The organism is Rhizobium sp. P38BS-XIX (genome assembly GCF_012641435.1).
Taxonomy (GTDB): Bacteria; Pseudomonadota; Alphaproteobacteria; order Rhizobiales; family Rhizobiaceae; genus Rhizobium.
Window position 1 is genome coordinate 1 of the sequence record NZ_JABAIJ010000011.1, and the last position, 57291, is coordinate 57291.

The window sequence follows — 57291 nt, forward strand, 5'->3', positions numbered from 1 at the left end:
CCGAGGATGCGCCGTGGAAGTACACGCTGCGCGAGGGCGCCAAGGGTGTCCAGCTTGCCGAGCTTGCCCAGCAAAGCTGGGCCGAGCGCCGGTGGGTCGATGTCCCGAAAATCGCTCGGTGAATAGGGGATAGGATCATGACAAGAAGCCTTCGTCTACCAACTGTCGGCGGCGCGCTTGCCGACTTCACGATCAGCAATGCGCCGCTGAGCGCGCCGGAAAAGCCGGCAGGCGGCCATCGTTTCAATCGCGTGGCCTATGCCGCCGCCCATATCGTCGTCGATCCCCTGGCGGACAATGATCCCTGGCTCGACCGTAACATCGACTGGGAGCGCACCATTGCGTTTCGCGAATATCTCTGGGATCTCGGCCTCGGTGTCGCGGAAGCCATGGATACCGCGCAGCGTGGCATGGGCCTCGATTGGACCGGGGCAAAGGAGCTGATCGCCCATGCGCAATCGGCGGCCCGCAATCGTTCGGATTCGCTGATTGCCTATGGCGCCGGTACCGACCACCTGCCGCCGGGGCCGGATGTGACGATCGACGATGTCATCCGCGCTTACGAGGAGCAGATCGCCTATGTCGAGGGGCAGGGCGGACGGATCATTCTGATGGCGAGCCGCGCGCTCGCCGCCGCCGCAAAGAGCCCGGACGACTATATTCGCGTCTATGACCGCATCCTCGGACAGGTGAAGGAGCCTGTCATGATCCATTGGCTCGGCTCGATGTTCGATCCGGCGCTCGCGGGTTACTGGGGGTCGAGCGACGACATGAAGGCGATGGATACGGCTGTCGCCATCATCAATCAGAATGCTGCCAAGGTCGATGGCGTGAAGATTTCACTGCTGTCGGCTGAAAAGGAAATCGTCATGCGTCGCCGGCTCGATCCGGCCGTGAAGATGTATACGGGCGACGATTTCAATTATGCAGAGCTGATCGCCGGCGACGAGCAGGGTTATTCGCACGCGCTTCTTGGCATCTTCGATGCTATCGCGCCGGCCGCGAGCGCTGGCCTGGCAAAGCTTGCCGAAAACGATCTCGACGCGTTCCACGAGATATTGGCACCGACCGTTCCGCTGTCGCGCCATATCTTCAAGGCGCCGACCCGTTTTTACAAGACTGGCGTCGTTTTCCTCGCCTATCTCAATGGCTTCCAGAACCATTTCCAGATGCTCGGCGGTCAGCAGAGCACCCGCTCGATCCAGCATCTTTCGGAGCTGTTCAGGCTCGCGGATGCTGCCCGCGTTCTACGCGATCCGGATATGGCCGCGCATCGCATGAAGACGATTCTTGCCACTGTCGGCATCGAATAGCGACCAAGAGGACCGGGGAGAAACATCGGAATGGCCGTAGAAGGACTGTCCATCAACCTGGCGACGGTGCGTCAGCAATATGACATGCGGCAGGCGGTGGACGCCTGCTTGAAGCAGGATATCGTCGCGATCGCACCTTGGCGCGATCAGGTGCATAAGATCGGGCTTTCAGAAGCCGCACGCATCGTCGCCGACAATAAGCTGCAGGTAACCGGCCTTTGCCGCGGCGGCATGTTTCCTGCCGCAAATGCCGAGGGCAGGGCGGCTGCAATCGAAGACAACAAGCGGGCAATCGATGAAGCAGCGGCGCTAAATGCCGATTGTCTCGTCCTCGTCGTTGGCGGTTTGCCTGAGGGATCGAAGGATATCGTTCACGCTCGGGAAATGGTCGCGGACGGTATTGCTGCGATCCTTCCGCACGCGCGCAACGCCGGAATTCCACTCGCGATCGAGCCGCTTCATCCCATGTATGCTGCCGACCGCGCCTGCGTGAACACGCTGGAGCAAGCGCTTGATATCTGCGATCTTCTTGGCGACGGCATCGGCGTTGCCATCGATGTCTACCACGTCTGGTGGGATCCGAAGCTTCACGAGCAGATTGCGCGTGCCGGCGCCGGAGGCCGTATTCTGGCGCATCATATTTGCGACTGGCTTGTGCCGACGACGGACCTGCTGCTGGATCGCGGCATGATGGGTGACGGCGTCATCGATCTCAAGCGCATCCGCGCCGAGATAGAGAAGGCAGGCTTTTCCGGCCTGCAGGAAGTGGAGATTTTCTCCCAGAATAATTGGTGGAAACGACCGGGTGAGGACGTTTTGTCCACCTGCATCGAGCGCTTCCGCAAGGTTTGCTGAGCCGCGCCCGGTTTGATCAATACGCGCAACAAAAAGCCGGGCCAACAAGTGGCCCGGCTCTATCGTTAAGTGATGATGCGACGGCTTATTCGGCCGAAACGATCTTGCCGCCTTCCCACTTGTAGAGCGAGAAGCTCTGCGAGGTGAGGTCGCCGGTTTCGCCGTAGGTAACCTTGCCGATCGCGGTGTCGATCGGTTCGCCCTTCTTGAGAGCCGTGCCGACGGCTTCTGCGTTATCAGCCTTGCCGGCCTTCTCGATGCCAGCCTTCAGCACTTCCACGGCAGCGTAAGCGTTGAGCGTGAAAGCTTCAGCCGGGATATTCTTTGCCTTGAGAGCGGCAACCGCGCTCTGCGAAGCAGGGTTCTTCAGGGCATCGGAAGCATTCGTGAAAAGAGTGCCGGCCGCAGAGTCGTTGGCGATCGCCCAGTATTCCGTGTTGGAAAGGCCGTCGCCGCCGATGATCTGTGCCTTGACCGAGATGTCATGCAGCTGGCGGGCAAGCAGACCTGCTTCCGGATGATAGCCGCCGAAATAGATGACTTCGACACCAGCCTGCTTCAGCTTCGATGTCAGCGCGCTGTAGTCCTTTTCGCCTGCCGTCAGCGAGTCGTTGACGACTTCCGTAACACCACCCTTGTTCAGGGTTGCCTTGAAGGCGTCGGCGAGACCTTTGCCGTAGGCGCCCTTGTCGTTGATGATTGCGATCTTCTTGTCCTTGAAGTTCTTCAGGACATATTCGGCGGCAACCGTCGCCTGCTGGTCGTCACGACCGCAGGTGCGCAGAATGTTGGTGAGGCCGCGATTGGTCAGGTCCGGAGCGGTTGCCGTCGGCGTAACCATCAGAATGCCGTTTTCGGACAGCGCGTCGGAAACCGGAATGGCAACGCCTGACGTAACCGGGCCGACGACGAAATGGATGCTTTCGCCGACAAAACCGTTGGCGACCGATACGCCCTGCTTCGGGTCGCCGGCATCATCGCCAAGCTTCAGAACGAGCTTCTGGCCGAGAACGCCGCCGCTCTTGTTGATTTCGTCCACGGCTGTCTGCGCGCCGTTCTTGACCTGTTCGCCGTAGGCCGCGACCGGGCCGGTCAGCGGTGCGATGAGGCCGATTGTGATGTCTGCATGCGCGAGCGGTGCGAAGGCCAGCGAAGCGACGAAGGTGGCGGCCGTCAATGTTTTCAGACTCATTTTCTCTCTCCTTGGATGAGCGCGGCAGCGCCCTTTGAACCCGCCCGCAATCGCCTGTCTCGACGCGCAAACTGCCGTAAGGCGTTCTTTTCAAGAAGACAGAGCTGATATTTAAGCCGATGTTTGCCTTCGGTCATTTTTTTATCTCGAAAGCCCCCATGAGGGTATTTTCTGTAGGAAAAATGTGACGATTCCGCAAGAAAATAACCTTCGTCGCGACAATTTTAGCGATTTTCCAAAAAATCTCATCGAGGGATGGTTGTTGCGCCTCGGCCGCGGCGGCTTAAGTAAAGATGACTGCTGAATCCAGCAGCAGCTGAAGCTGAAAACGCCAACCTCATTCTGCCATGAAAATATCGAGCAATACGCAACGTAACAGACTGAGGAGCCGTTGGGCAGGTGACAGACTTTGACGTTTCCAAACCCTATTTTGATCTCTGGCAGCTGATCGCGGATGGCGATCCGATCGTGACGCATTCGAGCCAGCTTTTTCCGGTGCGGCGGAACGGCGAGGCTGCCATGCTCAAGGTGGCGCTTGCTGCGGAGGAAAGATCGGGTGCCCAGCTGATGATATGGTGGAATGGCGTCGGTGCCGCCCGTGCCCTTGCGTATGAAGGCGATGCCATCTTGCTGGAGCGAGCGACGGGGGGACAATCTCTGGTCGAAATGGTGAGACACGGTGAAGACGACGAGGCAAGCCGCATCATTTGCAAGGCGGTCGCAGCGCTGCATGCTCGACGCGAGCCGTTTCTGCCGTCGTTGATCCCTCTCGTGCGTCGATTTCGTTCGCTGGAGCAGGCAGGCAGCCGTGAAGGTGGCGCCTTTGCGCGGTCTGCGGCGACTGCCCACGCGCTATTGTCTGAGCCTCGGCAGATTGTTGCGCTGCATGGCGATGTGCATCACGGTAACTTCCTGGACTTCGGCGAGCGCGGCTGGCTTGCGATCGACCCGAAAGGTCTGGTGGGGGAACGCGGTTTTGATTACGCCAACCTCTTTTGCAATCCTGACAACGCGGTTGCAACCAGCCCGGGCCGTCTCGCACGACAAGTTGGTGTTGTTGCCGAGGCTGCGGGTTTGGAGCGCCGGCGCCTGCTGCAATGGATCGTCGCCTGGGCCGGCCTTTCGGCGTCCTGGATGATCGAGGATGACATGGATGAGCTTGCTCGTTCCACACTTCGCGTAGCAGACATTGCTGCGGCAGAACTCGGTACAATCGCCCTTTAACCAACCAAGGCATCGTGCCAGGCTTGCCGATAGCGGCTCATGCCGCGCAGTTCGGCGCGGATCGGCCTGATATTCACGGCCTCAGGCGGGTGAATGCCTGTCAAGAGGGCCGCGCCCTGGCTGGTTCCCGTCGAGCCCGGCAAGGCGATAACCTCCCGCGCCGTCACCGCGGCAAGCCCGGTGATGTAGGCGCGATTGAGTGCGAATGGGCCTTCAAGGAATATCGGTCCTTTAGCGCCTGTCAACGTCAGGCAGGCCTCTGTCATCAGCGCAAGGTAAAGGCTGACTGCAGCAAGTCTCTCGGCAGGATTTTGAGCTTCACCAATCCAGCGCATGGCTTTGCCGGGAAACGGGCCGGATCCTTCGACCACGTTGGGGAGAAGCATGAGACCTTTTTCCATCACCGTTTCAAGAGCGTCATCGATGGCCGTGGCGGATGCGGTTCCGATCTCGGCCATGAGGATCTCGAATTCGCGCCCACCCATGAAACGAGCTGATGGCACGGCGCGACCATAGGCGTCGACATTGGCCAATGCGTCGCGTTCGGGATCGAGATGGTCGAGATCCCCCCCGACACCGAAAGTGATCACCCACGTTCCAGTCGAAACAACGGCAAATGGTGCCTCGTTTTGTACCAGATGCGGTAGAAGCGAAGCGTTGGAATCATGAATGCCGCAGTAAACCGGCAACTCCTTGTCCAATTCCATATCGACAGCGAGCGGTGGTATGACTGGACCGAGCACATCGAAAGCCGAACGCACCGGTGCCATGAGATCGTGAATTCCAAGCGTATCGACGAGAGAGGAATAGCTTCGCGTGGTCGGATTCCATAGATCGGTGTGGCAGCCCAGCGATGTCACCTCATTGGCGACGATGCCGGTCAACCGGAATGCCCAATATTGCGGGTAGCTAAGGATCGCCGCGACGCGTGTGAAATCCTTGGGAAAGGCGTTTTTCAGATAATGGATCTGTGCCCCGACATTAAGCCCGACCGACAAGCTCGGCGAAAACGTCTCGGCAAAATCCGGCCGCAACTGCCTATAGGCATCTTGAACCGCCTGGGGATAGCCGTGCTCATAGTCGAGAACCGGCATGGCAAGTCTGCCGTCAGCGCAAAGCATTGCCGCGCAGGCGCCGTGTGTGGTGATCGATATGGCATCGATTCCCGGCTTGCCGACAAAGTTCTTGAGCGCTGAAACGATGAAATCCCAAAGCGCTTCTATATCGTAATGCGGATAAGGCCCGGATTTGACGACGGTGTTTGCCATCCTGGCGGCGGCGATCTCTGCGCCCGTCGCGGCATCAAGCACGACCACCTTGGCGTTGGTTTTACCGATGTCGATCACAGCGATATGACGATAATCTGTCTCGATGCTCATGGCAGATGAAAGACCGTGACGAGATCACTCTGAACGGGCGAATTATCGGCATTGGTCGCCATGATATCGGCCATGTGCGCCCACCATTTCTTCATGACGGGATGCTCGGGCAGGCTTGCCATGGCGTGATCCTTTGGTCGCGTCAGTACGCCGAAGAGCGTGTTCGTCTCGCGATCGAGATGAATGGAATAGTCGCTCGCTCCCGCATGATGCAGCAGGTCCACCAGCTCCGGCCAGATTTCGTCGTGGCGCTTCCGGTATTCCGCTTCCATCCCGGGGTTGAGCTTCATCTTGAAGGCATGCCGTTCCAGCGCAGCGGTCATTTGGAGCTCATGGTCTTCAGGCGCCGCGCGACGATCGGCAACGCAATGGTGATGATAAGGAGGAGGCCAATGAAGATCGACATGACAATACCAGGCACGTTGAGGAGACCGAGACCGAAAGTGACGAGCCCCATGACGAAGGCGGCGATGACGACACCGCCGATCGTGCCTGAGCCGCCAAGGATCGACACGCCGCCGAGTACGACCATGGTCACGACTTCCAGCTCCCAGCCGAGCGCGATCGAGGGGCGCGTGGAGCCAAGGCGCGAGGTGAGGCAGACGGCGGCGATGCCGCTCATGATGCCGGTCAGGAGAAACAGGATGAATTTCACCCGCTCGACCGGAATGCCCGAGAAGCGCGCGGCAAAATCATTGTTGCCGATCGTATAGACCTGCCTGCCGAAATTCGTTGCATGCAGCAGGATCGCAAAGGCAATCGCGAGCACGATGAACAGCACGAATTCGAACGAGAAGACCCAGACGACATAACCTTGGCCGAAATAGGCAAAACTATCCGGATAGTTGCCATAGGCTTGGTCGCCGAGCACGATGTAGGAAATGCCGCGAAACAGGCTCATCGTGCCGATGGTAACGACGATCGACGGCAGCTTCATCACGGAGACGAGGAAGCCATTGAAGATGCCGCAGACCAGACCGACGCCGATGCCGATCGCGACGAGGCCGGGCGTGTCGACGCCGACTTGCGCGGCGGCGCCCATGGCTGTCGAGGCGAGCGCAATGATGGCTGCGACCGATAGGTCGATTTCACCTGATATGACAAGCAGCGCCATGGCAAAGGCGATCATCGCCTTTTCGGTAAAGTTGAAGGTGGCGTCCGAAAGATTGAAGGGATCCAGAAAATAAGGCGAGGCCAGCGAATTGAAGATGAAGATCACGACCGCGACGCCAAAGAGCAGCGTTTCCCAGCTCGACAAAATACGTTTGAAAGGAGTGCCGAGGCGATCCGGAATGGCGCGCTTTTCCGCCGTTGTCGCTTGCGAAGCGTTGGTCATGCGATTGCTCCCTCGCTGGCGGTGTCTTTTGCTGCCTGATCCCTGAGGATGATGCGACCACGATTGCGCTCGCGCCGGGCGTTGAAGACGACCGCAAGGATGATGACGGTGCCGGAGATTGCCATCTGCGTGAACGGAGAGATACCGATCACCGGGAGCGCATTTTTAATGACGCCGAGGAAAAGGGCGCCCAACACGGCGCCAGCAACCGAACCGACACCGCCTGCGATCGAAATGCCGCCGATGACGCAGGCCGCCACGCTGTCGAGCTCGAAGCCGTTTGCGATGTCGACATAAGCCACCGCATAGCGCGAGACCCAGAGATAGCCGCTGAGGCCTGCAAGTGCGCCAGACAGAACGAAGGCGAGGAACCGCGTCCAGCCGACATCGATGCCGGCATAGACGGCGGCTACCGGATTGCCGCCGCTCGCATAGGCCGAGCGGCCGAACTGCGTATAGCGCAGCACCAGAAACATCATCAGCACGATCGCGATGCCGATCCACGCAAGCACCGGCAGGCCGAGAAGCTGTGTGCGCGGTACGTTCAGGAATATCGGCGTGAACTGATGCGCATTGACCCAGGCACCCCCCGACAAGACAAACGCCATGCCGCGATAGATTGTCAGGGTTCCGAGCGTGACGACAATTGGCGGGATTTCCAAGGCCCAGACGAGATAGCCGTTGATGGCGCCGAGAACCGCACCCATCAGGATTGCCGTGACGACGAGCGCGACCAGCGGAATATCGGGATAGGCCGCGTTCAGCATCGCGACCGCCATGCCCGTCAGCGCCAGGTTGGCTGCGACGGACAGATCGATCGATTTCGTCAAGATGACCGTCATCTGGGCAAGGGCCAGGATGATGAGGATTGAGGTGTCGTTGAAGATGTTGGCGAGGTTGGCGGGCTCGGCAAAACCGGCTGCTCGCATTGCGAACCCGGCTATCATCACGACGATAATAATGAAGAGCAGGGTCTCTCGTCTTTTGAGGATACGTGGCATCCGGCTCTCCCTATGCATTTCCCGTGGCGGCACGGACGAGTGTTTCCGGTGTCAGCTCCCCGCGGTCAAAAAGACCGGCCGACAGGCCCTCTTTCATAACGAGCACCCGATCCGCCATGCCGATAATCTCGGGCAGTTCGGAAGAGATCATGATGATGCTGAGGCCTTCAGCCGCCAGCTCGCTGATGAAGCCATGAACGGCTGCCTTCGAGCCGATGTCGATCCCCTTGGTGGGTTCGTCGAGGATGATGATCTTCGGCTGTGTCGCCAGCCATTTGCCGATGACCACCTTCTGCTGATTGCCGCCTGACAGCGTGCCGACTGGCACGGATAGGGCGGCGGCGCGCAGATCGAGCCGTTCGGCATATTTGCGGGCAAGAGCGAATTCGTTGGCCGCCTTCAGGAAGCCCTTCCGCGATGTCCGCCCGAGAGAGGGTAGCGACATATTCTGATAGATCGGCATCGGCAGCGCCAAGCCGTGACGGCCACGCTCTTCCGGCACGTAGACGATGCCGGCGCCGATAGCATCCTGAGGCGATCGGATCTGGATTTCCCGACCGTCCAGCGTCAGGCGGCCCGAGAGCGGTCTGGTGATGCCGAAGAGCGATTGACAAAGCTCCGAGCGCCCGGCGCCGATCAGGCCGTAGACGCCGAGAATTTCGCCGCGTCGCAGCTTGAAGGAAATGTCGCGGAACTCCGTGCGGTGACAGTATTTCTCGACTTCGAGAACGGTATCGCCGAGCGATACCTCAACCTTGGGAAATGCGTTGCCGACATCGCGTCCGACCATCATACGGACGATCTCGTCCTGCGGCGTCGCTTTCAGCTCGCCATGACCAACGGCACGGCCGTCGCGAAAGACGACGAAATTGTCTGCGATCTCATAGAGTTCATCAAATTTGTGGCTGATGAACAGGATCGCCTTGCCCCTTGCCTTCAAACCTTCGACGATGCGAAAGAGATCATCGATCTCCTTGCGCGAAAGGGCGGCGGTGGGCTCGTCCATGATGACGATACGAGCCTCGATCGACAAAGCGCGTGCAATTGCGACAAGGTGGCGCTGCGCGATGGAGAGGTCTTTCAGACGTGTAGAGGGATCGATCGCGCTTTCGAGCGATAGCAGGAGCTCCTTCGACCGATTGTTCATCGTCTTCCAGTCGATGGTGCGCCAGGATGTGCGTGGCGCATGTCCGAGGAATATGTTTTCGGCAACGGTCAACTCGTCGAATAGCACCGTTTCCTGATGGATCGCCGTGACGCCGGCATCGATGGCCGCCTGCGCATGGGCAAAAGCTGTCGATTTGCCATCGACAAGGATCTCGCCTTCGTTCGGGCGGTATATGCCGGTCAGGATTTTGACGAGGGTGGATTTGCCGGCGCCGTTTTCGCCGATGAGCGCGGTGACCTTGCCTGGATAGAGCGAAATGCTGACGCCATCCAACGCCTTGACGCCGGGGAAGATCTGCGAAATGCCGCGCATTTCCAGAATGGCCTGATTGTTCGCGGCAGGTGCGTCCGCCGAGGGTCGTTGAAGAACTGTGGTCATCAGCAATGTACCGGATCAATGAAACCAGGTCCGGCGGCTGATGCCGCCGGAGAGCTGCGAGTTCGATTTTCGATCAGAAAACCTTGGAGAACTGATCGATGTTCGAAGCGTTGTAGACGAACGGATCGGCCATGGCGGCTTCGCCGTTTTCGCCAACCTTGATCTTGCCCATGCGGCCGGCATTGATCTCGCTGCCCGGCTTGCCGTCGGTCTCGCCCTTGACGAGGCGATAGGCAATCTGGGTTGCGGAATAGCCGAGATCGATCGGGTTCCAGATCGCGAATTCCTTGGTCGCGCCGGACTTGATCGCGCCGGCCATTTCAGACGGCAGGCCGAGACCGGTCACGTAGACCTTGCCGATTTTGCCGGCATCCTTGACGGCCTGCGATGCGGCGAGCACGCCAACGGTTGTCGGAGCGACGATGACCTTGACTTCCGGGTGCGAGGTCAGGAGGCCCTGGGCTTCACGATAGCTCTTGTCCGAGAGATCGTCACCATAAACGGTCGTGACGAGGTTGAGGCCCGGGAAATCCTTGAGCTGCTTCTTCATCTCGCCGATCCAGATGTTCTGGTTGGTCGAGGTGGTCGTTGCCGACAGGATGGCGAAGTCGCCCTTGCCGCCGTCGAGATGATCCTTGGCGAGCGTGAGGCACATCTTGCCGATCAGCTCATTCGACGAAGGGTTCAGCTGCAGGATGCGGCCGGCCTTGGCGACGCCGGAGTCCCAGGAGATGACCTTGATGCCACGCTGCGCTGCTTTCTTGAGGGCAGGCACAACGGCGTCGGGATCGTTTGCGGAAATCGCGATGGCATCGACGCCCTGTGCGATCAACGAGTTGATCACTTCGATCTGGCCTTCGGCCGTGGTCGAGGTCGGGCCGGTGTAGATCACCTGCACGCCGCCGAGATCCTTGGCAGCTTCCTGGGCGCCCTTGTTGGCGGCTTCAAAGAAGCCGTTGCCCAGCGACTTTACCACGAGACCGATCTTGATATCTTTTGCACTGGCCGCGCCGGCGAAAAGCGTGGCGGCGAGCGCAACCCCAAGCGCCAGTTTCTTTGCTATATTCATGTCACTTCCTCCCAAAGTTAATAGGTATGCTCACCCCACCTGAGCCGCGCTTCTCATGCGACTGACGGGGAATCTTCCTCCTCGGCCTGAGCCGAAACATTCGCGATAATGAGTGAAATGCCCGCGTCTTCGATCATGCGAACGGTATCGGGCGAAATGCCGTCATCGGTGATGATGGTCGAGACCTGTTCGAGCGGGCAAAGGATCAGGCTGGAGCGCTGACGGAACTTGCTCGAATCCACCATGACGACGAGTTCGTCGGCCTGGCGCATGAGCTTCTGCTCGCTCTGGATGACCAGAGCGTCGGCCTCCATGACGCCAAGCGGGCCGACGCCCTGGGCGCCGATGAACATGCGCCGGGCATAGAAATTGCGAATGGTGTCATTGTCGAACGGCGAGAGGATCAGACTCTGCTCGCGATAAATCGCGCCACCCGGCACCGTCACGGTGTTTTTCGAATGTTTGACCAGATGCTCGGCAATAGCGAATGAGTTCGTCATTACCTGAAGCCGGAAGGCCGAGATGTAATGCACCAGCTGGAACGTCGTCGTTCCACCATTGATGATGATGGCGTCGCCTGGATTGCAGAGTTCGGCGGCCTTGCGCGCAATTGCGCGTTTCCTATCGATATTGACGGCTTCAGAGACGCGGAAAGGCCGTGCCGCCAGATTGCCAAGCTGCGGAGGATGAATCGATTCTGCGCCGCCGCGCACACGGCGGATCTTTCCCTGAACATGCAGGGCGGCGATATCACGGCGTATCGTCGCTTCCGAAGCCTCTGTCAGCTCCGATATATCCTGAATCGTCACCACAGACTTTTCCTGTACGGCGCTCAGAATAATGCGATGGCGTTCACGTTCGTGCATCGGCTCCTCCTTGAGGGCGGTTATTTCGTAAATATGACAATGTGTCAATCATAAACGATCATAAACTTTCATATTGCATCGCAACATTATCGTTTTTGATCGTTTTCGATTGACAAAGCGACGGTGGGTGAGCGATATCCTGCTCACAAAGGGCGGCTCCATCCTGGTTTGATCCGCCCGAAGACTTGATTTCAAGGGAGGATGATATGGCGGCTGACGTTCAGCTTCTGAAGAACCGTTGGGATGATGCATATGCTGATGGACTCGATGAGCCGGGCAAGCTGCTTTATCGGTCGAATCTGCTCGGTGCCGACAAGCGTATCACCAACTACGGCGGCGGCAACACCTCGGCCAAGGTCATGGAAACCGACCCGCTCTCGGGCGAAAAGGTTAGGGTATTGTGGGTCAAGGGCTCCGGTGGCGATGTCGGCACCATCAAGCTCGATGGCTTCGCCACGCTCTATCAGGACAAGCTCGACAGCCTGAAGAACATCTATCAGGGTGTCGCCGACGAAGATCGTATGGTCGGCTTCCTGCCGCATTGCACCTTCAACCTCAATGCTCGCGCCGCTTCCATCGATACGCCGCTGCATGGCTTTGTGCCGTTCACCCATGTCGATCACATGCATCCCGACGCGATCATCGCCATCGCCGCTTCGAAGAATTCGCGCGACCTGACACGCGAAATTTTTGGCGATGACATCGGCTGGCTCCCGTGGCGTCGTCCGGGCTTCCAGCTCGGGCTCGATCTTGAAGCCTTCGTCAAGGCGCATCCGAATTCCAAGGGCGTTGTCCTCGAAAGCCATGGTCTTTTCACCTGGGCCAATGATGCGAAGGAATGCTACGAGCTGACCCTTCAGACCATCAACAAGGCGATCGAATGGTTTGCCGCCAAGACCGAAGGCAAGACCATTTTCGGTGGTTCGGTGGTCGAAAGCCTGCCGCAGGCGGAACGCCGCGCCATCGCCGCCCGGCTGATGCCTGAGATTCGCGGCCGCATCGGCAAGGCAGAGCGCAAGCTCGGTGATTTCGATGATCAGAACGCCGTGCTCGAATTCGTCAATTCGAAGAGCCTCCGCCCGCTCGGCGCGCTCGGCACCAGCTGCCCGGATCATTTCCTGCGCACGAAGATCCGCCCGTTGATCGTCGACTTCGATCCGGCGAAGCCCGATGTCGACGCCGTGATCGCTGGTCTCGACAAGGCGCTGGAGGACTATCGCGCCAACTACGCACGCTATTATAATGATTGCAAGCACGACAATTCGCCTGCCATGCGCGATCCGAACCCGGTGATCTTCCTCGTTCCAGGCGTCGGCATGCTGTCTTTCGCTCGTGATAAGGCAACCGCCCGCATAGCCGGCGAATTCTACGTCAACGCCATCAACGTCATGCGCGGCGCATCCACGGTGTCCGAATATCAGGGTCTGCCCGAGCAGGAAGCCTTCGATATCGAATACTGGCTGCTGGAGGAGGCGAAGCTGCAGCGCATGCCGAAGCCGAAGAGCCTTGCCGGCCGCGTTGCCTTCGTGACCGGCGGTGCCGGCGGCATCGGCCGCGCCACGGCCGCGCGCCTGGTGGGCGAGGGTGCTTGCGTTGTTCTGGCTGACATCGACCAGGCAGCACTTGAGAGTACCCAGGCAGACTTTGCGAAAATGTTCGGTGCCGACGCCGTGCGAAGTGTCAAGCTCGACGTGACGAAGGAAGATGCCGTCATCTCCTCCTTCGTCGAGGCTTGCGTCGAGTTTGGTGGCGTCGACATTCTCGTGTCGAATGCCGGCATTGCATCGTCCGCGCCGATCGAAAGCACCGAGCTTTCGATGTGGAACCGCAACATGGATATTCTCGCGACCGGATACTTCCTCGTGTCGCGTGAAGCCTTCCGCCTATTCCGACGGCAAAACCTAGGCGGCAACGTCGTCTTTGTCGCATCGAAGAACGGCCTGGCCTCGTCGCCGAATGCCGCTGCCTACTGCACGGCCAAGGCCGCCGAAATCCATCTCGCCCGCTGCCTGGCACTGGAGGGCGCGGAAGCGGGTATCCGTGTGAACACCGTCAATCCCGACGCCGTTCTGCGCGGCTCGAAGATCTGGAACGGTGAATGGCGCGAGCAGCGCGCGGCCTCCTCCAAGATCGAGGTGGACGAGCTGGAGGAACATTACCGCAAGCGTTCGATGCTGAAGCTCAATGTCCTGCCCGAGGACATTGCCGAGGCAATCTATTTCCTGGCCTCGGACCTCTCCGCCAAATCGACCGGCAATATCATCAACGTTGACGCCGGCAACGCGCAGAGCTTCACGCGCTGATTTCAAATAGCCTGCGCCGCCGCTATCTTTGCCGGCGCGGGCCTTCATCGTTTGGGAGGAAAGAATGGCCGAGTTTAGAATTGCGCCCGATCTGGTTGCTGCAGAAAACGACAAGCGCGCCGCTGCGCTGAAATCCGATTATGAGGCGCTCGGCGCCACGCTTGCCCGTCGTGGCGTTGATATCGAGGCCGTCACGAAGAAGGTATCGGAATTCTTCGTTGCCGTCCCTTCCTGGGGGGTCGGTACCGGCGGTACGCGCTTTGCCCGTTTTCCCGGCACCGGCGAGCCGCGCGGTATTTTCGACAAGCTCGACGATTGCGCCGTCATCCAGCAGCTGACCCGCGCGACGCCCAGGGTTTCGCTGCATGTTCCCTGGGACAAGGCCGATCCGCGTGAACTGAAGGCCAAGGGCGAGGCACTCGGCCTTGGCTTCGATGCCATGAACTCCAACACCTTCTCGGATGCGCCGGGCCAGGCACATTCCTACAAGTTCGGCTCGCTCAGCCATGTCGATGCGGCAACCCGCGCCCAGGCCGTCGAGCACAACATCGAATGCATCGAGATCGGCGAGGCGATCGGCTCGAAGGCGCTGACTGTATGGATCGGTGACGGCTCGAATTTCCCCGGCCAGACGAATTTCACCAAGGCGTTCGAGCGCTATCTCGCCGCCATGGCCGATATCTACAAGGCGCTACCGGATGACTGGCGCCTGTTCTCCGAACATAAAATGTACGAGCCGGCCTTCTATTCGACTGTGGTTCAGGATTGGGGCACCAACTATCTGATCGCGCAGACGCTCGGCCCCAAGGCGCATTGCCTTGTCGACCTCGGTCATCACGCGCCGAACACGAATATCGAGATGATCGTCGCGCGCCTTATTCAGTTCGGCAAGCTCGGAGGCTTCCACTTCAACGATTCCAAGTATGGCGACGACGATCTCGACGCCGGTGCGATCGAGCCTTATCGTCTGTTCCTCGTCTTCAACGAACTGGTCGATGCCGAGCGCCGTGGCGTCAACGACTTCAATCCGGCCCACATGATCGACCAGTCGCACAACGTCACGGACCCGATCGAGAGCCTTATTTCCAGCGCCAACGAGATCCGTCGTGCCTATGCCCAGGCGCTGATCGTCGATCGCAATGCACTCGGCGATTATCAGGAAGCAAATGACGCCCTGATGGCCTCGGAGACGCTGAAGCGTGCCTATCGCGCCGATGTCGAGCCCATCCTCGCCGAAGCGCGCCGCCGGGCCGGTGGTGCGATCGATCCGGTCGCTACCTATCGGCAGAGCGGCTATCGCCGCAAGGTTGCCGCGGAGCGGCCCGCCTCGGTCGCCGGTAGCGGCGGCATCATCTGATATGCTCGATTGCCGGCGGACGCGTTCGGCATTCGATGGCTCTCCGGTGACCGGCCCCTCGCGATCGCTCATGATCGGTTATGAGCGATCTCCATATTCGGCTCGCATGTGTACGCCAATGCTGCGTCGCTCCTCAAGATACTGAAGATACCTGCATATTTGTCATGTTCGTTTGGCAAGTTCGATATCGACGTCGGAAGGCTCGGTTCCGGGCATGGTGCTTTTGTCTTCCAGATTTATATCCGCCGTGAATTCACTTTCGAGTGGCCCGGCTACGGGAATTGAGTATGGTCGATTGCAAATGGTTCGCCGTGATTTGGCAGCACCTGCTACCTTCATTGACAGAGCCTGTTTTCGATAGGTGAGGAAAGACGATGACGACTGATATTAACGGTTTTGCCGGGCGTCTGAAGCGCCGCGAGAATGGCGGCATGATCTCCGGTTGGGTCGGTATTCCCGATCCGATGCTCGTCAATCACCTGGCACAGGAAGATTTCGATACCGTCGTGCTCGATATGCAGCATGGCATGTGGGACATGACGTCTGCTGCAAGCGGCATTGCCCATGTCAGGTTGGCCGGAAAGCCGGCAATCGCCCGTATCCCCGTTGGCGATTTCGCGTCGGCTTCGCGGCTTCTGGACGCAGGTGCTTCCGCCATCATTGCACCGATGATCAATTCTGCAGATGATGCCCGTGCCCTGGTGAAGGCGACGAAATATCCGCCGCTCGGCGAGCGTAGTTGGGGGCCTTCCCTTGCGCTCAATCATTTCGGCATTCCGGCTGAAGACTATTTGCAGAGCGCAAATAGCCTGACCGTCACGATTGCCATGGTGGAAACCCGAACGGCTCTGGATGCCATCGATGAAATTCTGGCCGTCGACGGTATCGACGGCATTTTTGTTGGCCCCTCGGATCTATCCATTGCGCTTTCGAATGGCGCCCGGTTGGCCCCCGACAGCGCCGCGATCGACCAGGCGCTGGCAACTGCGCTTGCACGCTGCCGCGCCCACGGCAAGGTGATCTGTGCTTTTGGCGGCGATGGCGCCCGTGCCGGAGAATATCTGAAGCTTGGCCTCGATCTGGTTATTGCCGGCACGGAAACGGCGCAACTCAGGGCTGGTGCGCGCACTGCCATTCAGGCGGCGCGGAAAAGCGCTGGCCAAGTGTGACGTGACAGCCGTGCATCAACGGCTTTGGGATATGCGGTTCATTCCATGACGTTGGGTGTCACGTCTAGATCTGCCATTGCGTTGGCAGATCTAGACGCTGGAATGCTCAGCGATGAGTGCCGGGCTTGTCAGTTGACAAGCTTGACATAGCAAGGATTGTAAGACTCTTCGCCACAACTGCTGCGCGCTTTCGCGGGCGTGATCGTATTTTGGATCGCGATGGCGACAAGCGATACGGCGATGACCGTCAAAACAACTCTCGTATATTTATCCATGATTTCCCCCAGGAACAGAAAGATGAAAACGGTTGCATCTTAAAATTGATTTTCTGAACGGATCCTGAATATTAATGCCTAAGGTTGCATACGAGCGGTGCATTGTAGACTCTCCACGCCTAGTTTGGGCGGCAGCCCATGCTTGCATCCTCGCCGGTCAGGGGGCATTCTCCCGCTGAGATGGCGGAGCGAAATAATTTGTCGAAACTACAGGGATTGTCTGTTGGACGCGGTTTGCGGCGGGAGGCAGGCCAGCGCGTGACGCTGCGGACGGTTGCGACAGCGCTCGGTCTTTCGGTTACGACAGTCAGCCGCGCCCTCAAGGAAGGTCCCGAAGTCAATCGCGAAACGATCGAATTGGTCAAGCGCGTTGCGGGTGAGCTCGGTTATCGCCCAAATCTTGGCGGCATCAACCTGCGCACGGGCAAAACCCACGCCATCGGCATCGTACTTCCATTCGGGCGCGAGGGGGAAATGAACATCGTCGTTGCCTCGCTGATCGAAGGCGCATCGCGATACATGAAGGCGCGAGGATATCGGACGACAATCGTTCCGCAATTGCAAGCGGATGACCCTCTTGCGACGGTGCGCGATATTGTCGAGGAGGGATCGGTGGACGGCATTGTCATCACCCATACGACCCCACAGGACGATCGCGTCAAATATCTGCTGGAGGTCGGCATGCCCTTTGTTACCTTCGGGCGTACCGAGCTTTTGAGCGTGCATCCCAGTATCGATCTCGATCATGAGGTGATTGGTGCCGAGGCTGCGCGTCTGCTCCTGGATGCGGGGCATTCCATGCCTTTGCTGATTGCGCCTAGCCATGACTTCACCTATGGGCTGCAATTCGTTCGCGGTTGGCGCAAGACGTTTGCCGAGCGCAATCTTCAGGCTCAGGATGATTGCATTTATGTTACGACGACCACGCCCGACAATGGGCGCGATATGGCAAAGGGCATCATGGCCTTGAAACCAGATGCCACCGCAGCTTTCGTGGCGAGCGAAGAGGCGGCTCTGGGCTTTCTTGCGGGCTTGCGCGATGTCGGGCGAGAGGTGGGCAAGGATTTTGCGCTGATCACCTATGGCGGCACGGCGTTACCCGGTTTTTTCAATCCGCCGCTCAGTACGTTCCATTACTCCAACCATGCCGTTGGCGAACGATTGGCGGCTTTTCTGCACCGGGCTATCGCCGGTGAAAATCCTGGTGAGCTCAGCGAAGTTGTCCGCGCCGTCTTTGTGGATCATCATAGCCAGACGTTTCACGCCTGAATGATAAATAGTCCGGTGTGAGCAGACGCAGAGAAAGCATTCGTAACGTTACGAATTTTGAAACCCGTCAGGTTTTTGTGCTGATATACCAGAAAATAAGCTGTTGACAGCTGGTGTGTTTTTAATAATCGTAACGTTACGAATTGCCGGATTGAAGCGAGGAGGCTTGCCGGCAAGGCATATCGGTGTCGGCGCGGAGGCCATGCCGTGAGCATAGATCCGCATTCCAAGGGAGGGTGACGTGAGCCAGGGCTCGCTTTTTTTCGGATCGCCAATCTGGACGTTCAACTGGAACCCGCCCTATCAGGCGCCGCTGCGGCGACTTGCGCGAACGGGCTGCAAGGGGTTTGAACTCACGGCATGGTCGGTGGACATGCTTGCCTACTACACGCCGGAGACCATTCGCGAGCTCAAGGCGATTGCTGACGGAGAAGGATTGGTACTCACCAATTTTTTCTTCAACCTGCCATTCAGCCGGGCGGCGAATGCGGCGGTCTCCAAAGTTGATCTTGAAGGTTACAAGCGCGGCATGGACGTTGCGGCCGCGATCGGCACACCCATCGTTACCAGCATGACGCCCTATCCTTTCCAGTCCGACGTCAAGCCGATCCTGCAGCGACCCATTTCGCAGGAGTGGAGCGCAGCCGTCGAGCCGCAATGGGATTGGACCGGCGAATACGAAGCTGTGGTTGATGGCTTCGACCAGGCATGTGAGATCGCAGCCTCCGCGGGGTTGCGGGTGGCCATCGAGCCGCATCCCTACCGGTGGGTCAGTTCAGGTCAGGGCATGTTGCGTTTGATCGAGCGTACAGGTGCGGCCAATCTGGGCTTGAATTTCGATCCGAGCCATCTCTTTCCGGCCGGCGATATGCCGCATTATGTCGTGCTCGCACTCGGCAACCGCATCTTCAACACGCATTTTTCCGACAATGAGGGCCACACCAATGCCCATTGGCGCCCGGGGCGTGGCAAGATCGATTGGAAGGCAATTTTCGCAGCACTTCAGACGATCGGCTATTCCGGCCCGATTACGCTCGAGCTGGAGGATGCGCCGGGAGCTTCCCACTGGACCCATTTCCGCGAAGCGACGCCGGAATTCGACGACGAAATGCGACGCGGGATGGACTATCTGCGCGCCGCTGCGGCTGAACTCGATATCACCATTTCCTAAAGGTCAATCCAATGAGCAATGAACCCATGAAGGTCGGCATCGTCGGCGCCGGCAACATCAGTGCCACTTACGTCGCGACGTTGCATATGTTTGATTTCATCCGCGTGAAATCGGTCTACGACCTCTACGATACCTCGGCCCGCAAGCTTGCCGAGCAGTTCGGCATCCAGGCTGTGGCGCTGGATGCCATGCTCTCCGATCCAGAAATCGGCCTGATCATCAATCTGACAACGCCGGTCTCACATTACGCTATCAGCAAGAAGGCGCTTTTGGCGGGGAAGCATGTCTATTCGGAAAAGCCGCTCGGCATATCCATGGCTGAGGCCGAAGAGTTGATGGCTATCGCTCGGGCGGGGGATCTGCGTCTCGGCTGCGCGCCTGACACCTTCCTTGGCGGCGGTCATCAATTGACGCGCCGGCTGCTCGATGAGGGCCGCATCGGCAAGACGATCTCCGCGACGGCCATGCTGCTATTGCCCGGCCATGAGCATTGGCACCCCAATCCGGCCTTCTTCTACGGGCGCGGTGGTGGGCCGATGCTGGATGTCGGACCTTATTACGTCACCAATCTGATTGCCCTGCTCGGCCCCGTACGCGAGGTCTTCGGCACTGCGAAGATCACGCGCATCGAACGTACGGTTAAGACCGATCCGCATCGCGGTGAGACGCTCAAAGTGTTAGTGCCGACGCATCTGACCGGGGTGATGGAGTTCCATAGTGGCGCGACCGTCACCATTGCCACCAGTTTCGATGTGATCAAGCACAAGCATAATCAGATCGAGCTATACGGGTCGGAAGGCACCATGGTGACGCCGGATCCCAACAACTTCACCGGCAAGGTCGAGCTGTTCCGGGACGGCGCCGAGGCGTGGGAAGAGATTCCGGTCGATCACCCCTATACGGAGGGTGTGCCAGGACATCTGGGCCTGCGTGGGCTCGGAGCTGCGGAAATGGTGGATTCCCTTCGCTCCGGCCGACAACACCGGGTGTCTTCTGAGCTTGCATTTCATGCACTTGAGGTCATGACGGCTTTCGAGCGCTCCTCCCAGTCTCGCGGAGTGGTTGCAATTCATAGTAGCTGTGGCCGTCCGGACCCGATTTCGCCTGCAATTAAAGAGGGACGTTTCGCATAGGTTGCGCTATAGGTTGGGAAAATGCAGTCCTTTTGGACTGCGGGCTTGACGAGGGGCAATGCCTGAGGAAGCATTGCCCACTTGCCGAAGGGAATGGAGGCCCGACGGCATGGTTTTTGGAGGATCATGAATTTCGGCATCCAATGTCTGGAGACGGCGGCGGCTGAACAAAGGCGTTAGGAGAACGCCGTCACAGGAGGAGGAACGCATGCGCAAATTGATGATGGCATTGGTCGGCGCCACGGCACTGATCACGGCAAGCGCTACCGGCGCCCTGGCCGAAGGCAAAAAAGCCGAAGTTCTGCATTGGTGGACATCCGGTGGCGAAGCCGCCGCTGTGAAGGAGCTCGCCAAAGCCTTCAACGCCGCCGGCGGCGAATGGGTCGATACCGCAATTGCGGGGTCCGGCTCGACCGCTCGTCCGATCGGCATCAACCGTATCGTCGGCGGCAATCCACCGACGGCCATGCAGTTCAACACCGGCACGCAGATGAACGATCTGGCACAGCAGGGCTTGCTGCGACCGCTCGACGACCTAGCAAAGGAACAGGATTGGAAATCGGCTCTGACGCCGGCGTTTTATCAGGCCATCCAGTATAATGGTCATATCTATGGCGCGCCGATCAACGACCATGGCCAGAACTGGGTCTTTTACTCTAAAGCGGTCTTTACCAAGGCCGGCGTGACCGAGGAGCCCAAGACCTGGGATGAAATGTTTGCCGCACTCGACAAGATCAAGGCAGCCGGTCTGATACCGATTGCTGTCGGCGGCCAGCCTTGGCAGTTGCAGTCCATGTTCAACGCCATCCTTCTCGGCGAGGGCGGTAAGGAACTCTATGGCAAGGTCTGGAAAGACCTCGATACCGATGCGGTGAAATCCGATAAATTCAAACATGTGGCAGAGGTTTTCGCCAAGCTGCGTAATTATCAGGATCCCGGCAGCCCGAACCGTGACTGGAACGTTGCCACAGGTATGCTGGTTGACGGCAAGGCCGGCATCCAGTTCATGGGGGACTGGGCCAAGGGTGAGTTCATCCACGCCAACATGGTTGCCGACAAGGATTTCGGATGCATTCTCGGACCGGGTGAAGCCAACTTCATGATGGGCGGCGACATCTTCGTCTTCCCGGTTCTCAAGGACAAGACGGCGACCGACGCGCAGACATTGCTTGCAACTGTCATCATGTCGAAGGAGGGCCAACTCGCCTTCAATTCCAAGAAGGGGTCCGTGCCCGTTCGTCTCGACGTCGATACCTCGAAGCTTGATGCCTGCGCTCAGAAAGGCCTCAATGCGCTCAAGGATCCGAGCCGCCAGATCCTGGCACCCGATGTGCTGACCCCGCAGGATATTGTTCAGACCGAAGGCGACCTCATCGCGCAGTACTGGACGACACCCAGCATGACGGTGGATCAGTTTGCCGATCAGTTTGCGCAGGTGATTGAACAGGCGAAGTAAGCCTCGATCGACATCCATGCGGCGGCAGGTTCGCCTGCCGCCGGTTTCCATGAATGCTGAGGAGGAGTGCGCCCATGAGCAGCCCAGATACGAGCGCCACCGCCGTCAAGGCGGCCGCTATGCCTGCCGGCGCCAGCCGCAGGAAAATCCATATCTCGCCCTACGTGGCGCTGTTGCCGGCTTTTGTCATCGTTCTTCTTGCCTATGTCGTTACCGTTGTCTGGAACATCTGGATATCGTTCACGGACAGCAAGCTGTTGCCGGTCAACATCTTCGTCGGTACGAAGCAATATGAGCGCCTGTTCTCGACCGCGCGTTGGTTGATATCTCTGCAGAACGTCGTGGTTTTCGGGGTCTTGTTCATTGCGGGCTGTCTGATCCTCGGTTTTCTTCTGGCCGTTGCACTCGACCAGAAGGTTCGTTTCGAGAACACCTTCCGGACGATCTTTCTCTATCCTTTTGCCATGTCCTTCATCGTCACGGGTCTTGTCTGGCAGTGGATCATGAATCCGACGCTCGGCCTGCAGAAGGTGGCCGACAGCATCGGCTTCACGTGGTTCCGTTTCGACTGGATCGTCCAGAGCGATCTGGCGCTCTATGTCATCGTTCTGGCCGGCATATGGCAATCGACGGGTCTGGTGATGGCGATCATGCTGGCGGGGTTGCGTGGTGTCGATCGGGAACTTTGGAAGGCGACACGCATCGACGGCATCCCGAGCTGGAGGGTCTATCTCCACATCGTCATTCCGATCTTGAGACCGACCATCATCACCGCGAGCGTGCTTCTGGCGATCGCCGTGGTCAGGGTCTACGAACTGGTGCTGGCAACGACCGGCGGCGGCCCGGGAATATCGACCGAAGTGCCGGGCAAGTTCATCATGGATTACCTGTTTGGTCGCGGCAATATCGGTCTTGCGACAGGCGCTTCAACGGTCATGTTCATCACCGTGGTCATCGTGGTGACGCCTTGGCTTTACTATGAATATTTCCGAGAAAAGCCGAGGGGGAACTGATGAGCGTACCGTCTTCCACCACCGCTGCCATGCAGGGGCCGACCGGGCGCAAGCCGCAGCATCTGACCCCAGGCCGCATCGGGCTTTACGCCTTTCTCGTTCTCGCGGCCCTCTTCTTCCTGCTGCCGCTTTATGTGATGCTGGTCACCTCGTTCAAATCCATGCCCGAAATCCGCCAGGGGAATATCTTTGCCTTTCCCGCAGTGTGGACGAGCGACGCCTGGGTTCAGGCATGGAGCACAGCCTGTACCGGCCTTGAATGTGGCGGCATCAGCGTCGGCTTCTGGAACTCCGTGAAGATCCTCATTCCGAGCATGATCCTTTCCATCTTCATTGCCTCACTGACCGGCTACGCCCTGTCGTTCTGGCGGGTGAGGGGCGCAAATGTACTCTTCGCCATTTTGCTGCTTGGCGCCTTCATACCCTATCAGGTGTTCATCTACCCACTGGTCCTGATCTATCGCGATATCGGCATCTATTCCACGCTACCTTGCATCATCATCACGCATACGGTTTTTGGCCTGCCGGTGCTGACTTTGCTCTTTCGCAACTATTATTCGAGCCTGCCGATGGAACTCTTCAAGGCGGCGCGCATCGACGGCGCCGGGCTCTGGCAGATTTTCTTTCGGTTGATGATTCCGATGTCGATCCCGATCCTGGTGGTGGCAGCTATCCTGCAGGTCACCGGCATCTGGAACGACTTTCTCTTCGGTGTCGTTTTTGCCGGCCGCGAAAACTTCCCCATGACGGTTCAGCTCAACAACATCGTCAACTCCACCCAGGGCGAGAAGCTCTACAACGTCAACATGGCGGCAACCATTCTCACCGCCCTGGTGCCGCTGATCGTTTATTTCGGCTCTGGTCGATGGTTCGTACGCGGTATCACTGCCGGCGCAGTCAAGGGGTAGCTCATGGCCAATGTTTCCATTCGCGAACTTGCAATCGATTTCGGTGCCGTCAACGTTCTGAAATCTCTCAATCTTGAAATCCAATCCGGCGAGTTCATCGTCCTGCTGGGGCCATCTGGCTGTGGCAAGTCGACCTTGCTCAATGCGATTGCCGGACTGACCGACATCACCGACGGTCAGATCTGGATTGGCGACAGGAACGTTACCTGGGAGGAGCCGAAGGACCGCGGTATCGGCATGGTCTTTCAGTCCTATGCGCTTTATCCAACCATGACGGTCGAAGGAAATCTCTCTTTCGGGTTACGGATCGCCGGCATGGCCAAGGAGGAGATCGCCCAGCGCGTCAACCGCGCCGTCCAGATTCTGCAGATCGACCCCTTGCGCAAGCGTCGGCCGGGAGAATTATCCGGCGGCCAGCGCCAGCGTGTCGCAATCGGCCGCGCGCTGGTGCGCGATGTCGATGTCTTCCTGTTTGACGAGCCGCTTTCCAATCTCGATGCCAAGCTTAGAACTGAACTGCGTGTCGAGTTGAAGCGCCTGCACAGCGGCCTCGGCTCCACGATGATCTATGTGACGCATGATCAGATCGAGGCGCTGACACTTGCAGATCGCATTGCCGTGATGAGTGGTGGCGTCATTCAACAGTTCGCCTCGCCCAAAGAGATCTATCGCCGTCCAGTCAACCGCTTCGTTGCCGGCTTTGTCGGCTCGCCTTCGATGAATTTCCTGTCGGGGGAGGTGACGAGCAACGGTGGCGTGCCTGCCTTCACTTTACCGGATGGTCGCAAGGTCGATCTCAACGGCTACGAATTTTCCGGCACGCCCGGCGACGGGCGCAAGGCCACACTCGGCGTTCGCCCCGAGCAGATGCAGTTTCAGCCGACAGGCGGCCGGGTTTCGAACCTGCCGGCGACTTTCACCATCGTCGAACCCATGGGCTCGGACAACTTGATCTGGGGTCAGGTCGGCAAGGAGACGATGTCCGTGCGCATCGATGCTGACGACGAGATCGCGCTCAACAGCGAGCAGCCAGTCTATTTCCAGCCGGCGCTCGCATCGTTGTTCGATGAGGACGGACGTCGCATCTGACGTCGTCTCGTCACGTTTATGCGCTCGCCAGTTCCTTTTCGAGAACCGCAAGCAAACGGGGATCATCAGCCGTGACGTCGGGCGCGAAACGGGCAATGACCTTGCCATCGCGGCCGATCAGGAATTTTTCAAAATTCCAGACGACGCCGCCGTTGTCGCCGGTATGCAGCCCGCGCTCGGCCAGACGCGTACGCATCGGTCCGTCTCCGGTGGTTTCCACACCTGAAGCGATCAGGTTGTCGTAGAGAGGGTGCCGATTTTCGCCGGTGACTGCGATTTTGGAAAACATCGGGAACTGCACATCATAGGTCAGTGTGCAGAAATCGAGGATTTCCTTGTCCGTTCCTGGCTCCTGACTCTTGAAGTCGTTCGCGGGAAAGCCGGCGATGACAAGACCCTCGTCGCGCTTTGCCTCATAGAGCTTTTCGAGCGATTCATATTGCACCGTCAAGCCGCATTTGGATGCGACGTTGACGACCATGATGACCTTGCCGCGATAGTCGGCGAGCGTTGTATCACTGCCGTCGATTCGCTTTACCGGAATATCGAGCACGCTATCGGTCATTTCATTCAACTCCAGATGAGATGGAAAATAAGGTGTCGATATTTGCCCCTGGAGAAACGGCGTCAAGGCCAGAAAAGCATCGAAGCGACTGTGCCAAGGACCAAAATCTTTTGATGACTGGTCGTGAGAGATCATCGCCCGACAGCATAGGCCTGCATCAGACGCGGTGTTGCTGCAGCCCGTAAAAGGCCCGATGCGTCACGCCGTGCGGCCGTCAAGCGCCCCACCGTCCATTCCGGAGCCACGGTCAGTTGATGGCCCCTCTTGCGAAGAGTGTCGAGCACATCATGCCCGAAATTCGCCTCCGCCGTCAGTCCGCCGGGCTCGCGCGTTCTCGGATAAAATGAGCTCGGAAAATGGGTGCTGTGGAATAGCGGCCTGTCGATCGCTTCCTGCAGGTTCAGTCCGTGGTGGACGTGACGCAGGAAGAAGGAGAGCTGCCACTGCTCCTGCTGGTCACCGCCGGGTGTGCCGAACGCAAGCGTTGGGCGCCCTTCGAATGAGGCGAGCGTTGGCGTCAGCGTCGTGCGTGGCCGTTTGCCCGGAGCAAGTGAGGACGGTAATCCCGGCTGCAGCCAGAATACCTGGGCGCGCGAGTTCAGGCAGAAGCCGAGACCTGGAATGATGGGAGAGGATTGCAGCCAGCCACCTGAAGGCGTGACCGACACCATGTTGCCCTCGCGGTCGATCACGTCGATATGGACAGTATCGCCGCGCTTTTCCGTGAGATGCGCCATCGTCGGCTCATAGACTGCGCCGCTCTTGGCATCTGGTGTATCGAGCATCTGCATCGTAAGCGCGTACTGGTCCTCAAAGCCTGTCACCTTGCCTGGACGCAAATCGGGGGAGGCCTCTGACGTCATCAGTCTGCGGCGCTCGTCGGCGTATGCCTCCGACAAAAGGGTTTCAAGCGGTACGCGCATGAAATTCGGATCGCCGTAGTAGACTTCGCGGTCGGCGAAGGCGAGTTTCATGGCTTCGGTGACGGTGTGGACAAAATCGGCCCCTGAAGGATCCAGGCTGCCAAGGTCAAAGCCTTTAAGCAGCGAGAGCGCCTGCAGGAATACAGGCCCTTGGCCCCAGGGACCGGTCTTTGCGAGAGTCCAGCCGTGATAGTCGTAGGTCTGCGGTGCTTCGATCGTGGCTTGCCAGCTCGCCATATCATCAGCCGTGAGCACACCCTTGTGACGGTGGCCGCTTCCATCCATCACTTCGGCCTTGCGCAGATAGGTGTCGATCGCCTCGGCGACAAAGCCACGGTAATAAGCATCACGCGCGGCATCGATCTGAGCCTCGCGGCCTCTTTTGCTTTCGGCCTCGGCGACGGTGCGCTTCCAGGTTTCGGCGAGCGCCGGGTTTCTGAAATTGGACCACGGCGCCGGCGCGACCCCGCCGGGAAGCCAGGTCTCGTATGATGTCGGCCATTCCTTGCGATAGAAGTCGGCAAGGCCCTCGATGGTTGCCGAGACGCGCGGCAGGACAGGGTGCCCGTTTTCAGCGTAGTGGATAGCCGGTTCGAGAATATCGCGCACGCTGAGCCTGCCGTAATCGCGCAGCATCAGCATCCATCCGTCGAAGGCTCCAGGAATGACGGTCGCGAGCAGACCGTCACCGGGAATAAGTTTCAGCCCTTCGCGCGTATAATGCTCGATCGTTGCGCCGGCCGGCGCCGGCGCTTGCGCACAAATAACCTCGATCTTGTCTTTCTTTTTCGAGTACAGGATGGCGGGCATGTCGCCGCCCGGCCCGCAGAGATGCGGCTCGACGATCTGCAAGACAAAGCCGGTCGCAACAGCAGCATCGAAAGCGTTGCCGCCCTTTTCCAGAATGCTCATGCCGACGGCGGATGCGATCCAATGCGTCGACGTGACGACGCCGAAGGTACCAAGGATTTCCGGGCGGGTTGTGAATCCGGTCATTGCGGACATCCTTTCCATGTCTCCAGGATAAGCGCTTGTCGATGGGTTGCGTTTAAGCCGCTCCGCGAGGGCGGGGCGGCTTTTCGAAATGACGGCGCCCGTATCAGGCTTGGGCCGTCCGACGTTAGCGACCGGCCGAGCGCGCCGAAAGCGCCGTTGTCGGCGTGAAGTCGAAATCCTTGTCGAATGGGTAGGTCAGCGTCTGTTTGCGCAGGCGCGGCAAACGCTCAACGAACTGGTCAACGACGCCGGGTGACAATGCCATCAGGTTGGGGTTGGCAATCGGCGCCAATTCAGGCGAGAGATAGCCTGATTTGACGACGACGATCCTGGCCTGATGAGGATCGAGCCCAAGGCGCGTAAAATCGGTGATGTTGTGATAGGGACGCCGCTTGGCCGACAGCACCAGCTCGATGCCGCCGATTGAGACGACGGCCTGCTTGTCACTGGGGTCAGCGGTCTCCAGAAGGAAATTGACGGTAAAACTGCCTTCTACCGGTTGGCTCCCCTTCGTGTCGAGCGACGCGCCGACGGAGAGGGTGAGGGTAGCGCCGATGCCAGCGGCATAGCATGCATCCGTTGCCGCCTTGTCCGCAATACCGGCAAAGATGACGCCCTTCGCGTCCTTTGCAATGAGTTCCGCCAGCATGTCGGCACGGTCACCGACACCGCCGCCGGTCGGATTGTCACCGGATTCCGCGAGGATCACCGGCGCGGTCGAGCTTGCAACAGCTCTTGCGACGCACTCCTCGACCGAACCGATCTCCGAGCCGAAAACGAAATCCGCGCGCGCGTCCCAATAGGCTTGCGCCAGACGTTTTGCCTGGTTCTCGAGCACGGCCCTGTCCGTGCCCGTCATGATGGCGGCTGCGGTGGCGCGCGGCTCATCGGCCCAGACGTAGCCGACCATCAAAGACGCATCCCAGACGCCGTCGAGCGCGTCGATCTGAGGCAGCATATCGTAGAGGCTCTTGGCGGGCTCATCGACCGTGCTTGTGCGCTCACCCGGGAGCACCACGGGGATCGGCGCCCAAAGCAAGATCGGCCTTACGCCAGTCGCCAAGCTCTTCGTGAGCATCTTGACAGCGCGGCGCATGGTCTCTTCCACATCGATGTGCGGCGCCGTGCGGTAGGTCGAGTACATGTCGAGTGCATCGATGATGCGTTGGCTCACGTTGCCGTGCAGATCATAGCTGGCCGAAAGCATGCAGTCGTCGCCGACAACAGCGCGTGCTGCGCTGATCCAGTCGCCTTCGGCATCTTCCATGCCCTCGACATACATGGCGCCGTGCATGGCGAGATAAAGGCCGTCAAGCGGCAGCAGGGCTTTCAGGCCATCCAGGAATTCGGCTTTGAAGGCTTCATATGTATGGCGCGCAACCGGACCGCCGGCGATCGCTCTTGCGTGAACCGTCGGCAGGAATTCGCCTTCGTAGTCCTTCAAAAACGCGAAGTAGCTTGAGGCAGTTAGTTCTGCACCACGCAGGATGCGAAAATCCTTCTCCTCGTTGAGGACGGGGTTGTAAGTGCTGCATTCGATGTGAATGCCTCCGACGGCGATGCGCATGGGAACCTCAATAAGGAGTGGAACCAATCAAAAAATTATGGGCGGCGATGCTTGCGGCGCCGCGCGCCCAGATGTCGCCATCGACACGATGCGTGCGGATGGGCGTCTGCCCGGCATAGCGCGGAAGGACATTGGCTTCGGCCGCCTGCCGCATGACCGTGCCGAATAAGCCATCGAACCGTCCCTCGACATGAGTGATCAGGATCAGGCCAGGATCGTTGAACTGGATGAGATGCGCAATGGCAAGCCCGAGCGCGCTGCCCGCCCGATGCAGGATACGGATCGCCGCAGCGTTGCCCGACGACGCCTCGGTCTCCAGATCGTCCAGAGACTGGCAGGCGAGACCTTCGGCCTTGGCCATTTCCTTGATTGCCTTCATCGATGCCACTGTGTCGAGGCAGCCGCGCTTGCCGCAACGACATGGCGAACCATTGGGCTCGATCGTGCAATGGGCGATTTCGCCGGCGCCCCCATGATTGCCGCGGTAAAGCTTGCCGCCAAAAAAATGAGCGCAGCCGATGCCGTCATCGAACGAAACGACGCTGAAGTTCTGGATGTCGCGAGCGCTGCCAAACAGCTTCTCACTGACGGCGACGGCCTTCGCGTCATTTTCGATGAACGTGTCGATGCCTGTCTTCTGCTTGATGATCCTCGCAAGCGGCACGTCCTGCCAGCCGAGCAAGGTGGACTGCACGCAGCTTGCCTGCCGTTCATCGACAAAGCCCGATAGGGCGACGCCAATACCGGAGAGCTTTTGCGTCGCGTTCTTTCGCTCGGCCAGCAGCTTTGGCAGCGTCTCGGCGATCAGGGTGGCGATAAGTTCCGGATCGCGCGCCAATGGCATGGTCTGGCGTGCGATGATGTTGCCGTTAAAATCGCTCAAAACCAATGGCGAGGGGTCTTCAAGCAGGGAAATGCCGACAAAGAAGGCGCCTTCCGGATGTAGATCGAGAAGGATCGATGGGCGCCCCTGGCCATAGATCGTCTCAGTTTCATGCAACACGCCAAGGGAGATCAGGTCGCGGGCAATGCCACTCATGGCCGCTTTGCTCAGCCCCATCGATGCCGCAAGAGCCGTACGGCTGGATGGGCCGGATTGGCTGATGACACGAAGTAGCTGCTGCTGGGAGGAGGTAAGCAATTCGACGTACCACTCACATTTCGGCTTGTTTTTCTGACCATAAGTTCAGAAAATAAACAAATCAACGCAAATTAATTTATCGGAAAGCCGAATTTGTATGGCCAGACATTGCGTGTGCAACTATTGACGTGACGCCTCTGCGTTTAAACAGTTGACATAGGCCTCTAGCAGTATGCAATGCTTATTATAACGATTCAGCAGGCTCGGTCCTTCCCGCTCGCCTCATTTCCAGGCGTCGATTCCAAAAATTAAACGTTCGATTAGGTCGCCCGACGACCCGTGCGTGTTCGATTTCGGGCGCAGCAGTCAGAAAGGAATATCATGTCCAGCACGGTCGACCGTTCGAGACGTCCGTTGGTCATTGTCTCGATCATGCTTGCGACCTTCATGGTCGCGGTGGAAGCCACCATTGTCGCGACCGCGATGCCGCGGATTGTCGGCCAGCTCGGCGGCTTCACCTATTATAGCTGGGTGTTCTCCGCCTTCCTTCTGGCTCAATCGACCACGACCGTGATCTACGGCAAGCTGTCGGACATCTTCGGCCGCAAACCCATGCTGATTTGCGGCATCCTCATTTTCCTCGTGGGTTCCGCCCTTGCGGGCTTTGCCTGGTCTATGGCCTCGTTGATTGCGTTCCGTCTGCTTCAGGGGCTCGGCGCCGGCGCCATTCAGCCGGTAACGATGACGGTGGTCGGCGATCTCTACAAGTTGGAAGAACGCGCGAAGGTGCAGGGAGCGCTTGCCAGTGTCTGGGCGGTGTCGGCTGTCATCGGCCCGCTTGCCGGCGGCATTATCGTCGATAATCTCTCGTGGGCCTGGATATTCTGGATCAACCTGCCGGTTGGCGTGCTGTCGATTGCCGGCTTCATTCTCTTTCTGCATGAATCCGTCACCCCGCGTGAGGCAAAGATCGATTACGCTGGTACGATCCTGTTTTCGATCTCGATCGTATCGCTGCTCGTCATCCTGACGGAGACTGATTCAGGCTTTGCTGTCCTCTGTCCCCTGGCCGTCGTCTTCGTCGTCAGCGGGGTTCTATTTCTTTGGCAGGAGCGGCGTGCGCCGGAACCCATCATCTCGATCGCCTTGTGGAGCCGCCGGCTGATTGCAACCAGCAATGCCGCGACGCTGTTAGCCGGCATGGCCCTGATCGGCCTGACGACTGTTTTGCCGATCTATGTGCAGGGCGTGCTCGGCCGCTCACCGCTCGAAGCCGGATTTACCTTGACCATGCTGATTGTCGGCTGGCCGTTGGCGGTGATGTTGGCAAGTCGGTTTTTCCGGGCATTCGGCATTCGCAGGACCCTGCGCGCCGGCAGCTTCATGTTCCCCTTCGGTGCGCTGTTTCTCCTGTTCCTCACGCCGGAGAGCAGCCCGGTCATTGCAGGTGTCGGCTCGTTTCTGATGGGCTTCGGCATGGGGCTCATCAGTCTCACCAGCGTCGTGTTGGTGCAGGAGAGCGTCGAATGGTCGATGCGGGGCAGCGCTACCGCGTCGATCATCTTTTCGCGCAGTCTCGGTAATACGCTTGGTGCGACGGCGCTCGGCGCGATCATGAATGTCGGCATTGCTCATTATGGCAGCGGCGAGTTGGCGGCCAGACTGCACGATCTCCTGAACCAGCCGACCGGACTTTCCGATCTGGTCGGCGATCCTGCTATTCGAAACGTGTTCGACGCTGCCTTGCATTGGAGTTTCTGGGGCGTCGTCGTTGTCGCCGTCACGACTTTCGCGACGATCTGGCTCATTCCGGTTGCTGACGATGCGGGGCGCCGTGCAGCGTTGAAGACGGACGCTCAAGATGCGATGACGCATTGACCTGGTGCGGTTCAGTTTCTCATGAATCTCTGAGCCGCTCTATCTCTTTGCTATCTAGAAATTCCAGGAAAAGCGCTGCGCACTTTTCCTGGAATTGCTCTTGAACACCACGGCAGTCACTCCGACGTTCATTGCCGGTGTCGGCCCAGTCAGAAATCGGCGTAGTTGACGAGCCAGGAATCCAGAAGGTGCCGCGATGCTCGAAGTGCGGCATCGGAATCGCGCGCTGCGATCGCGTCGAGAATAGCCTTATGATGCGGCAGGGACCGCTTCTGGCCTTCCGCGACGTCTTCAAGGCCTGAGAGCGTGCGGTTGGCATAAATGCCGACGGCAATCAGGTCGATCAGTTGCGAATAGATCATGTTGTGCGTGGCGGCGAAAATCGCCGTATGAAAACGCAGGTCGGCATCGGCATTGGTATTCACGTCGCCGATGCTCGAAACCATGTCTTCGTAAGCGGAACGGATGGCGCTGATGTCGTCGTCAGTGCAGCGCGCGGCCGCGCGTGCTGTCGCTTCAGGTTCAAGCGCCAGGCGCAGATCCTTGATCGAGCGCATGATTTCAACCGATGGACCGGTCTCGTAATACCAGACCATGACGTCTGTATCGAGATGGTGCCAGTTGGAGCGCTCCTTGACGCGCGTGCCGACGCGGGTCTTGATCTCCACCAGCCCCTTGCCGGCTAGGCATTTCATCGCTTCGCGGATGACGGTTCGGCTGATACCGAACTGCTCGACGAGGTCTGGCTCGTTCGGCAAGGTCATGCCGACGGGATAATGTCCGCCGACGATGCGGCGACCAAGCTCATGCACAAAATAGCCAAAGACGCCGCGCCGAGGGATCGTACCGTATTTTCGCACAAAGGCGTCGAAAGGGGATTGGGTTACGACTAGTTTCGATTCCGGAGAGGCCGGGACGGGCTTTGCATCAATGCCATGTTTCATTATGCGGGACTCTCAATCCTATTGCTGCGCCATATAGAGAGAACAATCACCAAGCGTGCCAACTCTTTTCATTCTAGTATCTTGGCTTGCTGGAGGCTGTTCTTCATGTTCCCATATCGATCCTGCCGTTCTTCTTGCGGCCTGTTTTGGCCAAAGCCTATCATGTCTTCCGCGTGACTGCCTACTGTCTCGCTCCGATCGCTTGCCTCGCCGATACGGCCAGGTCTGAACCATCGATGCGGCTCCGATCAAATTGCGCTCGTCGCGATAGGCGAAACGTGATCGGGCAATCGATTGATGCGATGATTTCGGCCTATCGTAAACGTTGCCGAACCGTTTAAATGGTAGGGGAGTATGAGGAGGATTCGGAGTGATCGACGGATGAACGACATGTCCACGCGTGGGCAGAACGAGGGCGTGCAGGCGGCAGGTTCCCGGTCGCTTTTGATTGCCTTGCTGGTGGCTGGCGCCTTTTTCATGGAAAATCTGGACGGTACGGTCATCGCGACTGCGCTGCCGCAGATGGCCATTTCCTTCGGTGCGCGGCCGGTCGACCTCAATATCGGTATGAGTGCCTACCTGCTCACGCTTGGCGTCTTCATTCCGATCAGCGGCTGGATCAGCGATCGCTTCGGTGCGCGTCTCGTTTTCACCACCGCTGTGGTCATTTTTACGCTTGCCTCCGTTCTTTGCGGCTTTGCAAACGGCGTTGGCTCATTCGTCGCGATGCGTATCCTGCAAGGGGTCGGGGGTGCCATGATGGTGCCGGTTGGTCGGCTCGTGGTCTTGAACAATACCCCAAAAGACAAGTTGATATCGGCGATCGCCACCATTACGTGGCCAGCCTTGGTTGCGCCTGTCCTTGGGCCGCCGCTTGGCGGTTTTATCACGGACCATGCGAGCTGGCGTTGGATTTTCTTCCTGAACCTGCCGCTGGGCATTGTCGCTTTCATTTTCGCGCTCGTGCTCATTCCCGAAACCAAGAGTGCCGCGCGGCCACCGTTCGACTGGATCGGTTTCGTTGTCAGCGGAGTTGGGCTCGCAAGCCTGATGTATGGGCTGGAGTTGATCGGGCGGCCCGATCCCCAATGGATTGAGGCATGCTCCTACGTATTCGCCGGGCTCGTCCTGCTTGCGGTTTCCGTTTTCCATTTCCGCAGAACCGAGCACCCGCTCATCGATCTCTCCGGAATGAGGCTGCCGACATTTGCGATCACCATCTCAGGCGGATCGCTGTTTCGCACGGCTATCGGCGCTGTGCCCTTTCTGTTGCCATTGATGTTCCAGGTCGGTTTTGGGCTCAGCGCCTTTCACGCAGGCATGCTGACGCTCGCCGTCTTTGCCGGCAACCTGGCCATGAAGCCGGCGACGACACCGATTTTGCGGCGCTTCGGTTTCAAGCCGGTCCTGATCGTCAATGGCATCCTGAATGCCATCTTCATCACAGCCTGCGCATTGTTCTCGCCGGAAACGCCGCTCTGGTTCATCGTGCCGGTGCTGTTTATCGGCGGCATGTGCCGATCGATGCATTTTACGGCGTTGAACACGATCGCGTTCGCCGATATTCCCTCGAAGAATATGACGGGCGCCAATACTCTGTTCAGCACCGTGTTCCAGCTGACGATGGGCATGGGTATTGCCGTGGGAGCGATCGGCATCCGCATCGGTCAGGCAATCAGCGCCCCTCTCGGAATAGGTGGCGTTGTCGCCATCGAGTTTCGTCTCGCCTTCGTGCTGTTGGGTATTATTGCGCTTTTTGCGGTTCTGGATTGTCTGCCGCTTGATCGCAAGGCAGGCGACAATGTTTCGCGCAAGCCGAAGGCCGGCGCGAAGAAGGCTGCGTGAACTTCAAGCCCAAAGAGTCATCAATGGGGGTATTGGATAAGGTCGTAATGCAGCAGCAGCGCTGGTATTGCCATGAGTATGATCAGCAGCATCGCAACGCTTGCCGTGCGCACCATTTTCATCCGGCGGGCGCGCTGGCCCGTCCAATCATATACCGCCATAAAATGCCCCTCCAATTCCCCTGGGAATAGAAAGGCAAGAAATGGAACTCTCGTCAAGATTTGCAATAGGGGGCTAAATAATAAGTATAGACGAATGCGCTCCATGGATGAGGTATGCTGGGACGGAGTGAAATTCGGCCGTGTTGGCGCAAAGATCATTTTATGGCGCCGATCCCGGCGTTATAACGGGTAGAATTTCCCCTCGGCAGTGGGATTTATAGGCTTTCGAAAGAGGAACATCGAGATGAGCAAGGTGCGTGCCCTGGTGCTGGAACGTCAGCATGAATTGGCAATCCGTGAGATCGATCTGCCGCAGGAGGTCGGTTCGGGCGAGGTCAAGATCAAGATCCACACTGTCGGTGTTTGCGGATCCGACGTCCATTATTACACGCACGGCAAGATCGGCCCCTTTATCGTCAATGAGCCGATGGTCCTTGGCCATGAAGCCGCCGGCACCGTGGTCGAGATCGGTGCAGGTGTGACGCACCTGAAGGTCGGCGATCGCGTCTGCATGGAACCTGGTATCCCCGATCCGAACTCAAAGGCCAGCCGTCTCGGCATGTACAATATCGATCCCGCCGTCACCTTCTGGGCGACGCCGCCAATTCACGGTGTTCTCACCCCCTTCGTCGTGCATCCGGCCAACTATACCTTCAAGCTGCCCGACAATGTGAGCTTTGCGGAAGGGGCGATGATCGAGCCTTTCGCGGTGGGCATGCAAGCGGCAACGAAGGCGCGCATCACACCTGGCGACACGGCCGTGGTGCTCGGCGCCGGTCCGATCGGCATCATGGTCGCGATTGCCGCGCTTGCCGGCGGCTGCGCCCGCGCGATCGTTGCCGATCTTGCTCAGCCGAAACTCGATATCGCTGCGCAGTATCAGGGGGTCATCCCGGTCAACATTCGCGAAAAGAATTTGATCGATGAGGTCAATCGCCTGACGGACGGCTGGGGTGCGGACGTCATCTTTGAATGCTCCGGGTCGCCCAAGGCCTGGGAAACACTCATGGCGTTGCCGCGCCCCGGCGGCGTCATCGTTGCGGTTGGCTTGCCGGTCAATCCGGTTGGCTTCGATGTTTCGACGGCATCGACCAAGGAAATCCGCATCGAAACCGTGTTCCGATATGCGCATCAGTATGAACGTTCGATCGCGCTGATTGCCTCCGGTCGTGTCGATCTCAAGCCCTTGATTTCCGAAACCTTTGCCTTCGAGGACTCCATCAAGGCATTCGATCGCGCCGTCGAAGCCCGACCGAGCGATGTCAAGTTGCAGATCGCTCTCGATCAGTAAGCTTCGGTTTTCTCATCGCCTTGCCTTTGCCCGACCCAATTTCGGCTCTTATGGTGGCAAGGCGATGTTTTTCCTCAGTTTCACTTCGCGTGTAGACGGCCCGGCAAAAGCGATGCTACTAGCCTTTCTAAGGGAAAAGGCTTTGGCGCCGTGAAACGGGAAGGACTGCCGTGCCGCACGACGTTGCATTGATCGCATTGATTGCCGCCGGCTTCGTGTTCGCGGCCATTTTCGGCTATCTGGCCGACAGGCTGCATCTGCCGCCATTGGTCGGCTATCTGGTTGCCGGCGTGATCATAGGCTCCTCCACGCCGGGGTTCGTCGCCGACGTCTCGCTTGCGTCGCAATTGGCCGAGATCGGCGTGATATTGCTGATGTTTGGCGTAGGCCTGCATTTTTCTGCGGCGGATCTGCTCGCAGTGCGTGGCGTTGCCATTCCCGGAGCCATCGGACAGATCGCGATCGCGACGCTTTTGGGCATCGGTCTCACCTCCTTGTGGGGATGGGGAGTCGGCGCCGGCGTCGTCTTCGGGCTGAGCCTTGCGGTCGCAAGTACCGTCGTGCTGCTGAAGGCGCTGGAGGAGCGCAATCTGGTGAGCTCGACAAACGGTCGCGTTGCTGTCGGCTGGCTGATCGTCGAGGATCTGGCCATGGTGCTCGCCCTTGTCCTGTTGCCGGCCTTTGCCGGCGTCATGGGTGGTCATGCCGATGCCGGCGAGCATGCAGCGTCCGGCTCGATCTGGCTGACGATCGGAATGACCCTTGTCAAGGTTGCGGCTTTTGCCGCCGTTGCCATCTTCGTCGGCCCGCGCGTCGTCCCCTGGCTTCTGACCTCGGTTGCCCGCACGGGCTCGCGCGAATTGTTCACCCTATCGGTTCTGGCGATCGCGCTTGGCATTGCCTTTGGGGCTGCCGAGATATTCGGCGTATCTTTCGCGCTCGGGGCTTTCTTTGCCGGACTGGTGATGAGTGAATCGCATCTCAGTCATCGAGCCGCCGCGGATTCTCTACCGTTGCAGAATGCGTTTTCGGTGCTGTTCTTCGTGTCGGTCGGCATGCTGTTCGATCCGTCGATCCTGGTGCGCGAACCATTGATGATCATCGGTGTGCTCGCCTTGATCATGCTCGGAAAGTCGCTGATCGCGTTCGGGGTCGTGCTGTTGTTGCGCTATCCGGCCAGCATGGGCTTTGCGGTTGCTGCCGGTCTTGCACAGATCGGCGAATTTTCCTTCATTCTGGCCGGGCTCGGCGTTTCGCTTGGTCTTTTGTCGCGCGAAGGGCAGGATCTCATTCTCGCCGGGGCGATTTTGTCGATCACGCTCAATCCTCTGGCCTTCTTCGCCGTCGAAAAACTTGAAAAATGGTCGGGCTCCCGTTGGCCATTTCTCGCGACCAAATATGGCATGGCCAAGCAGGATGGCCTGCGCCGTGAGCTGACCGCCATCAACAAGCAGCGCGAGGAAAGAGACCGTCAGCATCACCTTGAAATCGAGCAGCTGATCGAGACATTTCCGATGTTTGCCGAGCTGGACGACAACGCGCATGAAGAGTTGCTGCTGCTCTTCCGGCCGAGATCGGCGTCCCCGGGTGATCGCGTTATCCGCAACGGCGACCGTGGCGACAGCATGTTTTTCATCGCATCCGGCGCCGTCGAGGTTCAATTGGAAGAGGATGAAATCCCGCTGGGGGCCGGCTCTTTCTTCGGCGAGATGGCGCTTCTGACAGGTGCTCGCCGCACCGCCGATGTCGTTGCCGTCGATTTCTGTCAGCTTTTCGTGCTGGAACGCCGCGATTTCAATCTCTTCATGTCGCGCCACCCGCAATTGCGCGCCGCCGTCAGCCGAATGGCGCGTGAGCGGCAGGAAAGCAACGTGTCGCGCCAGCGACGCGACGAGTCTCGTGACGCGGGCTGATCAACTCCGTTAACGCGCCCGCGATCTTCCAGGCTCGTTTCGCGTGTTGGATTTAGCGACGCTTCAGCCAGGATTTCGACACCCGGCAGGCCATGGTATATGCCGGATCGAAGACGTTGCCGACATCGTAGCGAACGACCTGACCCAGCAGGTGGCTTGCCGCCGTTCTGTCCAGACCATAGTCGGTTTCCAGCCAGCGGAGCATCTCGCTCGTCGCGTGTTGCAGAGCCTGGTCAAGCGGTCGAGCATTGCCAATGGTGAAGATGTCATCGGCGGTTTCGCCGCGCGGCCAGATAATCGTCCGCTTCTTTTCGACGCTCAGTCGCACAGTGACCTCGAACGTCGTTTCGATCCCCGTGCCGACGATTTCGCCGTCACCCTGTACGGCGTGGCAATCGCCCAGAAAGAAAAGTGCGCCGGATGCCGAGACCGGAAACCACACGGTCGCGCCCGGACCAAGCAATCGATAATCCATGTTGCCGCCGAATTCACCGCTCGTGGCTGTCGATATGGCTTGCCCGAGCGAAGGCGCGACGCCGAAACATCCGATCATCGGCGCGAGCGGCAGCGTGAACGCCTCGAGGCCAGAAACCGGTTCCGCAAGCCTGGCAGTCAAGGCTTTGCGGTCAATGTCCCAGAACACCTTCCTGCTCTCAGGCAGGCCACGCACGTCGCGCGGATCGACCACATTGCCGGCCACGACGCTGCGAGTAAACCCGGTGTCGCGCGTCGGCACCATCGTCAGAATCTCGACCTTGAGAGAATCTCCCGGTTCGGCGCCTTCGACAAAGATTGGACCGTTCATCGGGTTAGGGCCCGAGATGCGATTGACGTCGTCTTTATCGTAGCCGGCCGCATCCAGCGTTTCGGTAATGATGGTGTCACCATCCGCAACATGCAGGGCCGGCGGCAGGGATCCGATGACATTGTAATAGCGATCTGGAACGAAACGATGTGACGTCATTACGGTTGCTGCCCCTTGCGCTTGTGATTTGCCTGACTTTAGGCGGCGCAGATGTCTGCGAAAAGACCAAAACAAGACGGGCGGGCTATCTTTGCCATCATTTCGGCGGCAGGCCACCGAGATAAAGCATGCTGCGCGACGTAAGTGTTTTCAGCAATGCGTCGAGCGCGGGATCCGGATAGCGCCGTTCGATCGGGGCGGCCCATGCCAGGTCTTCGGCATGCAGGTGCATCGGTTCTTGCTGCGCGCCTGCCGCACTGGTGAAGGACGACGGATCAGCGATGCCGGCAACGATCTTTCGAGTAAGGCGAGACAGGCCTTTGTCATTGATCTCATAGAGATCGACACCGTTGGCAGCGGCCAGTTCGGCCATGGTCACGAGTGGAGCGGCGGCAAAGATATGGTAGTGCAGCGCACGGGATTTCCGTTTCATTTCGAGAGGTAACGTGCCGTCCGGCCCGATCTGCATCGCACCAATCTTGAAGCTGTCCACGCCCCAATCAAACAGATCCTTCCGGCTTGCGGCAATTCCTGCTGCCATCGCGCTCAATCCGGCCCAATAGCGGTGGTTGTTTCGACCGTCGCTCGTGTCATCTCTCCGCCCGTAGTAAGCGATGTTTTTGGATGCGACATCGGCAAGCCATGTGGTGATGCGGACGCGCTCCTCTGTCGATATGTTTTGCTCCGAGCGTATCTTGAGCCAGGTTATGGCAAATGAGCCGAGGACCCAACCCTGAACATAGACCGCTTGGTTTGTCGCAGTAGCTCCAGTCAACGCACCGCTTGTGGCAAAGCCGTCAAGAAAATGTGCTGCACAATCTGCTTCAGCGTGGCCGCCGCCGGCCTGATAGCGGTCGGCCATCTCGCTGGCACTTCGCATCGCTGCGTGCAGGCTGCCGGTCGCCTGATCATAGGCCTTCTTGCGGATGGGATCGACGATCGAATGGGCGGGGTCGGCATAATAATCGCCGGCTTCGATCGACAGGGGCAACCGCGGTGGCACCGGACACGTGAAGGTCTCGCTTTTATGCGCTGAAACAGGCTCATCCCACGGGCTACGCAGGTCAGCCGCATTCGCCTGTGACAGTCCCGCGATCAGGACGAGCGCCGTAATGGCCGACATTGCGGATATCGTATTTATGCGAGGCATCGGATACCTGACCTGTGGCGGGTAAGGAGTACTATTGGATGGTTGATGGCGTTTTTACGTTCGTCATCCCTGTCAAAACGTGGCCAGGTTGTTTCTCGATCCCGCCGACAAGTTGGATGTCTTGCCGCCATCTTGTCTGGAATATGTCGCGCTGACGTATCGTGCCGTTTCGCAAGGACGGGTGTGTGAAATTAAAGACCTAAATTCAGAAGGTGTATTTAAGAGGTCGAAACGCGCTTTAGGCGAAGTGGTCTCGGAAGGCTTGTGGTGTTGTCCCAAATTTTCGCATGAAGTTGCGCCGCATCGTTTCCTCCGACGCAAAACCGCAGTGCGTTCGGGCTTGATGGACACTATGGCCTTCTTCGAGAAGTCGCCGCGCTGCCTCGATACGGATCTCCTCCACTGCTCTGGCCGGCGTTTGTCCCGTCTCCTTCAGATAGTGCCGGGAGAAGCTGCGCGCGCTCATATTTGCCCGTTCCGCAAGAGCCGGGAGGGAGAGGTCGGCGCGCAGATTATCCATGATCCACGCATGCAGGCGATCGAAGCGTTCATCGCTTTGCTGAAGGCGCAGAGCCGAACTGAATTGCGCCTGACCGCCTGGTCGTTTGAGAAAGACGACAAGTTCACGCGCGACGGAAAGCGCCAGTGTCCGCCCGAGATCCGCCTCGACCAAGGCAAGTGCAAGGTCGATGCCTGCGGTCACGCCGGCTGAGCTCCAGATTTCTCCATCCTGTACGAAGATGGGATCGGGCTCGAGCTTCACCTGCGGAAAGCGTTTTGCAAATTCCGCGCAGCGGTTCCAATGCGTGGCCGCCCGTCGTCCATCCATCAATCCCGCCTCGGCAAGAAGAAAGGCGCCACTGCAAACGGAGGCCGTGCGCCGGGCGGCCGCGGATCGGCGCTTTATCCAGTCCACCAACCCGGCATCATCGCAGGCCTTGTTAACGCCCCAGCCACCGGCAACGATCAGCGTATCGAGCGGATCATCGGCATGGCCAAGCGGGGCGGTCAGGAGCGCAAGACCCGAGCTGGTCCTTGTCTGTGCCGAACTGCCGACGGCGACCGCTTCGTAAGGGCGCGGGAATCCGTCCTTGAGCGCTTCTTCGTTGGCGCTGGTAAAAACCTGGAGCGGCCCGGTAATGTCGAGCAGCTGAGCATTTTCGAAGGTGAGAATTTCGATACGGCGCATGATTGGCTGAAAATGGCGGTGGTTTGGCAAATATGCCAGATTGTTCTCGCATATGTTCGGGAAAGTCAATCATCGGAGACCCATCATGACCATCCGCTTCGGCCTGCTTGTCTTTCCTGGCGTCCAGCAACTGGATCTGACGGCACCTTATGAGATCTTTGCGTCTACCGAGGGTGCGGAAGTCCATCTCATCTGGAAGGACACGTCACCGATCATCTCTGCGACCAAGCTCGTGCTTCAGCCGACGACGACCTTTGCCGATTGCCCACAGCTCGATGTTATCTGCGTACCCGGTGGTGGTGGTGTGAACGCGCTGCTGGAAGATGACGCGGTTCTGGCTTTTGTTCGGGAAAAGGCGGCGACAGCTCGCTTTATCAGCTCGGTGTGCACGGGCTCACTCGTATTGGGGGCCGCAGGTCTGCTCAAAGACAAGAAAGCGACGAGCCATTGGAATGCCATCGACTTTCTGGCTGGCTTCGGGGCAATCGCTACGTCGGGGCGCGTCGTGCGGGATGGCAATATCTTCACCGCGGGCGGGGTGACGGCCGGCATCGATTTCGGGCTCACGATCGTCGCAGCCTTATGCGGTCAGGAGGAGGCTGAAAGCGTTCAGCTCTCGCTGGAATATGCACCCGAGCCGCCTTTTCACTCCGGCACGCCCCATCAGGCCAGCGCCGAAGTGCTGAAAAGGACTAAGGCGAGACTTGCTGCATCGCGGGCTGCTCGCGAGACGATCATGGCTCGGCTTGCTTCCGCCTGAAATTCGAGCCTGATGCTTGAAATGTTGGCCGTAAAGGCTTGTCACCTCGCTGCCATGGAAGACCGCTAAGCAATCACTCGTATCGGTCTTTCATGGAAGCTAAGATGAGCAATCGCGCAACGAAGATCCTTCCGCATCACCGCTTTTCGCATTCGCTGGGCGCGCCGCTTGCGCGCGTTCAAGGCACGATAGCTCATGTGTTCGAAGCCCCCGACAATCACCACGGCGCAAATCATCAGCATTTCAACGTCACGATCAATTCGGTGTTGAAGTTTGAGGGAGGCACAGAGGATATCACCGGACAGACAGTCTTCGTTGCCGTGCGTTTCGGCGATAATGAGGGTCTGGATCATGAAATCCCAGATCTGACTGCGGGTGAACCGATCGAGCTGCAGGGCGAATATATTTCGATCGCTTCGGCTTACCCTACCGACGATAACAGCAATCCGGTGCTGCCGGTGCTCCACTTCACCCACCACCCCGTCGGTTATGTCATGTACAAGGGTGTGCATTATAGCTGATGCTTTCGACTGCCTCGCTCACCCTTACCTGCTCCTTTCCCTCCCGCTTGACACAAAACGCATTTCTGCGACGGTGTCGTCGTGGCATCCTGTCCAGCCTTGGGGAAAAGGCTTATCTTATGAATGAGTTCCGGTCATTTCGCTGTCTATCGCGCCTTGTCAGGGCGATGGCCGTCGTGCTGGCCACAAGTCTTTCTTATGCGGCGCCGTCATTGGGCGCGGAGGCGACGGATCTGCCGTCGCAGTCGAAAGCATCGAGCGACCAGATCGAGAAGCTGATCGACGCCATCCGTGCGAATGGGGCCTTGACGGACAAGGATCTGCTGCGTCGTCGGGCTGACTTCGAAACGTTGATGGCGTCAACACCGGATCCGACGCGTGTGCAGATCCGTCGAGTGGATGCCAATGGCGTGGATGCCGATTTGATCTGGCCAGCCCGACTGCATCATCCAATCGGCCGACGGGTCATTCTGTATCTGCATGGAGGCGGCTTTTATAGCGGGTCTTTGCGCACTCATCGCAACATCGCAGCATCGCTTGCCAAGGCCGCATCCTGCGATGTGCTGCTGATCGACTATCGTCTTGCACCCGACTACCGTTTTCCGTCGCAGATGGACGATGCGATTGCGGCTTATCGCTGGCTTCTGATGTCTGGATACAAGGCCGGCAACATCGCCATTGCCGGCGAGTCTGTCGGCGCCACACTGGCGATCGAGGTCGTGCTGAATCAGCTTCGCCTTCACGGTGCGCTACCCGCGGCCGTCATTGCCATGAGCCCGGTCACGGATTTTGCGGCAACCGGCGCGTCCATGACAACCAACGCCGCGAGCGATCCTTTCATGGGCAAAGACGAATTGACCGTCATTCATAACGCGTTCGCCCGGGATCAATCTGCGACAGATCCCGGAATTTCTCCTCTGTATGCCAATTTTTCGGGTTTTCCGCCTTTGCTCATCCAGGTTGGTTCGCGAGAGACGCTGCTCAATGACAGTATGCGGCTGGCGGAGAAGGTGAAACAGGCTGGCGGAGATGTCAGCATGGAGGTCTGGCCCGGAATGATCCACCAGTGGCAGATTTTCCCGTTCTGGCTGGAGGATGCCAGGAAATCGGGCGGTCGGGCTGCAGAATTCGCCGTCGCGCATTTTGCCGACAAGCCCGCTCAGTAGGGCAGTTATCCGCACAACGCGATGGGAACGCGTGAGCAGCGCTGCTTCGGAAGAAGCGCACCTATCAATCCATTTGCTGGCTAGTTTTTACGATAATAGATCGTGCGATAAATTTTTAGTAGACAAGAGGATCGGATGGCTTTATCAGTTTGTATGTCGCGATAATAAATCGCACGATATCTGAAAGTGGAGATTGAAATGAGCCAGTCGATCCATCAAGCTACCCGCCGGGGTGTTATGACAGCCGGTCTCGGCCTTGCCGCCGCTGCAGCCGTCACTCCCTTCGCTCAACCTGCACAAGCCTCTACAAAGCAAACAACTTCGAAAGGTAAGGACACAATGAGCAGCAGCACGATCACCACCAAAGACGGCACGCAGATCTTCTACAAGGATTGGGGAACGGGCCAGCCGATCGTTTTCCATCATGGATGGCCGCTGAGCTCCGATGACTGGGATGCGCAGATGCTGTTCTTCCTGAACCAGGGCTATCGCGTTATCGCTCATGACCGCCGTGGTCATGGCCGCTCCAGCCAGACGGCGACCGGCAACGAAATGGATACTTACGCAGCCGACGTCGCGGCGCTTGCCGAGCATCTCAATCTGAAGGATGCCATTCACGTTGGCCACTCGACCGGCGGCGGTGAAGTTGCCCGCTACGTCGCGCAATACGGTGGCCATGGTCGCGTCTCGAAGGCCGTGCTGATCGGTGCCGTACCGCCGATCATGCTGAAAACTGAAAAGAATCCCGGCGGACTGCCGCTCGACGTCTTTGATGGTTTCCGCACGGCGCTTGCAGCCAACCGCTCACAGTTCTTCCGAGATATTCCGGCCGGCCCATTCTATGGCTTCAATCGCCCCGGTGCCGCTGTTTCGCAGGGAATTGTCGACAATTGGTGGCGTCAAGGCATGATGGGCGGCGCCAAGGCGCATTACGATTGCATCAAGGCCTTCTCAGAAACGGACTTCACCGACGACCTGAAGAAGATTGACGTTCCGACCCTTGTCATGCACGGCGACGACGACCAGATCGTGCCGATCGCAGATTCGGCGGAACTGTCCATCAAGCTTCTGAAAAACGGCACGCTGAAGGTCTACAAGGGCTTCCCACACGGCATGGCAACCACCCATGCAGACGTGATCAATGCGGATCTGCTCGCCTTCTTCAAGGCATAAGCTGACAGAGAAGTTGCGCGCCCGCCGAAAGCGGGCGCTCATAGCCTGCCGGATGCCATGGCCGCCTCAGCCGCTTCAGCTGTCGAGTTTCAACGAAAGCTGAACGGCGCGCGGCAAGGGCGGTAGCGGCCGGCTGATTTCGACACGGCGCGTCCAGGTGGCGCGCCGTTCTTGTTCGCGCTCCCGAAGGGCCTTCGAGACAGCGACAAAGGTCATTGCACGTTCGATGACTTGTTCGGCTTTTGTCATGGATATCTCCATATGTTCACTTTATGTTCTCATATTGATCTCATAAAGTCAAGCCGTAGAGCCATCCCGCCACGTTTCAGCCTTTGGCTTTCCGTCGCTTTGCCGTTTTAGGCTCTTCAACGACCGGCGCGGACGCCTCTTTGGCCAACCGTTCCTTGCGAAGACGATCGGTTTTGCTGTCTCTGGCTATCGCTTCGTTCTGTATAATGGCTCGAGCGGATATATTGGTATTAAATGCAGCCTTCTCGGCCTTCGACATGGCTTGATTCAGCGTGTCATTCTTAGATGTGCTCATGGTGCCTCCTTGTGCTCCCGATAAAAATGCTGGAGCGAAATCGCGCCGATCTTCTCGAAATCGCATTCGCCGCCAATGAAGATGTCTTCTGCGTAAAAAGCTCAAAGGGACCGATATGCACAGAGCGTTTGGCTCGGAAGCGCTGACCATTAAAATTCAGCGGATGCAAGGACAGCCGTCCTGTTGCATGACAACGTTTAGGCCTATGGGAACAGTGACGTCGAACTGTCACCAACAAGATGTGCAGGTCAGCCGACTAGCCTATGCGCGTCCACGCCGCACAACTGACTTAGGTTCTTTCGCGGACTTCACTTCCAGCTGTTCGCTTGCTGCTTGTTGTTCAAGGCGAAGTGCTCGCAATGCCTTAGTTTTCTTTTCACGGGCTATAGCCTCTGCTGCAACAATGCTCTTTGCTGCATCATCAGTAACTGAGGCTTTGTCCTTTCCGGCTGATGCCGTCTTCTTAAAGAACTGATCTTTGGTCGCTGACATGATGGCTCCTCTGGGATAGCGGCGATTATTAGCTGAGTATCGGAACACTAATGATCTTTAGTCTTGGTGCGATTGTTGCTAGTTAATAATCCGTCTTTTTGCATCCTCCTACGCATCAATGTCCGCTGCTATCGGATCGCCGGTGCTTTTTTCATGGCGTGCTCTTCGGAGGTATTCATATATGCCGACCGCATCTTTATTTCGTGAAATACACCCTCACGGATCATTCTTTTTTTGAGTACACGCAGCGCCTGATCGATATTGTTGTCTCTTACGACCAAGTCTCCGGTCTAATACTTCAACCCGCTCATAGCATCCTCAAATTCGTGGCTTGCAGAAATATAAAAGGCCGGGCTTTAACCCGACCTTCGCATCAGGTCATTGCTGCCAGTACATCCGTGGTCAGCATGACGAGTGACAATTAGATTGCCCGCAGATTATCAGCGGAGCTTTTACCGGTCTTGCGATCACGTACCAGTTCGTAGTCAACCTTCTGACCTTCGGCTAGGGACTGCATGCCGGCGCGCTCAACGGCAGAAATGTGAACGAACACATCCGTTGCGCCATCTTCAGGTTGAATGAAACCGAAGCCCTTGGCGCTGTTAAACCACTTTACTGTTCCTGAACTCATAGCGAATTCCTTTCAAATAGGCATAGAATTTCGTCCTGCCAAAATAAATTTTGGCAGTATTGCAAACCGACATTGAAAGAAAATTCGCGCTACGCTTCCGCGCTTACAAAGATCATCAAGCAAGATCGACAACGAATAACATAGGGATTAAATCGGCTGAAAGCAAGGAAACATTTCAATGTTCACGAATTCAACTATCTCAAGCATCGAAAATCCTTAGAAATTCACGATTAGCATGAGCGCAAGACGGCCGCTATCACTGACGTTTCAGCTGGATATCACTGGTAATGACCGACCTGCCGGATGTCAGATCCTTATCCGTCGTCTGGATCGTCAGCTGATTGCTGCCGCGTTTGTTGAACCGCATCGTGGCATCGCGGTCTCCGTTGACCAGGCGCGCCCAGTGCACCGCCAGATTGATGGTATTGCCCTGCCTGGCACCGGAGAGACTTGAAGACGCACCCGATGGACCGGTATAGCTGCCTGAATATTTGGTGCCCTGAACCGAGAGATTTGCCGAGATCGGGCGGTTGACAATCAGAAGGCCGCGACAATTCCCTTGCATTGATATCGAAGCGCCCGGCGCGTTGATATTGAATTTGCAAGAAACACGAATGGGTGAGCCGCCGATTTTTCGAAGCACTGTGCCGGTGCCGGTCCAGTTGCCGTCCAAGGATTTCAGGAAGCTGCTCTCGTCGGCGGCAGCAGGGAATGCAACTGACAGTGCGGCGAGGATGGCGAGAATGCATGCTTGTTGGCGCATGATATCAATCCCTTCATCGGAACTGATAGAAAAACGCCGTAATGCCACCTGGAGTTCCGCTGAACTTAAAGCCAGTGTATGCGCTTCATGATGTATAGCGTGATGGCGGATGTGGCCGCGACGATGGCCACGATGACAACGAAGGCCCAGGTATCGTTGACGCCCGGAATGCCGCCGACGTTCATGCCGAAGAGGCCGGCAACCACGCTCGGCGGCAGGAGTAGGGCGGCCAGCGCCGCCAGCCGGTTGGAGTTTCGGGCGATGCGCTCGCTGATAACGGTCGAAAGGTCATCGTGCAGAATACCTGTCCGGTCGCGGATCGCATCCAGATATTCGATGCAGCGCATCAGCTTGTCGATGACTTCACGCATGCGAAGCTTGTCGCGTTCGGCAAGCCAGGGGGCATCATCATGTTCGATGCGGTTGAGTGCGTCGCGCTGGGGTGAGAGATAACGCCTCAATTGCACCGCGCGACGACGCAGCAGCTTCAGGCGTTCGCGCACTTCCGCGGCCTCGCCGTGGAAGATCAGTTCATCCAGTTCGTCAACTTCCTCATCCATCTGATCAAGGACGGGCTCCAAATCCCTCACCAGCTTGTCGCTGACAAGCGCCAGGAGTTCTCCAGTGCGTTTCGGACCCTTGCTCTTCTCCAGTGCCTGGCGAATGTCGCGAAGGGCCGTGATGTAGTGGCCGCTGTCGCGCAGCGTCACGACGCGGTGCTCATCCACCCAGGCGTGAAGAGGCACGAGATCCAGATCCTCGACTGCTTCCTCGGCATCGTCAGGTGGAGCGGCGCAGACACCGCGCAGGATAATCATCAAACCATCATCGACCGGCTCGACCCGCGGACGGGACTCATTCTCCAGCAAGGCATCGGCGACAAGCGGATCGAAACCGCCATCGTTCATCACCCATGCTGCCGTTGCGTCATGATCACGCTCGAGATGAACCCAGAGAATACCGTCTGCTGGCGTCCAGGTCGGCAGACCTGCTGCGCCGATTTCGCGACAGCCGCCATTGCCGTCGAGAACGACCGCAAACCTGATCCCGGGCTCTGCACCGTAGCTCAGTCGAATCTTCTGGCTTTCGATCTCCATCCGCGCCCATCCTCCTCGAGCGTAAAAGGAGGGAAATCATACGGCTGTTTTTTGCAAGGGCAAAGCGTTCGTATTCTCATACGCTATCCAGCATGACACATGCCCACAGGCGTTTTCCGGAGCACAGGTCTTGACGTCAAAGGCGCGTCGCGTTTGCCGCTTCGTCGTCAGACGCTCTCCCTATCCATATTTGCGCAATTCCAGACGGAAAACCGCGACGTACTTTTCCTGGAATTGCTCTATCGCTGCCAATAGGCGGCAATGCTGAAGGTGCCGGGATCGCGGGCAAGCTCAGTCTTGACGAAACTACGGATGGAGCGGGCCTGCTTCTGTTCGCAAGCCGCCCATATATAGGTCTCGGCTTCTGCAGCAGGGACGATATCGCGCAGGATACGCTCAAGCGTATCGGTTGTGCCGGCAGGAGCGCCGTTGCGATGCAGCCAGGTGATATCCATCGCTGCACTCGATGTCAGCACCTGCTCGTCCTGGCGGTCGGCAACCTCGAGGAAGATGCGCAGCTCGGCATCCGCGGGCACCGAGGCGGCAATGCGGGCGATCGCAGGCAATGCAGTTTCATCGCCTGCGAGAATAAACCTGCGCGCTGCAGGCACGCCGCCTCCGCCGGGGCCTATGAGCGCGGCACGATCGCCGGGTCGTGCCGTCATCGCCCAGGTGGCGCCTGGAACACTGTCACCTTCATGGACGACGAAATCGATCGTCATTTCACCGCGTTCGAGGTCGATGCTGCGGATCGTATAGGCCCGCAAAGTCAGTGCGTCTTCGCCCTTTGGCCAATGAATGCGGCCGTCCGGCTCGGTGTGCGGCCAAACGGGTTCACGGCCTTTCGGCGGGATGAGCAGGCGAACATGCAAGCCACCCTCGACGAAATGCCTGGCATCGTCGGTTGCCACCACCACCCGCCGCATATGTGGCGTGATATCGTAGGCGTCGACGACGCTGATCTGGCGAAGATTTGGTATGACCGATGGCTGCGGCCCATCGGCCCAATCGAGGGCAAGCGTATTGCTTTTTGACAGTTCGAACAGGTTTTCTGCCACCATGCTGCGGATCGTGAACAGCATAGCCGCTGTCGGGCAACGCAGCTTGATATCGAGCCGATCATTGCTGACGGCTATATCGGCGCTGCCGATCACGGTCTCCAGGCGAGCGCCGCTTTCGCTGCGCGTGATGGTGATATGCTCGGCAAAGCGTGCGCAAAATTGATCCAGTAACTGACCGGCATCCTTATGAGTGGCGACGCCTGATGCGGTGAAATCTCTTGCATGCATCATTGCTAAGTCTCCTTGCGGGTCAGGAACCAGATGAGATAGGGGCCGCCGATCAAGGCTGCGAACAGACCGACCGGAACTTCGTAAGGAAAGATAACGGTGCGCGACAGCCAGTCAGCGAGCACCAGCAGCATTGCGCCGAGCAGCAGGCTGGCCGCCAATTGGCCGATCGTGCCGCGGAAGCCCATGAGACGCGCAAGATGTGGAGCGATCAATCCGGTGAGGCTGAGCGGGCCGACGAGGAAGGAGGCGATGGCCGTCAGGAGGGCGGCGAGAATCGAGAGAGTGAGCCGGCTTGCCGCAACCGAGAGGCCTACGGACCGGGAGACGCCGCCCCCAAGCGGCAGGACATCGAACCATCTTCGCACCATCGGCAGGATCGGGACGATTAGAGCCAGCGAAATGATGCCGGTCCATGCTTCGAAGGAGCCTGCTCGGTTGGTGGAGCCCGACAGCCAAGTCAGCAAGAGAAAAGCGCGCAGATCACCGCGCGAAAGAACGACGGTGACGATCGCCATGCAGAGAGCGCCGATGGCAACGCCCGAAAGCAGCAGCCGCTCGGGTCCGAATCCTCCGCGTGCGCTGAATGCCATCATGGCGAGGAAGGCAATCAGCGCGCCGATCGTCATGGCCGTGATCGTGATGGCCGGTGAGGGAAATGCAAACAGGAAAAGGGCGATCGTCAGGCCCGCCCCGCCGCCGGCGCTCACGCCCAGGATCTCGGGGCTTGCGAGAGGATTGCCGGTGAGGCGCTGCATGATGAAACCGGCCGCAGCGAGCATCGCGCCGGCGGTCGCCGCAACAACTGTACGCGGCAGGCGAAAAGGCAAAAGGTCCGACAACTGGCTGCCGATTGCCACGTGCCAGCCGTCAACGCCGCGTCCAATCGACAGGGCACAGAAAAACAGAAGTGCCATGCCGAGGACAAGCAAGACCAGCGCTCTCCCGGGCGCGGCGATTGTCAGACGTGATCTGAGGGCACCATCGGTCTGGAGCACATTACCGGAATGCAGGCGTGGTAGGAGCAGTAACAGAAGCGGTCCGCCGAGAAGCGCTGTTGCCGCTCCGGTTGGGGCAAGATCGGTGAAGCCCTGTGAGAGGAGCTGTACCATGCAATCTGTCAGGAAAAGAATGCCGGCCCCGGCCAAGGGGGCGGCGATCAGCAGCTGCCCGGTACGCCGGGCACCACAGAATCTGGCGATGTGAGGCGCGGCAAGTCCGAGAAAGCCAATGATGCCGACCTGCGCTGTGACGGATGCCGCCAACCACACGGCAAGCGTCAGGAGGGCAAAGCGCATGCTATGCAATGCAATGCCCAGGTTCTTGGCGCTGCTGTCATCCAGGCTCATCACGGTCAGCGGGCGGACCAATACCAATGCGGCGGCAAAGCCGATGATCAGGCGCGGCGCAAGCGCAACGACGCCATCCCAGCTTTGCTGGTTCAGCGCGCCCGCGCCCCAAATGAAGACGGACATGGCGTATTCGCCGCGTGCGAGAATGATCGTGACGCTGAGTGCGGTTGCGACCAATGTCACCATCATACCGCACAGTGCGACTGTGACCGGATCAAGGCCGCGTCGCCAGCTCAAGGCAAGAACGATCAGGACGGCTGCAAGGCCGCCGGCAAAGGCAGATATCTCTCTCGGCAGGCCGATCAGCAGCGGAAAGAGCCCGACGGCAATCGTCATTGCCAGTTGTGACCCCGCGGCGATCCCAAGCGTCGAGGCGTCGGCGATCGGATTGCGCAAAACTCGTTGCAACAAGGCGCCGGAAAGACCAAGTGCGGCTCCAGCGACGATTGCGATAGCCGAGCGTGGCAGCAGGCTGTCGATCAGCAGAATGCGGTCGAGGGCCGCTGCATCGCGCATGTCTGCGGCGAGATGCGGACGCAGCAAAAGCAGTGCCGAGAATGCGATCACACAGGCCAAACCAAGCAGGGCGCCATTGCGCGCGAGCGGTCCGTACCCCGAGATCGCCCGGCGGCGGTCAACCGTTCCATGCATGGCTCAAGCCTCCTGCGAGGAGATCGGCGAAACGCTCGGCGGCCGGCAGCGCACCGTAGGGATTGATCGAACCGAGCTTCAGGACGCGACCTTCCCGCACCGGAGGCAGCGCATTCCAGAATTCGCTTTGCTGAAGCTCCATCACTGCTTCGACCGGATGTGGTGGAATGAGGACAATCCACGCATCCGGCATGGAGGCAAGCCGCTCGATGCCGACGGGTGCGGTTGCCGAATAACTTGTAAGGTCCGGCCACGCGTTGGTCAGGCCGGTGTGCGTGAGAACCTCTCCGAACATGCTGTCGGAGCCGAAAACGCGGAAATGCCTGGCATCCCCGAGGTTTATGGGCAGGATGGGGCGATGGTCGCACTTGCTGAATTGGACGCGATAGGCTTCCAGCTTCTCCCGCATGGTGTCGACCAGAGCGCGACTGGCCGCCAGGCCCAATCGCTCACCGATCGCGAGCGTCGCCTGCTCCGACAGCTGATAGGGGCTGCTGCCCTGCTGATAGATGGCATGGCTTTCCACGGGCGCGATCAGCCGCATGCGGTCGTTGGCCCAGGCGTAGAAATTGGAATTGAAGATCAGATCCGGTTTGGAAGCATAGAGCATTTCGAAATTCGGCGTGCCGCGCAGACCGAGATCGGCAACGCCTGCAGGAATGGCGGGACTGACGGCCACGTCGCGAAATTGTAGCAACTCGGTGCCGGCGACCACATTGGCACCGATCGCGAGCAGCGTCTCCAGAATGGCCCAGTCAAGTGTGGCCACGCGTGTGTTCGTCGCCGCACGAGCCGGCGCAAACGCGGCCGCCGCTCCGGCGCCGGCCATGGCGAGAAACCGCCGGCGCGACAGCCTATAGGCATTGTCCATCGTCATGGGGCGTAGCCGATCGGTTCGTGGCGCTGCGATCGAGAAAGCATGCTCATGCCGATGCTGCAAATTTGCTTCAGCCCTTCCATCATCATGGATAAGCATTGCCCTTGGTTTGAAACGAGTTCGAGGATTGCCTTGCGGCAATCCTCGGCTCTTTGCCATGATCGAGAGTAAAAGTATACTTTTATTGTCAACTTACCACTTCTTGCTCAGCTTGAACGTAATGGTTCTTGCCTCGCCATAGCCGCATACATTCTCGCCGGCACAACCGGAGACGTAGTCCTTGTCGAACAGATTGGCGACGTTGAGGGATGCGCCCCAGCCCTTCTTCTCGTAACGGATGCCCGCATCGAAAAGCGTTGCCGAGGGGACGCGCAGCGTATTGGCCTGATCTGCCCAGGACTTGCCCTGGTACCGCACGCCCGCACCAATGCTCAGGCCGTCAAGCGCTTCACTCGTAAACGCGTAGTCCAGCCACAGGGAAGCAGTGGAATTCGGCACGAGATAAGGCGAATTGCCGATGATTGCAGTGTTGAGATCCTTGGTCACCTCGAGATCGGTGTACGAGTAGGAGCCGAGAACCTTCCAGTTTTCGTTCAGGTTGACCTTGCCTTCGAATTCGACACCGCGCGAGCGCACTTCACCGATCTGGCGCTGCAGGAAGGTCGTGGGATCCGTCAGCGCCATATTCTTCCGGTCGATCTGGAAGACGGAGGCGGTAAAGAGGCCGTCGATGAAGTCGGGTTGATACTTGACGCCGGCTTCGTACTGCTCGCCCTTTTCCGGTGTCAGTCCGCCACCGGTAACGCTGGTGCCGATCAAGGGATTGAAGAAGGTGCCGGCGCTGATATAGGGCGTGATGCCGTTGGAGAACTCGTAAGCAAGGCCTGCACGGCCGCTCGGCGCATTTTCGTTAGACTTGTAAGTCGTGCCGATCTTCGAGTCGGAATTGGTATCGACGAAGTCGTAGCGGCCGTTAAGTGTCACCAGCCAGCCGTCACCGAAGCGCATCTGATCCTGGGTATAGACGCCAAGCTGCTGCTGCGTCATGACCTGATTGAGGTAGACGAAGTTGGTGCCCTGCGGCGTGCCATAGACCGGGTTTGTGGCGCTGATCGGGTTGGAGCCGCAGCAGGCCTGAATCTGGTCGAGGCGGTAGATTGAATAGTCCGTGCCGATCAGGAAGTCATGGCTGATCGGACCGGTGTCGAACTTGTTTTCCGCGCGGGTGTCGACCGAGAAGGTATCGACCCTCGACCGCTCGAAGAAGCCGATGCGGTTGAGCATGTAATTCGGATCGTCATAGCCGGCACTCAGCGGATTTCCATCCACATAGCCGTTCAGATAGGGGCCTTCCTCGCGCTTGTAGAGATGGCCGTACCGTGCATTCTGCGAGACAGTCCAGCCGCCGTCGAAATCGTGCGAGAATTCATAGCCGAGCATCTGCTGGGCGTATTTCAGATTGTCGATGCTGCGTTCACCATAGAAGGCATCGCGCTTGATCTTGCCGAACGGCGCGTCGACGACTGTGCCGACATACGGGAAGAAGCCATTGCCGCTATGGATTTCGTCGAGGCCGCTCAGCATTCCGAAGACCGTCAGCTTTGTGGAATCGTCCGGTGAGACGGTTAGCTGTGGCATGATGAAGCCACGCAGGTCATGCGTGCCGTCGCTATAGGTGTCGCCGCCGGCGATCTTGCCGGTCAGGCGGTAGCGGTAGACGCCGTCGGCCGAAAGCTTGTCGGAGAAGTCGAAGCCGACGAAAGCGTTACCGAGATTGTTGATGCCGATCTCGGTCGAATACTTCGGAGTGTCCGTCGGCTCCTTGCGAACCATGTTGACGAGGCCGCCCGGATTGGCGCCGCCGTAGAGCACGGACGAGGGGCCTTTGAGCACTTCGACGCGCTCGAGCATGTATGGGTCGATCTGGAAACCGCCAAAGCCGTAGCTATAAAGCGTCAGGCCGTTCATGAAGACGCCGCTCTGCGTCGCATCAAAGCCGCGGATATAGAACCAGTCCGTGTCGCCGTCATTGCCGAAAGGCTGTGTTGTCACGCCGGGTGTATAGCGCAGCGCTTCGTCGACCTTGTTGGTGATGCCGCGATCCTGCATTTCCTGCTGGCCGATAACCGAGACCGATTGGGGCACTTCGGTGATCGGCGTATCGGATTTTGAGCCGGACGTCGTCTTCTGCGCCACGTAGCCTTTGACTGGAGCAGTGCCACTGGCTTCGCCCTTGTCCTGCGAGCTGCCCTGAATGACCAGCGGCTGCAATTCCGTGGCCTTTTCCTGCGCTGCGACATGCGAACCCGACAGCAGCGCAGCCATGGCCACGCCCGTCGCCCAAAGCCGTGTGCGCGATACGTCTTTCTTCAAACCCTGCATTTTTGTCGTTTGTCCCGAATTTACGCCGTTCGGCCAGAGGTGGCCGATCCCTCAATAAGATGAGCAATTAACTCATATTTAAGGGAGCGGCTTGTCTGTCACTGAGGAAATTGAATGTTTTTGGGCAATTCTCCGCGAAACATACAATTGCCCGCGAACTGTGGCTTTCAAGCAAGCCTGCTGCGCTTCCAGCTGGCAGGAGCGGCACCGATATTCTTGCGGAAGACGCGGGTAAAATGAGCCTGGTCGGCAAAGCCGGTTTCCACGGCGACACTGGTCAGCGGCATCTCGCTGTTGAGCAACAGTTGCTTGGCCCGCTCCAGCCTCGCCTGGGTCTGCCACTGATGCGGCGGCAAGCCCGTCGATGCCTTGAAGGCATGGCTGAAGTGCGATTGGGAAAGCCCGGTCAGTTCGGCCAACTCTTCCAAACGGATAGTCCGGGCGCAGTTTTCCTGAATATAGTCGACGGCGCGGCGCAGCTGCCAGGTGGCCAATCCGCTGCGTCTGCGCGGCTGTGTTCCACGCAACTGCAGAACATTGATCAGAAGGGAAAGGGTCAGCCCATCGCCGTAGAGATCATGCAGCGGCTCGGGGTTTTCGCATTCTGCGGCAATCATCTCGGCAAGCGCCATCATGCGCTGGTCGGTAAAATGAAGCTGCGGACGATCAAGCTGTGTCGGATCGATATTTTCCATCAGACGCTGGCTGATCACCTCCGCATCGAAATGAATGTCGAGATGGCGTACGAACTCGACACCCGAAATATCGACCCAAAGTTCCATGCCGGCGGGGATGTAGGAGATTCGCCCGTTGGCGTAATCCTGAAGTCGCGGCTGCGCTCTTGGTGAAGGCCGGACTTTCGTCGTGCCGGATCCGCGTTGCTCGAGAAGAATAAACAGTCTCGGATCGCGTGCCACATAATATCCGCCCGCCTGGGCGGCACAATTAACATTCCAGATGTCGGCGACGATCCCGTTCCATTGACGACGGTGCATGCCGCCGATAACGGAAAATCCACCGATCTTGTTCTGCATTCTAGGCTGAAACGTCATTCGCTGCTTCCGGCGTTGCTCCCGCGCAATAATCCTTCGTATGAAACTCAAGTTATTACAGCAATGATGCAGGCATGGCAATCCAGCAGCTGCCGCGCATATCTATAGCTTGCAAGGGACGGTATATGGAAAAAGGACACCCACATCGGGCATCCCTCAGCTAAATCTCAAGCCGGCGTGATCGACCCAGATAGAAGGAGGGCGGATGCATGATTGCCGATCGACGTGGAAGACTATCGGCTCGTTTTCGGCTTTCATGACAACGCCCGCTTGAAATTTCGCTCGTCTTCCGCCACCTGTGCGGCGCGACTTTTAATATTCCCAGGAGACTAGACGCATGACAGCCACCACCGCAGAAAATACCGCTGAGAGCCACGTCTTCGAGGCTGACGTTGCCCGTCTTCTGCACATGATGGTTCACTCGGTTTATTCGGACAAGGACGTCTTTTTACGCGAACTGATCTCGAATGCGGCCGATGCCTGCGAAAAGCTACGTTACGAGGCGATTGCCGAGCCCTCGTTGCTGGCGAGCGACGCGGAAAGCCGCATTCTGTTGACGCTTGACGCGGATGGTAACAAGCTCTTCGTCGAGGATAACGGCATCGGCATGAGCCGTGACGAGATGATCGAGGCGCTCGGAACGATTGCCCGCTCCGGCACACGTGCCTTCATGGAGCGTATCGAGGCCAACAAGCAGGGCGAGGGTGCCCAGCTTATCGGCCAGTTCGGTGTCGGCTTTTATTCCTGCTTCATGGTCGCCGATCGGGTCGACGTCGTCTCTCGCCGCGCCGGCGCAAGCGACGCCTGGCTCTGGTCGTCCGACGGCAAGGGCGGTTATAGCGTGTCGCCAGTCGATGTGACCGAAGCTCCCGCCCGTGGCACGCGCATCACGCTGCATCTCATGGAAGACGCCAAGAGCTACGCATCGCGCTGGAGCGTAGAGCGTATCGTCAAGGAACAGTCCGGTCATGTGCCGGTGCCGATCAAGATCGCCGAAAAGCCTGGCGACGAACCGACACAGCTGACCGACGGCACCGCGCTGTGGACCAAGTCGAAGAATGACATCACGCCAGAGGAATATACCGACTTCTATCGTGGCGTATCTGGCCAATATGATGAGCCGGCGCTGACGGTGCATTTCCGCGCCGAG

The 57291-nt window shown here is 58.5% G+C and carries 50 protein-coding genes and 2 pseudogenes (1 of these 52 only partly in view); 23 read left to right on the forward strand and 29 right to left on the reverse strand.

All coding sequences use genetic code 11. The annotated features are described in order from the left end of the window. The 3 genes and pseudogenes from HGP17_RS27070 to HGP17_RS27080 form a co-directional block, all read left to right on the forward strand. A pseudogene (locus HGP17_RS27070) lies at window positions 1-122 on the forward strand (gfo/Idh/MocA family oxidoreductase); the annotation flags it as partial. Between the two features lie 15 nt (window positions 123-137). Beyond that, window positions 138-1313 (forward strand): dihydrodipicolinate synthase family protein, encoded by a 1176-nt coding sequence (locus tag HGP17_RS27075; protein WP_168813784.1) that lies wholly within the window; start codon window positions 138-140, stop codon window positions 1311-1313. A 30-nt stretch (window positions 1314-1343) separates the two neighbouring features. After that, window positions 1344-2168, forward strand: a complete 825-nt coding sequence (locus tag HGP17_RS27080) for a sugar phosphate isomerase/epimerase (protein ID WP_168813786.1) — start codon at window positions 1344-1346, stop codon at window positions 2166-2168. An 85-nt stretch (window positions 2169-2253) separates the two neighbouring features. Here HGP17_RS27080 and HGP17_RS27085 read toward each other — a convergent pair whose 3' ends face one another. Further along, complete coding sequence (locus tag HGP17_RS27085) at window positions 2254-3360, reverse strand: branched-chain amino acid ABC transporter substrate-binding protein (RefSeq protein WP_168813788.1); 1107 nt, start codon at window positions 3358-3360, stop codon at window positions 2254-2256. Between the two features lie 399 nt (window positions 3361-3759). Between HGP17_RS27085 and HGP17_RS27090 the strand changes: the two genes are divergently transcribed. Continuing rightward, complete coding sequence (locus HGP17_RS27090; RefSeq protein WP_168813789.1) at window positions 3760-4584, forward strand: aminoglycoside phosphotransferase family protein; 825 nt, start codon at window positions 3760-3762, stop codon at window positions 4582-4584. Here HGP17_RS27090 and HGP17_RS27095 read toward each other — a convergent pair. The 7 genes from HGP17_RS27095 to HGP17_RS27125 form a co-directional block, all read right to left on the reverse strand. After that, a complete protein-coding gene (locus tag HGP17_RS27095) occupies window positions 4581-5963 on the reverse strand; it encodes an FGGY-family carbohydrate kinase (protein WP_168813792.1) in 1383 nt (460 codons plus the stop codon). The genes HGP17_RS27090 and HGP17_RS27095 overlap by 4 nt on opposite strands. After that, window positions 5960-6286 carry an L-rhamnose mutarotase gene (rhaM, locus tag HGP17_RS27100; protein ID WP_168813794.1) on the reverse strand — a complete coding sequence of 109 codons (327 nt, stop codon included), beginning with the start codon at window positions 6284-6286 and terminating at the stop codon, window positions 5960-5962. The genes HGP17_RS27095 and rhaM overlap by 4 nt, the downstream gene beginning before the upstream one ends. Continuing rightward, entirely contained in the window at window positions 6283-7299 is a 1017-nt protein-coding gene (locus tag HGP17_RS27105; protein ID WP_168813796.1) for an ABC transporter permease, read from the reverse strand. Before HGP17_RS27105 ends, rhaM begins: the two co-directional genes overlap by 4 nt. Further along, window positions 7296-8300: an ABC transporter permease gene (locus HGP17_RS27110; RefSeq protein WP_168813798.1), complete on the reverse strand. Its 1005-nt coding sequence runs from the start codon at window positions 8298-8300 to the stop codon at window positions 7296-7298. The genes HGP17_RS27105 and HGP17_RS27110 overlap by 4 nt, the downstream gene beginning before the upstream one ends. Window positions 8301-8310: 10 nt before the next feature. Beyond that, on the reverse strand, window positions 8311-9846 hold the full coding sequence (locus tag HGP17_RS27115; protein WP_168813800.1) for a sugar ABC transporter ATP-binding protein: 1536 nt from the start codon (window positions 9844-9846) through the stop codon (window positions 8311-8313). A 73-nt stretch (window positions 9847-9919) separates the two neighbouring features. Beyond that, a complete protein-coding gene (rhaS, locus tag HGP17_RS27120; RefSeq protein WP_168813802.1) occupies window positions 9920-10915 on the reverse strand; it encodes a rhamnose ABC transporter substrate-binding protein in 996 nt (331 codons plus the stop codon). Between the two features lie 53 nt (window positions 10916-10968). Continuing rightward, complete coding sequence (locus HGP17_RS27125) at window positions 10969-11781, reverse strand: DeoR/GlpR family DNA-binding transcription regulator (protein ID WP_168813804.1); 813 nt, start codon at window positions 11779-11781, stop codon at window positions 10969-10971. Window positions 11782-11987: 206 nt separating this feature from the next. On the opposite strand from HGP17_RS27125, the gene HGP17_RS27130 reads away from it, so the two are divergent. The 10 genes from HGP17_RS27130 to ugpC all read left to right on the forward strand — a co-directional run bounded on the left by HGP17_RS27130 (window position 11988) and on the right by ugpC (window position 24924). Then, entirely contained in the window at window positions 11988-14084 is a 2097-nt protein-coding gene (locus HGP17_RS27130) for a bifunctional rhamnulose-1-phosphate aldolase/short-chain dehydrogenase (protein ID WP_168813806.1), read from the forward strand. A gap of 64 nt (window positions 14085-14148) precedes the next feature. Then, window positions 14149-15441, forward strand: coding sequence for an L-rhamnose catabolism isomerase (rhaI, locus tag HGP17_RS27135; protein WP_168813808.1), 1293 nt, complete (start codon window positions 14149-14151; stop codon window positions 15439-15441). 374 nt (window positions 15442-15815) lie between these two features. Then, on the forward strand, window positions 15816-16610 hold the full coding sequence (locus HGP17_RS27140) for an aldolase/citrate lyase family protein (protein WP_168813810.1): 795 nt from the start codon (window positions 15816-15818) through the stop codon (window positions 16608-16610). Window positions 16611-17083: 473 nt separating this feature from the next. After that, entirely contained in the window at window positions 17084-18154 is a 1071-nt protein-coding gene (locus HGP17_RS27145; protein ID WP_168813812.1) for a LacI family transcriptional regulator, read from the forward strand. A gap of 241 nt (window positions 18155-18395) precedes the next feature. After that, entirely contained in the window at window positions 18396-19325 is a 930-nt protein-coding gene (locus tag HGP17_RS27150) for a sugar phosphate isomerase/epimerase family protein (protein WP_168813814.1), read from the forward strand. 11 nt (window positions 19326-19336) lie between these two features. Then, entirely contained in the window at window positions 19337-20458 is a 1122-nt protein-coding gene (locus tag HGP17_RS27155; protein WP_168813816.1) for a Gfo/Idh/MocA family oxidoreductase, read from the forward strand. Window positions 20459-20666: 208 nt separating this feature from the next. Then, the gene (locus HGP17_RS27160; RefSeq protein WP_246704244.1) at window positions 20667-21914 is read left to right on the forward strand and encodes an ABC transporter substrate-binding protein; all 1248 of its coding nucleotides are present in this window, start codon (window positions 20667-20669) and stop codon (window positions 21912-21914) included. Window positions 21915-21988: 74 nt separating this feature from the next. After that, window positions 21989-22927 carry a sugar ABC transporter permease gene (locus HGP17_RS27165; RefSeq protein WP_246704245.1) on the forward strand — a complete coding sequence of 313 codons (939 nt, stop codon included), beginning with the start codon at window positions 21989-21991 and terminating at the stop codon, window positions 22925-22927. After that, entirely contained in the window at window positions 22927-23835 is a 909-nt protein-coding gene (locus HGP17_RS27170) for a carbohydrate ABC transporter permease (protein ID WP_168813818.1), read from the forward strand. Before HGP17_RS27165 ends, HGP17_RS27170 begins: the two co-directional genes overlap by 1 nt. 3 nt (window positions 23836-23838) lie before the next feature. Further along, window positions 23839-24924, forward strand: a complete 1086-nt coding sequence (gene ugpC / locus HGP17_RS27175) for a sn-glycerol-3-phosphate ABC transporter ATP-binding protein UgpC (RefSeq protein ID WP_168813820.1) — start codon at window positions 23839-23841, stop codon at window positions 24922-24924. 16 nt (window positions 24925-24940) lie between these two features. Here the strand turns inward: ugpC and HGP17_RS27180 are convergent, their stop codons facing one another. The 4 genes from HGP17_RS27180 to HGP17_RS27195 all read right to left on the reverse strand — a co-directional run bounded on the left by HGP17_RS27180 (window position 24941) and on the right by HGP17_RS27195 (window position 30116). Continuing rightward, on the reverse strand, window positions 24941-25489 hold the full coding sequence (locus tag HGP17_RS27180; RefSeq protein ID WP_168813822.1) for a glutathione peroxidase: 549 nt from the start codon (window positions 25487-25489) through the stop codon (window positions 24941-24943). 131 nt (window positions 25490-25620) lie between these two features. Continuing rightward, window positions 25621-27408, reverse strand: a complete 1788-nt coding sequence (locus HGP17_RS27185) for a gamma-glutamyltransferase family protein (protein ID WP_168813824.1) — start codon at window positions 27406-27408, stop codon at window positions 25621-25623. Window positions 27409-27532: 124 nt separating this feature from the next. Continuing rightward, complete coding sequence (locus HGP17_RS27190; protein WP_168813825.1) at window positions 27533-28975, reverse strand: M81 family metallopeptidase; 1443 nt, start codon at window positions 28973-28975, stop codon at window positions 27533-27535. Window positions 28976-28982: 7 nt separating this feature from the next. Continuing rightward, window positions 28983-30116 carry an ROK family protein gene (locus HGP17_RS27195; protein ID WP_168813827.1) on the reverse strand — a complete coding sequence of 378 codons (1134 nt, stop codon included), beginning with the start codon at window positions 30114-30116 and terminating at the stop codon, window positions 28983-28985. Between the two features lie 321 nt (window positions 30117-30437). On the opposite strand from HGP17_RS27195, the gene HGP17_RS27200 reads away from it, so the two are divergent. Continuing rightward, on the forward strand, window positions 30438-31934 hold the full coding sequence (locus tag HGP17_RS27200) for an MDR family MFS transporter (RefSeq protein WP_168813829.1): 1497 nt from the start codon (window positions 30438-30440) through the stop codon (window positions 31932-31934). A 149-nt stretch (window positions 31935-32083) separates the two neighbouring features. On the opposite strand, the gene HGP17_RS27205 is transcribed toward HGP17_RS27200, so the two are convergent. Continuing rightward, complete coding sequence (locus HGP17_RS27205; RefSeq protein WP_168813831.1) at window positions 32084-32878, reverse strand: FadR/GntR family transcriptional regulator; 795 nt, start codon at window positions 32876-32878, stop codon at window positions 32084-32086. 381 nt (window positions 32879-33259) lie between these two features. Here HGP17_RS27205 and HGP17_RS27210 point away from each other — a divergent pair, with 381 nt between their 5' ends. After that, window positions 33260-34723, forward strand: coding sequence for a DHA2 family efflux MFS transporter permease subunit (locus tag HGP17_RS27210; protein WP_205926151.1), 1464 nt, complete (start codon window positions 33260-33262; stop codon window positions 34721-34723). Window positions 34724-34743: 20 nt separating this feature from the next. On the opposite strand, the gene HGP17_RS27215 is transcribed toward HGP17_RS27210, so the two are convergent. After that, window positions 34744-34884 (reverse strand): hypothetical protein, encoded by a 141-nt coding sequence (locus tag HGP17_RS27215; RefSeq protein WP_168813833.1) that lies wholly within the window; start codon window positions 34882-34884, stop codon window positions 34744-34746. A 244-nt stretch (window positions 34885-35128) separates the two neighbouring features. On the opposite strand from HGP17_RS27215, the gene HGP17_RS27220 reads away from it, so the two are divergent. Together HGP17_RS27220 and HGP17_RS27225 are read left to right on the forward strand one after the other, a co-directional pair. Further along, window positions 35129-36175 carry an NAD(P)-dependent alcohol dehydrogenase gene (locus HGP17_RS27220; RefSeq protein WP_168813835.1) on the forward strand — a complete coding sequence of 349 codons (1047 nt, stop codon included), beginning with the start codon at window positions 35129-35131 and terminating at the stop codon, window positions 36173-36175. 170 nt (window positions 36176-36345) lie between these two features. Further along, window positions 36346-38088: a cation:proton antiporter gene (locus tag HGP17_RS27225; RefSeq protein ID WP_168813837.1), complete on the forward strand. Its 1743-nt coding sequence runs from the start codon at window positions 36346-36348 to the stop codon at window positions 38086-38088. 52 nt (window positions 38089-38140) lie between these two features. Here the strand turns inward: HGP17_RS27225 and HGP17_RS27230 are convergent, their stop codons facing one another. The 3 genes from HGP17_RS27230 to HGP17_RS27240 form a co-directional block, all read right to left on the reverse strand. Continuing rightward, on the reverse strand, window positions 38141-39052 hold the full coding sequence (locus tag HGP17_RS27230) for an acetamidase/formamidase family protein (protein ID WP_168813839.1): 912 nt from the start codon (window positions 39050-39052) through the stop codon (window positions 38141-38143). 97 nt (window positions 39053-39149) lie between these two features. Next, entirely contained in the window at window positions 39150-40175 is a 1026-nt protein-coding gene (locus HGP17_RS27235) for an alginate lyase family protein (RefSeq protein WP_168813841.1), read from the reverse strand. Between the two features lie 265 nt (window positions 40176-40440). Next, the gene (locus HGP17_RS27240; RefSeq protein WP_168813843.1) at window positions 40441-41391 is read right to left on the reverse strand and encodes a helix-turn-helix domain-containing protein; all 951 of its coding nucleotides are present in this window, start codon (window positions 41389-41391) and stop codon (window positions 40441-40443) included. A gap of 85 nt (window positions 41392-41476) precedes the next feature. On the opposite strand from HGP17_RS27240, the gene HGP17_RS27245 reads away from it, so the two are divergent. From HGP17_RS27245 to HGP17_RS27260, 4 genes are all read left to right on the forward strand, one after another. Continuing rightward, window positions 41477-42151: a DJ-1/PfpI family protein gene (locus HGP17_RS27245; protein WP_168813845.1), complete on the forward strand. Its 675-nt coding sequence runs from the start codon at window positions 41477-41479 to the stop codon at window positions 42149-42151. Window positions 42152-42255: 104 nt separating this feature from the next. Beyond that, complete coding sequence (locus tag HGP17_RS27250) at window positions 42256-42672, forward strand: hypothetical protein (protein WP_168813847.1); 417 nt, start codon at window positions 42256-42258, stop codon at window positions 42670-42672. 167 nt (window positions 42673-42839) lie between these two features. Further along, entirely contained in the window at window positions 42840-43838 is a 999-nt protein-coding gene (locus tag HGP17_RS27255; protein WP_246704251.1) for an alpha/beta hydrolase, read from the forward strand. A gap of 339 nt (window positions 43839-44177) precedes the next feature. Continuing rightward, the gene (locus tag HGP17_RS27260) at window positions 44178-45011 is read left to right on the forward strand and encodes an alpha/beta hydrolase (protein WP_205926152.1); all 834 of its coding nucleotides are present in this window, start codon (window positions 44178-44180) and stop codon (window positions 45009-45011) included. 75 nt (window positions 45012-45086) lie between these two features. Here HGP17_RS27260 and HGP17_RS27265 read toward each other — a convergent pair whose 3' ends face one another. The 12 genes and pseudogenes from HGP17_RS27265 to HGP17_RS27320 form a co-directional block, all read right to left on the reverse strand. Continuing rightward, the gene (locus tag HGP17_RS27265; RefSeq protein WP_015342656.1) at window positions 45087-45260 is read right to left on the reverse strand and encodes a hypothetical protein; all 174 of its coding nucleotides are present in this window, start codon (window positions 45258-45260) and stop codon (window positions 45087-45089) included. A gap of 76 nt (window positions 45261-45336) precedes the next feature. After that, complete coding sequence (locus tag HGP17_RS27270; protein ID WP_168813851.1) at window positions 45337-45555, reverse strand: hypothetical protein; 219 nt, start codon at window positions 45553-45555, stop codon at window positions 45337-45339. A 261-nt stretch (window positions 45556-45816) separates the two neighbouring features. Further along, window positions 45817-46047, reverse strand: coding sequence for a hypothetical protein (locus tag HGP17_RS27275; protein ID WP_168813852.1), 231 nt, complete (start codon window positions 46045-46047; stop codon window positions 45817-45819). A gap of 131 nt (window positions 46048-46178) precedes the next feature. Then, window positions 46179-46328 (reverse strand): annotated as a pseudogene (gene rpsU, locus HGP17_RS27280) (30S ribosomal protein S21); the annotation flags it as partial. 140 nt (window positions 46329-46468) lie between these two features. Beyond that, the gene (locus HGP17_RS27285) at window positions 46469-46678 is read right to left on the reverse strand and encodes a cold-shock protein (protein WP_168813854.1); all 210 of its coding nucleotides are present in this window, start codon (window positions 46676-46678) and stop codon (window positions 46469-46471) included. A gap of 256 nt (window positions 46679-46934) precedes the next feature. Continuing rightward, window positions 46935-47441, reverse strand: coding sequence for a hypothetical protein (locus HGP17_RS27290; protein WP_168813855.1), 507 nt, complete (start codon window positions 47439-47441; stop codon window positions 46935-46937). Window positions 47442-47506: 65 nt separating this feature from the next. After that, complete coding sequence (locus HGP17_RS27295; RefSeq protein ID WP_168813856.1) at window positions 47507-48538, reverse strand: CorA family divalent cation transporter; 1032 nt, start codon at window positions 48536-48538, stop codon at window positions 47507-47509. Between the two features lie 239 nt (window positions 48539-48777). After that, entirely contained in the window at window positions 48778-49830 is a 1053-nt protein-coding gene (locus HGP17_RS27300) for a siderophore-interacting protein (RefSeq protein ID WP_246704246.1), read from the reverse strand. A gap of 2 nt (window positions 49831-49832) precedes the next feature. After that, complete coding sequence (gene fhuB, locus HGP17_RS27305; protein ID WP_168813858.1) at window positions 49833-51830, reverse strand: Fe(3+)-hydroxamate ABC transporter permease FhuB; 1998 nt, start codon at window positions 51828-51830, stop codon at window positions 49833-49835. Further along, window positions 51814-52707 (reverse strand): ABC transporter substrate-binding protein, encoded by an 894-nt coding sequence (locus tag HGP17_RS27310; RefSeq protein WP_246704247.1) that lies wholly within the window; start codon window positions 52705-52707, stop codon window positions 51814-51816. Before HGP17_RS27310 ends, fhuB begins: the two co-directional genes overlap by 17 nt. Window positions 52708-52899: 192 nt before the next feature. Then, window positions 52900-55089, reverse strand: coding sequence for a TonB-dependent siderophore receptor (locus tag HGP17_RS27315; RefSeq protein WP_168813860.1), 2190 nt, complete (start codon window positions 55087-55089; stop codon window positions 52900-52902). Between the two features lie 167 nt (window positions 55090-55256). Continuing rightward, window positions 55257-56141 (reverse strand): AraC family transcriptional regulator, encoded by an 885-nt coding sequence (locus tag HGP17_RS27320; protein WP_168813862.1) that lies wholly within the window; start codon window positions 56139-56141, stop codon window positions 55257-55259. A 337-nt stretch (window positions 56142-56478) separates the two neighbouring features. Here HGP17_RS27320 and htpG point away from each other — a divergent pair, with 337 nt between their 5' ends. Next, on the forward strand, window positions 56479-57291 hold the 5' portion of the coding sequence (gene htpG, locus HGP17_RS27325; protein WP_168813864.1) for a molecular chaperone HtpG. Its footprint extends 1077 nt past the window's final position; the window shows 813 of its 1890 coding nt (coding positions 1-813); it begins with the start codon at window positions 56479-56481; the stop codon falls past the right edge of the window.

What these genes read in the sequence shown, in the direction of transcription:
- rhaS (WP_168813802.1), bottom strand. Translation starts at nt 10,915, where the DNA reads ATGAATATAGCAAAGAAACTGGCGCTTGGGGTTGCGCTCGCCGCCACG.
- HGP17_RS27095 (WP_168813792.1), bottom strand. Translation starts at nt 5,963, where the DNA reads ATGAGCATCGAGACAGATTATCGTCATATCGCTGTGATCGACATCGGT.
- HGP17_RS27275 (WP_168813852.1), bottom strand. Translation starts at nt 46,047, where the DNA reads ATGTCAGCGACCAAAGATCAGTTCTTTAAGAAGACGGCATCAGCCGGA.
- HGP17_RS27130 (WP_168813806.1), top strand. Translation starts at nt 11,988, where the DNA reads ATGGCGGCTGACGTTCAGCTTCTGAAGAACCGTTGGGATGATGCATAT.
- HGP17_RS27110 (WP_168813798.1), bottom strand. Translation starts at nt 8,300, where the DNA reads ATGCCACGTATCCTCAAAAGACGAGAGACCCTGCTCTTCATTATTATC.
- HGP17_RS27085 (WP_168813788.1), bottom strand. Translation starts at nt 3,360, where the DNA reads ATGAGTCTGAAAACATTGACGGCCGCCACCTTCGTCGCTTCGCTGGCC.
- HGP17_RS27115 (WP_168813800.1), bottom strand. Translation starts at nt 9,846, where the DNA reads ATGACCACAGTTCTTCAACGACCCTCGGCGGACGCACCTGCCGCGAAC.
- HGP17_RS27170 (WP_168813818.1), top strand. Translation starts at nt 22,927, where the DNA reads ATGAGCGTACCGTCTTCCACCACCGCTGCCATGCAGGGGCCGACCGGG.
- HGP17_RS27245 (WP_168813845.1), top strand. Translation starts at nt 41,477, where the DNA reads ATGACCATCCGCTTCGGCCTGCTTGTCTTTCCTGGCGTCCAGCAACTG.
- HGP17_RS27165 (WP_246704245.1), top strand. Translation starts at nt 21,989, where the DNA reads ATGAGCAGCCCAGATACGAGCGCCACCGCCGTCAAGGCGGCCGCTATG.
- HGP17_RS27235 (WP_168813841.1), bottom strand. Translation starts at nt 40,175, where the DNA reads ATGTCGGCCATTACGGCGCTCGTCCTGATCGCGGGACTGTCACAGGCG.
- HGP17_RS27185 (WP_168813824.1), bottom strand. Translation starts at nt 27,408, where the DNA reads ATGACCGGATTCACAACCCGCCCGGAAATCCTTGGTACCTTCGGCGTC.
- HGP17_RS27265 (WP_015342656.1), bottom strand. Translation starts at nt 45,260, where the DNA reads ATGACAAAAGCCGAACAAGTCATCGAACGTGCAATGACCTTTGTCGCT.
- HGP17_RS27155 (WP_168813816.1), top strand. Translation starts at nt 19,337, where the DNA reads ATGAGCAATGAACCCATGAAGGTCGGCATCGTCGGCGCCGGCAACATC.
- HGP17_RS27210 (WP_205926151.1), top strand. Translation starts at nt 33,260, where the DNA reads ATGAACGACATGTCCACGCGTGGGCAGAACGAGGGCGTGCAGGCGGCA.
- HGP17_RS27105 (WP_168813796.1), bottom strand. Translation starts at nt 7,299, where the DNA reads ATGACCAACGCTTCGCAAGCGACAACGGCGGAAAAGCGCGCCATTCCG.
- HGP17_RS27125 (WP_168813804.1), bottom strand. Translation starts at nt 11,781, where the DNA reads ATGCACGAACGTGAACGCCATCGCATTATTCTGAGCGCCGTACAGGAA.
- HGP17_RS27140 (WP_168813810.1), top strand. Translation starts at nt 15,816, where the DNA reads ATGACGACTGATATTAACGGTTTTGCCGGGCGTCTGAAGCGCCGCGAG.
- HGP17_RS27160 (WP_246704244.1), top strand. Translation starts at nt 20,667, where the DNA reads ATGCGCAAATTGATGATGGCATTGGTCGGCGCCACGGCACTGATCACG.
- ugpC (WP_168813820.1), top strand. Translation starts at nt 23,839, where the DNA reads ATGGCCAATGTTTCCATTCGCGAACTTGCAATCGATTTCGGTGCCGTC.
- HGP17_RS27315 (WP_168813860.1), bottom strand. Translation starts at nt 55,089, where the DNA reads ATGCAGGGTTTGAAGAAAGACGTATCGCGCACACGGCTTTGGGCGACG.
- HGP17_RS27320 (WP_168813862.1), bottom strand. Translation starts at nt 56,141, where the DNA reads ATGACGTTTCAGCCTAGAATGCAGAACAAGATCGGTGGATTTTCCGTT.
- HGP17_RS27285 (WP_168813854.1), bottom strand. Translation starts at nt 46,678, where the DNA reads ATGAGTTCAGGAACAGTAAAGTGGTTTAACAGCGCCAAGGGCTTCGGT.
- HGP17_RS27295 (WP_168813856.1), bottom strand. Translation starts at nt 48,538, where the DNA reads ATGGAGATCGAAAGCCAGAAGATTCGACTGAGCTACGGTGCAGAGCCC.
- HGP17_RS27300 (WP_246704246.1), bottom strand. Translation starts at nt 49,830, where the DNA reads ATGATGCATGCAAGAGATTTCACCGCATCAGGCGTCGCCACTCATAAG.
- rhaM (WP_168813794.1), bottom strand. Translation starts at nt 6,286, where the DNA reads ATGACCGCTGCGCTGGAACGGCATGCCTTCAAGATGAAGCTCAACCCC.
- HGP17_RS27205 (WP_168813831.1), bottom strand. Translation starts at nt 32,878, where the DNA reads ATGAAACATGGCATTGATGCAAAGCCCGTCCCGGCCTCTCCGGAATCG.
- HGP17_RS27255 (WP_246704251.1), top strand. Translation starts at nt 42,840, where the DNA reads ATGGCCGTCGTGCTGGCCACAAGTCTTTCTTATGCGGCGCCGTCATTG.
- rhaI (WP_168813808.1), top strand. Translation starts at nt 14,149, where the DNA reads ATGGCCGAGTTTAGAATTGCGCCCGATCTGGTTGCTGCAGAAAACGAC.
- HGP17_RS27190 (WP_168813825.1), bottom strand. Translation starts at nt 28,975, where the DNA reads ATGCGCATCGCCGTCGGAGGCATTCACATCGAATGCAGCACTTACAAC.
- HGP17_RS27075 (WP_168813784.1), top strand. Translation starts at nt 138, where the DNA reads ATGACAAGAAGCCTTCGTCTACCAACTGTCGGCGGCGCGCTTGCCGAC.
- HGP17_RS27310 (WP_246704247.1), bottom strand. Translation starts at nt 52,707, where the DNA reads ATGACGATGGACAATGCCTATAGGCTGTCGCGCCGGCGGTTTCTCGCC.
- fhuB (WP_168813858.1), bottom strand. Translation starts at nt 51,830, where the DNA reads ATGCATGGAACGGTTGACCGCCGCCGGGCGATCTCGGGGTACGGACCG.
- HGP17_RS27080 (WP_168813786.1), top strand. Translation starts at nt 1,344, where the DNA reads ATGGCCGTAGAAGGACTGTCCATCAACCTGGCGACGGTGCGTCAGCAA.
- HGP17_RS27240 (WP_168813843.1), bottom strand. Translation starts at nt 41,391, where the DNA reads ATGCGCCGTATCGAAATTCTCACCTTCGAAAATGCTCAGCTGCTCGAC.
- HGP17_RS27230 (WP_168813839.1), bottom strand. Translation starts at nt 39,052, where the DNA reads ATGACGTCACATCGTTTCGTTCCAGATCGCTATTACAATGTCATCGGA.
- HGP17_RS27215 (WP_168813833.1), bottom strand. Translation starts at nt 34,884, where the DNA reads ATGGCGGTATATGATTGGACGGGCCAGCGCGCCCGCCGGATGAAAATG.
- HGP17_RS27180 (WP_168813822.1), bottom strand. Translation starts at nt 25,489, where the DNA reads ATGACCGATAGCGTGCTCGATATTCCGGTAAAGCGAATCGACGGCAGT.
- HGP17_RS27200 (WP_168813829.1), top strand. Translation starts at nt 30,438, where the DNA reads ATGTCCAGCACGGTCGACCGTTCGAGACGTCCGTTGGTCATTGTCTCG.
- HGP17_RS27270 (WP_168813851.1), bottom strand. Translation starts at nt 45,555, where the DNA reads ATGAGCACATCTAAGAATGACACGCTGAATCAAGCCATGTCGAAGGCC.
- HGP17_RS27220 (WP_168813835.1), top strand. Translation starts at nt 35,129, where the DNA reads ATGAGCAAGGTGCGTGCCCTGGTGCTGGAACGTCAGCATGAATTGGCA.
- HGP17_RS27250 (WP_168813847.1), top strand. Translation starts at nt 42,256, where the DNA reads ATGAGCAATCGCGCAACGAAGATCCTTCCGCATCACCGCTTTTCGCAT.
- HGP17_RS27290 (WP_168813855.1), bottom strand. Translation starts at nt 47,441, where the DNA reads ATGCGCCAACAAGCATGCATTCTCGCCATCCTCGCCGCACTGTCAGTT.
- HGP17_RS27260 (WP_205926152.1), top strand. Translation starts at nt 44,178, where the DNA reads ATGAGCAGCAGCACGATCACCACCAAAGACGGCACGCAGATCTTCTAC.